Origin of the sequence: Streptomyces sp. NBC_00576, from assembly GCF_036345175.1 — a bacterium.
Taxonomy (GTDB): Bacteria; Actinomycetota; Actinomycetes; order Streptomycetales; family Streptomycetaceae; genus Streptomyces.
Genome location: NZ_CP107780.1, coordinates 9,483,624 through 9,539,837, shown reverse-complemented (window position 1 = coordinate 9,539,837; position 56,214 = coordinate 9,483,624). Strand labels below are relative to the sequence as shown.

The following is a 56,214-nucleotide window of genomic DNA, read 5'->3' as shown; positions in this document are numbered from 1 at the left end:
TGCACGCCGTCCGCGCTCTCGCAGCAACTCGCGAAGCTGTCGCGGGAAACGAGCGCCGCGCTGCTCGTACGGCATCACCGGGGCGCCCGGCTCACACCGGCGGGCGAGCTGTTGGTGGTGCGGGCCCGCCGGGTGCTGGGCGAGCTGGACCGGACCCGGCACGAACTGGCCCGGCTCACCGGTCTGTCGGGCGGCGCACTGTGTCTCGGCACGTTCCGGGCGGCCGGCGACCTCCGGCGGACGATCTCGGTCGTCCGCCGCACCGACGAGACCGCGCCCGTGGCCGACGCGTTCCGCGCCCTGCTGCGGGGCGCGTTCGGGCGTGCGCACAGCAGCGGCACCGGCAGCGGGACATGGCGCCGACCGTTACGGCTCCTGCTGGCCCGCCGCTGTCACCGGGGGCCTGCCCGGGGCCGCCGGGGCCGCCGGGGCCGTCCAGGGAAGTTCGATCGACACCGTCTTGCCACCCTCTCGGGTGGGCCGGACGCGCAGTTTGCCGCCCGACTCGGCGGTCAGCCAGCGGATGATGACCATCCCTCGGCCGTTGTCCTGCTGGACGGCGGCGGGCAGTCGCTTGGGGAAGCGCGGGTGACTGTCGGTCACTCCGATGCGCAGGTTCTCGTCACGGTCGAGGGCGATGTCCACCGTGAAGGTGGGCGACAACCCGAAGGTGTGCTGTACGGCGTTGGTGGCGAGTTCCGAGACGATCAGGCGGATGGTGTCGGCGGCTTCGGTGTCACCCGGCAGGCCCCATTCCGCCAGCACATCGGCCACATATGCGCGGGCGGCGGAGACCGAGGCGGGATCGCTCGGCAGAGTGACGGATGCTTCCAGGTGGTCTGCCATGGCGAGGTCGTCCCTTTCCCACGGAACCGGAGCCCGACACGGAGCGGCTGGTTCGAGTACGGTCCCGGACTGGTGCTTCGCGCCAGACTGCCATTCCCACGCCGGTCACGGGACGCGATCCACCAAGATATGCATATATCTGTCGCTCAAAGCGGTGAACTCTGCGACCCCAGAGCGTATTTGGGTGGCTCATTAGGAGTAAGGAGTGGCCCATGCAGTACGGTCCCGCGGTGCGCCGCCGAAAACTGGGTGGCGAACTGCGCGCGCTGCGCGCCAGGGCCGGCCTCACGAGCGGTGAGGCGGCCCGCCTGGTGGGCTGGCACCAGTCGAAGGTGAGCCGGATCGAGACCGGCGCGAGCGGGGTGAAACCGGCGGACGTACGGTTACTTCTGGACGCGTACCAGGTCCCGGACGGCGAGTCGCGCGAACTGCTGCTCGTACTGGCGGGCGGTGACGAAGGCGGCCGGCACCACTGGTGGCACGCCTACCGTGGCGTACTGCCGCCCACCTACCGGGACTTCATCAGCCTGGAGTCGCAGGCCAGCACGATGCGCACCCTGGAGACCTCGGTGGTCCCGGGGCTGTTGCAGACCCCGGAGTACGCCCGGGCGATGACCCGGGCCGCCGTGGACGGCCTGGAGGAAACCCGGCTCGACGCCCTGGTCGAGGTACGCCTGGCCAGGCAGGACGTGTTGCGTTCGGATCCGCCGCTGGCACTGAGCGCGGTCCTCGACGAGGCGGTGCTGCGCCGTGAAGTGGGCGGTCCCGAGGTGATGACGCGTCAGTTGGGGCGCCTGGTGGAAGCGGCCCGGCTGCCCCAAGTGCAACTCCAGATCCTGCCGTTCGCCGCAGGGGCATACATCGGCATCACAGGCCCTTTCGTTATCTTCTCCTTTCCGAGCACTTCTGACTTGGATGTGGTTGTTCTCGACCAGATGATGAGTAGCCTCTACCTCGAACGGAAAGAAGACCTCCAGGCCTACAGCGAGGCCTTCGACACCCTTCAGATCCACGCCCTTTCGCCCGAGGATTCGTTGGATTTCATCGCCGGTCTGAATCACGGCGTGTAAGGAGGCACCATGTCCGTACTGCCTCGGAACGTACCGTCCGTCGTCGAACCGCCCGGTGTGCAATGGCTGCGCAGCAGCTACAGCACCGGCGCGAACAACTGTGTGGAGACGGCCCGTCCGGACACCGGAGTCCGGGCCGGACTGCTCGCCGTACGCGACTCCAAGAACGCGGCGGGGCCCGCCCTGCTCTTCTCCCCCGAGAGCTGGGAGGGATTCCTCACCGCGTTCCGGTGATCGCCCTACGACGCACGGCCGCGGTCCGCCGACTCATGGTCGCGTGTCACTGATCAACCGCACCAAGGACTTACGGTCGGTTCTCGCCGATCACCTGTACCGCCCGTGCGATCTGTTCCTCGGCCAGGTCCGCGCGGGCGGTCAGCCGCAGCCGGGACACTCCGTCGGGCACGGACGGCGGGCGGAAGCAGCCCACGCCCACTCCTGCGGCCCGGCAGTCGGCCGCCCAGCGCACGGCCCCCTCCGGGGACGGCGCGCGCACGGAGACGACGGCCGCGTCCGGCCGTACCGCCGCCAGCCCCTCCGCGGTCAGCCGGGTGTGCAGCTCACGCGCCACCGCACGCGCCCGTGCGGCCCGTTCGGGCTCGCGGCGCAGCAGGGTGAGGGCCGCGAGGGCCGCGCCCGCCGCAGCGGGGGCGAGGCCGGTGTCGAAGATGAAGGTACGGGCCGCGTTGACGAGGTGCTCGATCACCCGAGCGGGTCCCAGCACGGCGCCCCCCTGGCTGCCGAGCGACTTGGACAGCGTGACCGTCACGACGACGTCCGGCGCGCCCGCCAGCCCGGCCGCGAACGCCGACCCTTGCCCGCCCTCGCCCAGAACCCCCAGCCCGTGCGCGTCGTCGACCACCATCCCCGCGCCGAACTCCCGGCAGGCGGCGGCGAGTTCGGTCAGCGGTGCCGCGTCCCCGTCGACCGAGAAGACGGTGTCGGACACGGCCACGGCGGGCCCGGTGTGCGTGCCGAGCGCCTTGCGGACGGCGTCCGGATCGACGTGCCCGACGACCTGGGTCGTGCCCCGGGCGAGGCGGCAGCCGTCGATCAGCGAGGCATGGTTGCCCGCGTCCGAGACGACGAGGGAGCCGTGCGGTGCGAGCGCGGTGACCGCGGCGAGGTTGGCCGCGTAGCCGGAGGAGAAGACGAGAGCCGCCTCGAACCCGCAGAAGTCGGCCAGTTCGCGTTCGAGTTCCGTGTGCAGTTCGGTGGTGCCGGTGACGAGCCGCGAGCCGGTGGCACCGCCACCCCAGCGCCGGGCGGCCCGGGCCGCGCCCTCGGTGACCTCGGGGTGTCGGGCCAGGCCCAGATAGTCGTTGCTGGCGAGGTCGAGGAGCGGGGAGTCGGCGGGGCGGGGGCGCAGGGTCCGTACGAGTCCGGCGCGACGGCGCGCTTCGGCCTGCTCGTCGATCCAGCCGAACGCCATGGTTCCTCCGGGGCAGCACGGGAACGCACTCCCGGAACAGATGCCCGGGCAGCGACACGTTTGTAGGCAGTGGACAGACCCTAGCGGGACCCCCCGCTACCCAGGATGTGGCAATACCCACACGTCGAAGCACCTCTCTTGTACGAACTCTCCTTTCCCTCGGCCCGTCGGATACGTCAGGATCGGCTTCCATGGACCTGCTGACGACGCTGGTGGACAAGGGACTGCGGCGCGAGTTGCCGACCCGTGAAGAGGCGCTGGCCGTGCTGGCCACCTCCGACGACGATCTCCTCGATGTGGTGGCCGCGGCCGGGAAGGTGCGCCGGCACTGGTTCGGCCGGCGGGTGAAGCTCAACTATCTGGTCAACCTGAAGTCGGGCCTGTGCCCAGAGGACTGCTCCTACTGCTCCCAGCGCCTGGGCTCCACCACCGGCATCCTGAAGTACACCTGGCTCAAGCCGGACGAGGCCTCGAAGGCCGCGGCGGCCGGGCTGGCCGGGGGTGCCAAGCGGGTCTGTCTGGTGGCGTCCGGGCGCGGTCCGACGGACCGGGACGTGGACCGGGTGGCCGGCACGATCAAGGCGATCAAGGACCAGAACGAGGGCGTCGAGGTGTGCGCCTGCCTGGGGCTGCTCTCCGACGGCCAGGCGGAGCGGCTGCGCGAGGCCGGGGCGGACGCCTACAACCACAACCTGAACACGTCCGAGGCCACCTACGGCGACATCACCACCACCCACACCTACGAGGACCGGGTGGACACCGTCCAGAAGGCGCACGCGGCCGGGCTGTCCGCCTGCTCGGGCCTGATCGCGGGCATGGGCGAGAGCGACGCGGACCTCGTCGACGTCGTCTTCTCCCTCCGCGACCTCGACCCGGACTCGGTTCCGGTCAACTTCCTGATCCCGGTCGAGGGCACCCCCCTGGCCAAGGAGTGGAACCTCACCCCGCAGCGCTGTCTGCGCATCCTGGCGATGGTCCGGTTCGTGTGCCCGGACGCGGAGGTGCGCATCGCGGGCGGCCGTGAGGTCCATCTGCGGACGATGCAGCCGCTCGCCCTGAACCTCGCCAACTCGATCTTCCTCGGCGACTACCTCACCACCGAGGGCCAGGCCGGCCAGGCCGACCTCGACATGATCGCCGACGCCGGATTCGAGATCGAGGGCACCGACCAGGTCACGCTGCCGGAACACCGGGCGTCCGGCGGCGGCTGCGGCACGCCTTCGGCAGGGGCCTGCGGCACGGAGGCGGGCGCCTGCGCTTCGGACGCGGCGACGCCGGAACCCCGTACGGATCTGGTGACCGTACGACGCCGAGGCGCCGGAACGGACCTCGCGCCCAATGCCTGACCTGCCCCTGTCGGACCTGCTCGACCTGGACCGGCGCCACGTCTGGCATCCGTACGGGCCCATGCCGGGCCGCGTCGAACCACTCGTCGTGGAGTCGGCGAGCGGGGTACGGCTGCGGCTCGCGGACGGGTCGGGCGAGTTGGTCGACGGGATGTCGTCCTGGTGGTCGGCGATCCACGGCTACAACCACCCGGTACTCAACGAGGCGGCGCGCGATCAGCTGTCGCGGATGAGCCACGTCATGTTCGGCGGGCTCACCCACGAGCCCGCCGTGCGGCTGGCGAAGCTCCTTGTCGACTTGTCGCCGGAGGGGCTCGAACACGTCTTCCTCGCCGACTCGGGGTCGGTTTCGGTCGAGGTCGCGGTCAAGATGTGTCTGCAGTACTGGCGTTCGGTGGGCAGACCGGCGAAGCAGCGCCTGCTGACCTGGCGTGGCGGCTACCACGGCGACACCTGGCAGCCGATGTCCGTGTGCGACCCCGAGGGCGGCATGCACGAGCTGTGGCAGGGCGTCCTGCCCCGCCAGGTGTTCGCGGACGCGCCGCCGACGGAGTACGAGGAGTCCTACGCCGACCAGCTGCGCTCGACGATCGAACGGCACGCCGACGAACTGGCCGCCGTGATCGTCGAACCGGTGGTGCAGGGCGCGGGCGGGATGCGGTTCCACTCCCCCGCCTATCTGCGGGTGCTGCGCGAGGCGTGCGACGCGTACGGCGTGCTGCTCGTGTTCGACGAGATCGCGACCGGGTTCGGGCGTACGGGCGCACTGTTCGCGGCGGAGCACGCGGCGGTGACGCCGGATGTGATGTGCGTGGGCAAGGCGCTGACCGGCGGTTATCTGACCATGGCGGCAACGCTGTGCACGGCACGGGTGGCCGACGGCATCTCGCGCGGCGAGGTCCCGGTGCTCGCCCACGGCCCGACCTTCATGGCCAACCCCCTGGCCGCGGCCGTGGCCTGTGCCTCGATCGGGCTGCTGCTCGACCAGGACTGGCAGGCGGAGGTCAAACGGATCGAGGCCGGCCTGCGGGACGGGCTCGCCGGGGCGGTGGGCCTCCCTGGTGTCCGGGACGTACGCGTGCTGGGCGCGATCGGGGTGGTCCAGCTCGACCACGAGGTGGACATGGCGGCGGCCACGGCGGCGGCCGTGCGCGAGGGCGTGTGGCTGCGGCCGTTCCGCGACCTCGTGTACACCATGCCGCCGTACGTCACCGGCGACGCGGACGTGGCCCGGATCGCGCGCGCGGTGTGCGCGGCGGCACAGGAGGGATGAACATGCCGATCCTGGTCATCACGGGGACGGGCACGGAGATCGGCAAGACGATGACAACGGCCGCCGTCGCCGCCACGGCCCTCGCCGCCGACCGCACGGTGGCCGTGCTCAAGCCCGCCCAGACGGGGGTACGTCCGCGCGAGCGCGGGGACGCCGACGAGGTCGCGCGACTCGCCGGCGATGTACGAACCCTCGAACTCGCCCGCTATCCGGACCCGCTGGCCCCCGCGACGGCCGCCCGACGAGCCTCGCTGCCACCGGTACGACCGGCCGAGGTGGCGGAGGCCGCCGCGAAACTGGCGGCCGAGTACGACGTGGTCCTGGTGGAGGGCGCGGGCGGACTCCTCGTACGGTTCGACGACGAGGGCGGCACCCTGGCGGACGCGGCCCAGCTGCTGGACGCGCCGGTCCTGGTCGTCGCGTCGGCGGGCCTGGGCACCCTGAACGCGACGGAACTGACGGCCCGTGAACTCTCGCGCAGAGACGTCCACTTGGCGGGAATCGTCATCGGCAGCTGGCCCGACTCGCCCGATCTGGCTGCCCGTTGCAACCTGGCTGACCTGCCGGTGGTCGCGGGGGCGCCTCTGCTCGGGGCGCTGCCTGCTGGAGTCGGGGCGCTCCCCCCGGCCAACTTCCGGACGATGGCCGCAAGTTGGCTTGCACCGACGCTGGGCGGAACATGGGACGCGTCTGAATTCCGGGCGCGAGAAGCGCCCCTCTAGGGGCGCGGGGCTGTATCGATCTGCGGCTCCGCCGCGGGGCGCGACAAGCCCCCACCGGCGGAAAGCCAACTCACAACCCCTCCTCCCCCAACAACCGCACCAGCTCAATCCGCGACCGAATCCCCAACCGCGAGAACACCCCCCGAAGATGGTGATCGATCGTCCGCGGACTCAACGCCAGCCGCACAGCGATCTCCCGATTGGTCGCACCGTCAGCGGCCATCCGCGCAACCATCAACTGCTGCGCCGTAAGACGCGCGGTGAGATCCACTGTCCCCAAACTGATAGTCACCGGCGCCCCCAGCGCCCGAAGCTCCGCACGAGCCTGCGTCGCACAGTGCGGCGCCCCGAACGTCTCGAACGCCTCCAGCGCACTGTGCAGCCGGTCCCGTGCCTCGGTGCGATGGCGCAGCCGACGCAACGCGCTGCCGAACAACAGCTCCGTACGGGCGCGTTCGAAGTCACGCGTGCCGTGAGCGTGCAGGTCGAGGGCCGTGCGGTAGTGATCGACCGCTTCGGCGCCGGGCGCCAGCAGGGCCCGGCAGCGGGCGCTGAGGGCCAGGTCGTCGGGGCTGCGGACAGCGGTGGCCCAGCGGTCGTAGTCGGCGTGGGCGGCCCGGGCGACGCGGGTGTCGCCGGTGCGGACGGCGGCCTCGACGTAGTGCGGGGTGGCCAAGTGCCGGATGGCCCGGTGACCGTGGCCGGGGCCGAACCCGGCGAGGGCGCGCAGCCGGGCGGCGGCGCTCTCGAAGCGGCCGGTGGAGAGGTCGAGGAAGGCGAGCGCCCACAGGGCGAGCGCGGCGGGCAGGCCCAGTCCGTGGGCGCGGGCGTGGGTACGGGCGGCCTCTGCGCGTTCCCGGCAGACCTCGCCGTCGCCGGTCACGGCCGCGAACATGGCGAGGGCAGCCTGCAGATGGCAGGCGCCGTTGTCCTGGCCGGTGGCGTACGCCTGCCAGAGGGCGTCGGCCGCGGCGGTCTCGGCGGCGCGTGGGCGTCCGGTCCAGAAGTCGGCGTAGGCCCGGAATTCCATGGCCTGCGGGACGGTCACCGATTCGCCCCGGGCGCGGGCGGAGGCGGCGGCCCGTACGGTGGCGCGTTCGGCGCCGGAGTGGTCGCCGAGGAGCAGCGCGGCGATGCCGGAGTGGATGAGCAGGGTGGGGTCGCCACCGGGACCGCAGCGCCCGGCAGCCGCCTTGAGGAGGTTGCGGGCATCCTCGTACCGGCCCTCGACGGCGGCGGCGAGTCCCGCGAGGGTGCCGGGCGGGATGATGCCGAGCCGTGCGGACACGGTGGCCGCCTCCCGGCAGCGGCGGAGGTCGCCGGTGTAGACGGCGGCCTCGGTGGCACGTGCCAACAGGTGCACGGCGACGTCCAGGGCCGGGTTCGGGACGCGGTACGACGACTGTGAGTCCGGGTGCGGGTAGCGGGACCCGTACGGGTACGGATACGGGTCGTCCGGCGGGCCGGAACCCGGCCCTTGATCCTCGGCGGAACGATTCAGCACGCTCCCCTCCCCCAGCGCGGCCCTCGCATGCCGGACCGCGGCCGTCAGCAGCCCGTCGAAGGCCTCGGTCGCGTTGCCCGACCGCAGGGCGAGCATGCCGCCCAGCGCGCCCTCGTCCGAGGACGCCACCAGTGCGCGGGCCCGGTCGCCGTCGCCGCGGTGCCAGGCGTCGGCGGCGGCGCGGGACAGCAGCCGGGACTGTTCTCGCGGGTCGGGCGATAGGGCGGCGGCGCGCTCGCCGAGGGCGCCGGCCAGGAGGTGGTCGCCCAGCTCACGCGCCTCGTGCGCGGCGGCGCCCAGCTCGGCGGCGAGCCGTGCGCTGGGACCGAGGGCACCGGCGCCCCGGTGCCAGGAGCGCCGGGGCGTCTCACCGTCGCCGTGCAGGACGCGCGCCAGCAGTCGGTGCACATCCCGCCGGTCCGCCGAGGTCCCGGACTCGTAGGCCGCGATGCGCGTCCACGCGTCACGGAAGACGACTCCGCTCGCTGTCGCGTTGGCGATCCCGGCCCCCTCGGCGGCTTCGAGGGCCCGGGTGTCGAGGTGGGCCGCGGCGACGGCGCGCAGGAAGGCGTGGGTCGCCACCGGGTACTGGTCGGCGGCGGCGAGGAGGAGCAGCAGCCGGGTGTCGTCGGGCAGGACGCGGATCTCCCGGCGATGCGCCCGCAGCAGTTCGGGGGCGAGCGCGGCGGGTTCCGTCGGGAGCGGGTCGAGGCCCGCCGCCTGCCGTTCGGTGAGGAGCGGTACGACTTCGGCGGCGGCGCGCGGATCGCCGTACGCGGCGCAGAGGACGCGCACGCGGACGCCTTCGGGAAGCGGGGGGCCGAGCTGCTGCCACGCGTCCGTGAGTTGCGGTGGCGAAATGCGCGGCTGAGGCGGGGGATTCACCGAGGTCACCACACCACTCACGTTACTGGCGAGTTACAAGGTGCGTAAAGACCGGCGATTTCACCGATGCGGCGCGCGTAGACCCGGCCTGACACTCCAGCCAACCCCACCCATATCAGGAGGCACCATGCAGCGCCGCATGCGACGCATCACAGCAGCCGTCTCGGCCGTCGTGTCCTCGATGCTCCTGTCCCTCTCGCTCTCCGCGACGCCCGCCCAGGCCGCGACCCACAATCCGGTCGTCTTCGTGCACGGCATCAGCAGTTCGTCGAGCAGCTGGAACGACTGGGTCGCCGACTTCAAGGCCGACGGCTACACGGCCTCCGAGCTGGACGCCTGGTCGTACTCCTGGTCCCAGTCGAACGTCACGACGGCCCAGCAACTGGCCACCGAGGTCAAGAGAGTCCTGGCCGCGACGGGCGCCTCGAAGGTCGACCTCGTCGTCCACTCGATGGGCGCGCTCAGTGCCCGCTACTACCTCAAGAACCTCGGCGGAACCGCGTACGTCGACGACTTCGTCTCCGCGGCCGGCGTCAACCACGGCACGACGGTGGCCTCGTGGTGTGCGTGGCTGTACACCTCGTGCTCCGAGATGTACACGGGAAGTTCGTTCCTCACCTCACTGAACTCGGGCGACGAGACCCCGGGCAGCGTGTCGTACGCCAGCTACTGGTCCAACTGCGACGACGCCCTCACCCCGGACACCACCGCGATCCTCAGCGGCGCCACGAACGTCGAGGTCGGCTGCATCTCGCACGACGAGATGAACAACGACTACGGCGTCTACCAGCAGGTCCGCAACTTCATCGCCTGATCCTGCCCGATCCGGCCCGAAACCGTCCGATCCGGCCGGTTCCGGTCGACAGCGGGGGTGCGCGGGTCCCGTAAGGGGGACAATCGCGGTAAGGCCAGTCCTCCCCGGGAGGTCCCCATGCCGCTACGGTCCACCGCAGGCTCCGGCAAGGTGCCGCGGGATCTCGTGCACCATCCGCTGTTCGCCCGTTACTACGCCCGGGTCAGCGTGTCCGCCGAGACCCGCATGGGCCTGGGCGCCCTGCGGGGCCGGCTGCTCGCCGGGCTCTCCGGGCGGGTGATCGAGATCGGCGCCGGCAACGGACTGAACTTCGCACACTATCCGGGCACCGTCTCGGAGGTCGTCGCGATCGAACCCGAGCGCCTGTTGCGGCAGTTGGCCGTGGAGGCGGCGATCCGTTCCGAAGTGCCCGTCCCCGTCGACGTAGCGCCGGGCGTGGCGGAGGCGCTGCCGGTGAAGAGCGAGGCTTTCGACGCGGTCGTGCTCTCGCTGGTGCTGTGCAGCGTCCGGGACCTCCCCCGCGCGCTCGGCGAGGTACGGCGGGTGCTGCGGCCCGGCGGAGAGGTGCGGTTCCTCGAACACGGCGTCGGCGGCGGGCCCGCGATGCGGTTCACTCAGCGCGCCCTCGACCGCACGGTGTGGCCCGCGCTCGCCGGCGGCTGTCATGTGGCCCGGGACCCGGTCGCCGCGCTGCGGGACGCCGGATTCGAACTCGGCCCTTACCGGCGGCTGTTGCTGCCCGAGAAGGGGCCGCGGCTGCCCGTGTCGTACTGCGTCATGGGCAGCGCGTGGCGTCCCCCGCAGCCGGGGACGCCAGGCAAGGGCTGACGCCTCATAGGCTCCACTGGCGGAGTTCGTGCGCGATGTCGTGCACCGAGGCGTTGCCGGTCTTCACCAGGCGGGCCAGGTCGCGCACCTGTTCGGGCGAAGTGACGACCTTGACCCCGCTGGCGATCAGGTAGGCGTAGGCGACCGCGGAGGCGAACAGCGCGTTGGAGCGCTCCAACGCCGGTACGTGCAGCAGGAGTTGGAGCAGGGCTGCGGCCCGGGCGTGCGGGTTGTCATAGACGGGGATGTCGAATATCTCGGCCTCGTGGCGGGCGACAGCGGCGACCAGGGCGCCCCAGTCGGAGACCTGGGGGTCTCCGGGCGTCTTCCGTTCGGCGATCATGAGGAGCCAGGCGAGGTCGATCCTGAGGTTGCCGAAGTTATCCAAGGGGTCGGTGACGACCTTCGCGCTTGCCTTCACGGTCCGTGCCGAACTCTTCGGCGAAAACGGACTCGTACTGCTTCATGAAGTCGGCAGCAGCCTCCACGAAGGTGTGGCCCGCCTCGCCGGTGTCGTGTTTGACCAGCTCTTCTATGTAGCGATTGACGCTCATTCCACGGGCAAGGGCCTTTTCGCGCGCCGCCTGGGCGGTGCCCTCGTCCACCCGGACGTTCAGCTGAGTCTTCGCCATACCTAGACGCTAGCGCGTATGTGCTAGCACCGGCAAGGGGGCCACCCAGGAGTGAAAAGGGATACCGGGTGTGTGCCTCGTCACACTACGCTCGGCCGGGACAAGGAACGAGGGACGTCGCTGCGACATCGGGACGGCCACGACCAGCAAGCCACCGAAGGAGGCAGCCTTGTCCACACCTGCTGCGGAGCACGCACCCGGGCACGCGGAGGCGGACGGGACCGCGGCCCGCGCCCGCGCGCTGACCAAGGCGTACGGCTCGGGCGAGACGACCGTGCTCGCCCTCGACTCGGTCGACGTGGACATCGCGCGCGGGCGCTTCACCGCGGTCATGGGGCCCTCCGGCTCGGGGAAGTCCACGTTGATGCACTGTCTGGCGGGGCTCGACACCGTGTCGGCGGGGCAGGTGTGGCTCGGCGACACGGAGATCACGGGGCTGAAGGAACGCGATCTGACCCGGCTGCGGCGGGACCGGATCGGGTTCATGTTCCAGTCGTTCAATCTGATCCCGACCCTGAACGCCGTCGAGAACATCACCCTGCCGATGGACATCGCGGGCCAGAAGCCCGACCAGAAGTGGCTGGACCAGGTCATCGACACACTGGGGCTGCGGGACCGGCTGAAGCACCGCCCGGCCCAGTTGTCCGGTGGCCAGCAGCAGCGCGTGGCCTGTGCCCGGGCGCTCGCCTCACGCCCCGAGCTGATCTTCGCGGACGAGCCGACCGGCAACCTCGACTCACGCGCCGGTCTTGAGGTCCTCGGCTTTCTGCGCGAGGCCGTCGACGACCTCGGCCAGACGGTCGTCATGGTGACCCACGACCCGAGCGCCGCCGCCCACTCCGACCTGGTGCTCTTCCTCGCCGACGGCCGGATCGTGGACGAGATGGCACAGCCCACGGCGGAGGCTGTCCTGGAACGCATGCGCCTCTTCTCCGGCGGACAGACCCAGACCCCCGCGCCCGACGCCCCAGGTAGCCCCGACGCCCCTTCCCTCACCAAGCCCACCGACGAGGACTGACACCCGTGCTGAAGGCAACGCTCAGGAGTTTCCTCGCGCACAAGGGCCGGCTGCTGCTCTCCGCGCTGGCCGTCGTTCTGTCCGTGGCGTTCGTCGCGGGCAGCCTGATCTTCTCCGACACGGTCACCCGCACCTTCGACCGGCTCTTCGCCTCCACGTCCGCCGACGTCACGGTGAGCCCGCGGGAGGACTTCACGTCGCAGGTGCCGTCCGGCGAGGCCCTGACCCTGCCCGCCTCCCTGGCCCAGCGAGTGGCCGGTGTCGAGGGCGTCGCGGACGCCCACGCGGACGCGTCCGTCGAGAACATCACCGTCGTCGACGACCGCAACAAGTCGGTGTCCCCGACCTCGGGCGCCCCCACCATCGCCACCGACTGGTACCTCACCGACCGCAGCCCCGTCGAACTCACCTCCGGCCACGTCCCTCAGGACGACGGCGAGGCACTGCTGGACGCGGACACCGCCGACAGCAAGGACGTGAGCATCGGCGACACGCTCACCGTCCACGCGCAGCCGGGGTCGTTCAATGTCAGGATCGTCGGTATCGCCACCTTCACCACCACCAACCCGGGCGCGGCGCTGCTGTTCCTGGACACGAAGACGGCGCAGACCCGACTGCTCGGTGCACCGAACCGGGCCACGAGCATCTCGGTGACCGCCGCGAGCGGGGTGAGCGACACCGAGCTGAAGAGCCGTATCGCGAAACAGATCGGCACCACCGACTACGAGTTGGAGACGGCCGCCGAGCAGGCGGAGTCGGCCGCGGACCAACTCGGCGGATTCCTCGACGTGATCAAGTACGTGATGCTGGGCTTCGCCGGGATCGCGGTGCTCGTCGGGGTCTTCCTGATCGTCAACACCTTCTCGATGCTGATCGCTCAACGCACCCGCGAACTGGGCCTGTTGAGGGCACTCGGCGCCGACCGACGACAGGTGCGCCGGTCCGTGCTGACGGAGGCGGTGCTGCTCGGCCTGGTCGGCTCGACGCTCGGCCTCGCCGCCGGTATCGGCCTCGCGGCCGGGCTGATCCAGCTGATGAGCGCGTTCGGCATGAACCTCAGGTCGGCCGACATGGTGGTGGGTTGGGCAACTCCCGTGTCGTCGTACGCAGTCGGGCTCGGGGTCACCTTCGTGGCTGCCTATCTGCCGGCCCGGCGGGCAGCGGTGGTCTCCCCCATGGCCGCGCTCTCGGACGCCGAAATCGCGGGCGTGGGGCGGCCGTTGCGGGTACGTGCAGTCGTCGGCGCGATCGTCGGGGCGCTCGGGGCCGCCGCGCTCGTGGGCTGCGCCACGGCCGACGAGACGTCGACCTCCGCGTCCCTGCTGGGCCTCGGTGTCGTCCTCACCCTCGTCGCCACGGTCATCGCGGGCCCGCTGCTGGTCCGGCCGGTCATCCGGGTCCTCGGCGGCGCGTTCCCGGCGATCTACGGCTCGGTCGGCCGGATGAGCCAGCGCAACGCCCTGCGCAATCCCCGCCGTACGGGGGCCACGGCCGCCGCGCTGATGGTGGGCCTCGCCCTGGTCGGCGGGATGTCCGTGGCCAGCGCCTCGATGACCAAGTCCTTCGACCAGCAGATCGACAAGACGCTCGGTGCCGACTTCGTCGTACAGCACGACAACTTCGTGCCGTTCCCGCAGGAGGTCACCGACAAGGTGCGGGCCACGGACGGTGTCGGTCTCGTCGTACGGCAGCGGTTCGTGCCGGTCGCGGTGCGGTTCCCGGACGGCAAGCGTCTCGAAACGACGGCCGCCGGGTACGACGCACGGCTCGACGACGTCGCCCATGTCGCCTACGCGCAGGGAGACACGGCCGCCGCGCTCGCGGACGGCCGGCTGGGGATGTCCGCCGACTACGCCAAGGACCATGACGTGCGCGTCGGCACTGTGCTGCCGGTGGAGTTCCCGGACGGCGGCCGGACTGAGCTGACGGTCGCCGCCCTCACCGACCAGGACAGCGCCGAGGGGTTCGGGACACAGGGCGGGATCTACTTCGGGATCGCGGTCGCCGAGAAGTACGTGCCCGGCGGCCAGGAGTCCGCGCTGTACGTCAACGCTGCGGACGGCACGAGCGTGGACCGGCTGCGTCCCGCTCTGGAACGGACCCTCGACCCGTATCCACAGGTCAAGGTGCGTGACCAGGCCGACTACAAGGAACTGATCCGCAACCAGATCGCGGTACTGCTCTACCTCGTGTACGCGCTGTTGGGGCTCGCGATCGTCATCGCGGTGCTCGGCGTGGTCAACACCCTCGCCCTGTCGGTCGTGGAGCGCACCCGCGAGATCGGGCTGCTGCGGGCCATCGGACTGTCCCGGCGGCAGCTGCGCCGGATGATCCGGCTGGAGTCGGTGGTGATCGCCGTGTTCGGTGCGGTGCTCGGGCTCGGGCTCGGGCTGGTGTGGGGCGTGTGCATCCAGCGGGTGCTGGCACTGCAGGGCATGGAGGCGCTGGCGATTCCCTGGGGCACGATCGTCCTGGTGGTGGTGGGCTCGGCGCTCGTCGGCATCGTCGCGGCGCTGCTGCCGGCGTTGCGCGCGTCCCGGATGAACGTGCTGGCGGCGATCGCGCACGAGTGAGGGGTGCGTGGGGGGCGCGGTGGCTGCGTACATCTCTCCCTTCCGTCCGAGCTGTCCATCAGCTGACTGAGGATCAGGCCCCGCTCCCAGCCGACTGAACGGGCCGGCGATGCGTGCAGCCGTGTCGCCGCCGATCGGGTTGTGCGTACGGCGGCGCGCGGGACGGGAAGTGACTGCAGGTCAGCCGGTCAAATGCCTGGTCAGGACTCTGCTGGTCGGTCCGGAGGATGGTCGGCCGTTGGGTCCGGTGCCGCCGTACGGGTCAGTGGGGTGGGCGGCTCGAGTGGTGCGCCCGGCCGGCCTGACTGACGGTGGATCACGTCGAGGTCGGGTCTCCTCAGCTGACATCGCGTCAGCGCCCCGGCCACGGCGGAAGGACTTCGACCATGCGCTCTGCCCGCCTGCTCCTCGCTACCGCGACGGCCACGGCCGCTCTCGCGATCGCCGCACCCGGCGCCCTCGCCGCCGACGGCGGCGACTGGGACAACGGTGACTCTTCCTACAGCAAGGAGCACGACAAGGACAGCAAGCACGACAAGCCGAACGGTGGAATGCACACGGGTGGCGGTGCGCTCACCGCGGTGAACGAGGGCGACTGGAGCAAGGACGACAGCACGGACGAGAGCGAGAAGGGCGACTGGGAGGCCGACAAGGAGGAAGGGAGCAAGGGCTCCTGGCACTCCAGCGACAAGGAGGAGAAGGAGGAGGGTGGCAAGGGCAACTGGGGCTCCAAGCACGAGAAGCCCAGCGGTGGCATGCACACCGGTGGCGGCGCGCTCGCGGCCCCGGGTGTCACGGCCGGCGGGCTGGCGGCCCTGGCGGTCGTCGGCGCGGGTGCGTTCGCGATGCGTCGCAGGAACGCGGCCGACGGAGTGTCCTGACCGATGCCTGTCATAGCAGCCGAGGCCGTCGCGTGTGCACATCCGCCTGTGCACACTGCGGCGGCCCGGCCGGTTCGGTCCCCCCTTCGTACCTACGTACTGTGCCCGTGTTCCAGTGAGGTGGTTCCCGATGGCAACCCGGTTGCCTTCCCCTGTTGAGTCCCCATCGGTGCCGCCCAGGCGGCGCTTTTTCGTACGTCTGATCGCGTGGTCCGTCGTTCTCCTGATCCCGGCGGTCATCTTCCTCTCCGGAAACGACGAGTCGTCGGACGACGCCCGCGCGCCACGAGCCGCCACCGCGCACGCCCCGTTCTCGTCGGCCGCGCCGCAGGCCGGAAAGCATCTGCCGCGGGCACGGCCGACGCGGCTGCGTATCCCGGCCATCGGCGTGGACGCCCCCTTCGTCGGCCTGGCCATCGGCGACTCGGGCCAGCTCGAACCCCCGCCCGCCGACGACGTGAACATGGTCGGCTGGCAGGCGAACGGCGTGTCCCCGGGAGAGGCGGGGACCGCGATCATCGCCGGGCACGTCGACACGGCGACCGCCCCCGCCGTCTTCGCGGGGCTCAGCGCACTGGAGAAGGGGAACCGCTTCTCCGTCAACCGGTCCGACGGACGGACAGCCGTCTTCGTGGTCGACAGCGTCGAGACGTTCGCGAAGGACGACTTCCCCGACCGGCGTGTCTACGCCGACACCCCGCAGGCCCAGGTCCGGCTGATCACCTGTGCCGGTGCCTACGACCACGCGGTGAAGGACTACACCGACAACCTGGTGGTCTTCGCCCACCTCGTCTGACCCGTCGGGATCCGCCGGGAGCCCACCTGGGTGATCAGCGGTGGCGAGCCGGAACACCCGCTCCTAGCTTCGGCATATGAACAGACGACAGATCACCCACCTCGTATGCACCGCCGCTGTCGTGGCCTCGGGACTCGGCGCCGCCGCCCCCACGGACCACCGCACGGCGCACCAGGTACTCCGAATCCACCGGGTCCAGCCCGGCGAATCGATCCAGCAGGCGGTGGACGCCGCACAGCCGGGGGACACCGTTGTCCTCTCCCCCGGCACCTACCGCGAGAGCGTCCGCATCACCGTGTCCGGCCTGACCCTGCGGGGCTCGGTGACCGGGACCTCCGTCATCGTCCCCGGCCCGGCCTCCGCCGACAACACCTGTGCCACAGCGGGCAACGGCATCTGTGTGAACGGCACCAAGAGCCTTCCCATCAAGCGCGTCACCCTGCGCTCGCTGACCATCCGGGGCTTCACCAAGAACGGCCTGTGGGCTTCGTGGACCGATCGGCTGAAGGTCCAGCAGGTGACCTCCGAGCAGAACGGACAGTGGGGCATCGCCCAGGAGAGGTCCGTGCGCGGCGTGTTCAGCCGCAACACCGCCGAGGCCAACGGTGACGCCGGGCTCTTCGTCGCCAACACCGTCGACCGGGAGGACGGGGCCCAGGACTCCGAGGGCGCCGAGATCAGTCACAACCGGCTGCTCGGCAACCGCATCGGCATCACGGTGCGGCGGCTGCGGAACCTGACCGTCGAACACAACGAGGCGACCGGGAACTGCGCCGGAGTGTTCGTCGTCGGCGACGAGGGCCAGCCGCGCGCCGGGGCGATGACCGTCCGCCGGAACCACATCCACGCCAACAACAAGCTGTGTCCGAAGACCCCCCGGCTGCCCTTCCTGCAGGGCTCGGGCATCGTCCTCACCGGCAGCGAGAAGACGCTGGTGACGAAGAACAGGGTCGTGGACAACGTGGGCGCCTCCCCGCTGTCGGGCGGCATCGTGCTGTTCAAGAGCTTCGTGGGTGCCCCCAACGAGAGCAACGAGATCCAAGACAACGTGGTACTGCGCAACAGCACTGCCGATCTCGCCAACCGGGACACCGGCACGAACAACACCTTCCGCAACAACACGTGCGGCGTCTCCGAACCCGCCGGAATGTGCTGACCGAACGACTCCTCCCCCCGCTCCCTCCCCCGCTTTCCCCGAACGGCACGACGACAGAGGCGAGGCAACACATGACGACCGTTGATCCGGCTCCGCCGGCTTCCCCCTCTCCCTCCGCTCCCCCCTCTCCCCCTGCTCCTCCAGCGCCCATGCGGCTGAGGGAACTCGTTTTCGGGGCGGCCTGCGCCGCCGCCGTACGCGCCGCCGCCCGCCTGGGCGTCGCGGATGCCCTGGACGACGCCCCCAAGAGCGTGGAGGACCTGGCGGCGGCGGTGAAGACCCAGCCCCACACCCTCAGGCGGCTGCTGCGCGCACTGACCTGCCAGGGCGTCTTCGCGGAGCGCCCCGACGGCACCTTCGTCCACACGGACATGTCCCGGCTGCTGCGCGAGGACGATCCACACAGCCTGCGGTACATCGCGCTGTGGTGCACCGAGCCGTGGACGTGGAACGTCTGGCCGCAGCTGGACGAGGCGGTGCGCTCCGGCCGGAACGTCTTCGAGGACATGTACGACAGGGAGTTCTTCGCGTATCTCAACGAAGAGGCTCCCGAGTCGGCGTACGTGTTCAACCGGGCCATGACGACGTCCAGCGAGCAGTCCGCGCGGGACGTCGCGAACCTGCTGGACCTGAGCGGGGTGTCCTCGGTCGCCGACATCGGCGGCGGCCAGGGGCAGGTCGTGGCCAGCCTGCTGGAGAAGCACCCCACGATGCACGGTACGCTGCTCGACCTGCCCGGGGTGGTGGAGAACGCCGATCCGCGACTGCGCGACGGCGGTTCACTGGCCGCGCGGGTGAGCATCGTGGCCGGGGACTGCCGGCAGGACATCCCCGTACAGGCGGATGTGTACATCATCAAGAACATCCTGGAGTGGGACGACGACAGCACCCGCAGGGCGCTGGCGAACGTCCGGAAGGCGGCGCGGCCCGGTGCTCGGGTCGTCGTGATCGAGAACCTCGTGGACGACACACCGTCGATGAAGTTCACGACCGCCATGGACCTGCTGCTGCTCCTCAATGTCGGCGGTGCGAAGCACACCCGGCAGAGCATGGTCGACCGGCTGACGGCCGCGGGCCTGGTCATCGGCGAGATCCGCCCGGTCAACGCGTATCTGCACGCCTTCGAGTGCACCGTCCCCAGCTGACCCCCGCCCCAGCCGAAACCCCGAGGCCGGTACCGCGAATGTCGCGGTACCGGCCTCGGGGTTCTTCTCCGTGGGCTGGTGCTCAGGAGCCGGCGTTCCGCTCCCACTGGTAGAAGCAGCGCGCCATGGCGTCCTTGGGGCTGCGCCAGGTCTGCGGGTCGTACGCGGAGACGTACGCCGACAGCTTGTCGCTGATGCCCCGGAACTCGGGGTGTCCGGCCACCTTCGCGATGGCGGGCGCCGGGTCCTGGTCGGCCTCGATGAAGTGCAGGTACACGTCGCCGTACTGGAAGAGGCTGCGGCGGGTGACACCGACCAGGTGCGGGAGTTCACCACTGTCGGAGGCGGCGAACAGGTCGGCGATCGCCGGTGCCGAGTCGGGTGCCATGCGGGCGACGATCAGGGCGTGGTGCATCGGGGTGTCCTTCCTGGGCCGGTGGCTCAGCGGGGCAGGGGCGCGTTCTGGCGGTCGCGGGCGACCTGCTCGATCCGGTCCCGGATGAGCGCCATCTGCGTACGGGAGTTGCGGTTGATGTTGTCCGTCATCCACTCGTCGTCGACCGGGGCGTCGGGCTTCATCGCGAAGTCCTGCGTCCAGCGCATCTGGGTACCGCCCGGCAGCTCCGTGTACTCCCACAGGATGTTCATGTGGGCGAAGGGGCCCGTCTCCACCCGGCGGGCCCGGACGGTCCGGTTGGCGCGGTCCACGGTCCGTTCCGAGACCCAGCTCCACACCTTGCCGTTGTCGTCCGGGTACATGGTCAGCCGGAAGGCCGTCGTGTCGCCCTCGCGGGAGAGCACTTCGAGGGAGGAGTACTCGGTGAAGAGCCGGGGCCAGTTCTCGATGTCGTTGGTGATGTCCCAGACGAGGTCGAGGGGGGCGTCGACGGTGATGCTGTTCTCGGTGTGTCCGGCCACTTCAGGCTCCAGCCTTGAGGGTGTTGTTGATGAGGTCGAGGAACTCCTGGGGCGTCCTGCAGCGCTCCGAGTCGGGGGGCAGCGAGCGGCCGTACTGGTTCTCCAGCTCGCCGACGATGCCGAGCAGGCCGAGCGAGTCGAGGCCGAGGGTCCCGAAGGGGGTGTCCGAGGCCCGCTCCAGTTCCCGGGGGTCGACGGTGACTCCGGCGCCCCTCTTCATGAGGGCGGCCAGTTCGTCGTAGGTCACTTGGGTGGTGAGCATGCGGGTGTCTCCTTCCCGCCCGGTGGTCATCGGGCGGAGTCGTCTCCGCGGCGCACTACCAGCGCCGCGTTGGAGCCCATCAGTCCCCGGCTGAGGACCAGGGCCGTGCGCGGCTCGGCGGGGCGAGCGCGGGACATCACCAGGTCGAGGTCGTGGCAGATGTCGAACACGTTGGGGGTGGGTGGGATCAGGCGGTGCTCCATGGCGAGCACCGCGGCGGCGATGTCCAGCACGGGCGCCCCGCAGTAGGCGCGCCCGATGCCGGTCTTGGGCGCCGTGACGGGGACCTTGGCGCCGTGTTCCCCGAGGGCGTCGGTGATGGCCAGCGCTTCCGCGCGGTCCGCCTCCGGCACTCCCAGGGCGTCCGCGAACACGACGTCGATCTCCTCCGGGGCGCATCCGGCCTCGTCGAGGGCGCCCCTGATCGCGTGGGCGAGCCCCTCACGGGACCGCTCCCAGCGGGAGGCGCCGGTGAAGGTGGCAGCGTGGCCGGCGAGGGTGGCCCGGACGGCCGCCCCCCGCTCACGGGCGCGGTTCTCGTCCTCGACGACGAGCATGGCGCCGCCCTCGGCGGGCACGAAACCGCAGGCTCCCGCAGTGAAGGGGCGGTAGGCGCGGGCCGGGTCCTCGACGGTGCTGAGTTCGGCGTATCCGAGCTGGCAGACCATCGAGTACGGGGCGAGGGGTGCCTCCGCGCCGCCGACGACGACCGCGCCGGTTCCGCGCCGGACCGCCCGGGCGGCGTGGGCGACGGCGTCCAGACCGCCGGCCTCGTCGCTGGCGACCACCCCGCACGGGCCCTTGAAGCCGCCGCGGATGGAGATCTGGCCGGTGCTGGCGGCGTAGAACCAGGCGATGGACTGGTACGGGCCGACGTACCGCGATCCCTGGCCCCACAGCTTCTGGAGCTCGCGCTGCCCGAACTCACCGCCGCCGGACCCGGCAGCGGTGACCACACCGATGTCGTACGGTTCGGCGGGCTCGCCCCGGGCGATTCCGGCGTCGTCGAGGGCGAGTGCGGCGGCGGCCATGGCGAAGTGGCTGAACCGGTCGGTCTGGACGAGGAAACGCTCCTCGATGAGGCCCGCGGCGTCGAAGCCCCGGACCTCGCCCGCGACGCGGAGCGGCAGGTGTCCGCAGCCCTCACGGGTGATCCCGTCCAGGACGACGAGGCCTTCGCCGACGGCCTTCCAGTAGGAGTCGGCCCGCAGGCCGTTGGGCGCGATCACACCGATCCCGGTGATGGCCGCGCGCGGTGTGCGCCCAGTGCGCTGTCTGGGCTGCGTTTGCCGAGTCTTCATCGGATCCTCCCTCCCGGCCCGGTCAGCAGTACGGCCGACTGGAAGCCGCCGAATCCGCTGCCGACGGAGAGCACGTTCCTGAGCTCCCGCTGGCGCGCGGTGCGCGGCACGTAGTCCAGGTCGCACTCGGGGTCGGGTGTCTCGTAGTTCGCCGTCGGCGGCACGACCTGGTGCTTCAGGGCCAGGACGCACGCGACGATCTCGATCGCGCCGATCGCGCCGAGCGAGTGCCCCACCATGGATTTGATGGAGCTCATGGGTGTGTCGTAGGCGTGGGGGCCCAGGGACCGCTTCACGGCGGCCGTCTCGTGCCGGTCGTTCTGTTTGGTGCCCGAGCCGTGCGCGTTGACGTAGTCGATCAGCGTGGGATCGAGGCGGGCCTGGTCGAGCGTGGAGTCGATCGCCCGGGCCATCTCCAGCCCCTCGCAGGTCAGACCGGTCATGTGGTAGGCGTTGCCGTAGGTGGCGTAGCCGCCGATCTCGCAGTAGATGTGTGCGCCGCGCGCCCGGGCGTGCTCGTACTCCTCCAAGACGAGCACCGCCGCGCCCTCGCCCATCACGAAGCCGTTGCGGCGGGCGTCGAAGGGCTTGGAGGCGTGTTCGGGGTCGTCGTTGTTGTCCGACGTCGCCTTGATGGCGTCGAAGCAGGCCATGGTGATCGGCGATATCGGCGAGTCCGCCGCCCCGGCGATGCAGATGTCGGCGCGGCCCTCCTCGATGGTGTGGAAGGCGTAGCCGACCGCGTCGATTCCGGAGGTGCAGCCGGTGGAGACGGTCTGCACCGGGCCCTGCGCGCCGAACTGCTCGGCGACGACCGAGGCGAGGGTGCTCGGCGAGAACGCCCGGTGAAGTTGCGGGTCGGCGCCGCGGTGGTCCACGTCCCACCGCTGCCCGCCCTCGCTGACCTTGACGTAGTCGTGTTCGAGGCGGGTGGTGCCGCCGACGGCGCTGCCCAGGGAGACCGCGACGCGCCAGGGGTCCTGTGTGCCGGTGTCGAGGCCGGAGTCGCCGACGGCTTCGGCGGCGGCGACCATGGCGAACTGGATGTAGCGGTCGGCGTATTGGCTCACGTCCGGGTCCAGGCCGTGCGCGAACGGGTCGAAGTCGCATTCGGCGGCGATGCGCGAACGCAGGCCCGCCGGATCGAACAGCGTGATGCCCCGGGTCGCGGTACGGCCGCCGGCGAGGAGGTCCCAGAACGCCGTGGCGCCGGTCCCGCCGGGAGCGACCACACCGATACCGGTGACAGCCACCCGCCGGGTCACCGTATGGCCTCGCTTCGCTCGGACGGCTGTCCGTGGTCCGGAGCGAGCCCGTCCGGCCCGCCGACGGCGAACTCCGTGCCGGGTACGGCGGTTTCGGTGACCTCCGTGTCGACGTGACCGAGGCTGGGGCGCGGGGCGAGCGGACCCAGGTGGAAGACCATGCGGGCTTCCACGTCACCGACGTTGCGGAAGCGGTGGCGTACGTCGATCGGGATCAGGAGCCCCTGGTCGGGCCTGAGGGCGTGCGTCTCGCCGTCCAGGTCCACTTCGAGGGCTCCGGCGACGACGTACACGAACTCCTCGGAGTACGGGTGGTAGTGCTCGCCGATGCGCTCGCCGGGCTGGACGATCGCCAGACCCATGAAGCCGCTGGTGGAACCCACCGTGGCGGGCGTGAGCATGGCCCGCAGATCGCCGCCGCGTCTGCGGTTGGGTTCTGTCTCGCTCAGATCCACGATGCATGGGTGCTGCTTGTTCATGGTTGACACCTCCGGGGGTGGCAGGGACGTCGTCCGGGCGGAGTGGGAGCGGCGCGGACAGCGCTGCGGCGGTCCGTCAGGAACGCGCCGAGCTGCGGTCGGTGACGGGCATCATGTCGGCGTGCGACAGGAGGCGGTTGATGTTGCGGTCCGCCTCCAGGGAGCCCTCGACACCGATCGCCGCGCCGTCGAGGAGACGCTCCAACTCCGCTGCTTTCCCAGGCCCCTTGAGACCGAGGGAGGACATCGGGTCGGTGTCGAGCTCGCCGGTGAGGTCGACGAGACGGACAACGATGTCATCGCGCTGGAAGACGGTGCTGCCGAACACCGGGCTGTGCGGGTCGTCCGCTGCGGCCTCGTCCTGGTGGGCGAGCAGCCGGGCCAGCTCCATCCCGCGGCCTTCCTTCGCCGGGTAGTACAGCGCGTGCCGCCGCAGTCCGGCGGGTGCCTTCTCGCCGGAGACCACGTGGTGGACGGCCGGGAGCGCGGCCCGGGTGAAGAAGACCCGTGCCGAGTCGGGGTCGCTGAGGTCCCGGTCCTGTTCCAGGTACGGGTTGATGGCCTCCTCGACCGCCCGCACCTCGGGCTGGCGGGCGACGTGGCGCAGTGCCGCGAGGAGGTCGCCCTCGACCTCCACGGCCCGTACGACCCTGTTGCCGTGCATGAAGAGAGAGGTGCGGCGCAGCCGGGTGGTGTCGTCGACCTGGGCCTCGGGTGAGGTGTAGCCGGCCAGGATCTCGGCGACCTTCGACTCGGAGCCCGGCCTGACGGTGAAGGTGAGGGCGTGGCGTGCGACACCGTCGCCCACGCGGGCCGCCACCTGCATGCCCGCTGCCGCCGACTCGGGGGTGAGCGGCGCGTTGGGGGTCGTCTCCCGGAGGATGCTGTAGCGCATCGACCGGGTGTCCCGGACGCAGGAGTGCATCGGCCGGACGGTCTCGACGTGCTCCTCGCTGTTCACCCAGGCGAGGAAGGGCGGAGCGCTCTCCCACTCGCTGGTGATGAGCCACTGCGAGGGGTTCTCGATCGACTGGCAGAGCTGGTCACTGAGGTGACCGGGGACGGATGCGACCTGGTTGCGCATGTGTTCGTACGCGTCCAGGAACTGCTGCTGGGCTCCTTCGTACAGGTCGAGCAGCAGGATCACCCGCAGCCTGGAACCGTCGAACGCCGACTGCGATATGCGTCCCGAGATGGTCATCCGGCGCACCTCTCCTCTTCGTCGTTGAAGTCCTTCGTCATGGAAGTCCTTCGTTGTGGAGGTCCTTCGTTGTGTAACAGGGAACGACTGCCGGGTCCGAAAGACCGGGGCCGCCATGAGCCGATCGTTGACGCGAGTCGCGATGTGCGCGACTCCCACGGGGTCGGGCGGGTGAACCGTGCGCCATCTGGGTGCCTCCGGCGGGCGAAACGGTCCCCGGGCACGCAGTGTGCAGGTGCGTCCCATCCCTGACCGCGTCCCGGCAGACACCGGCAGAACCTGGAGGCATTCGATGAACCGCGCTGAAGAGGCCGACGGCGAAGTCGGTCACCACACGCCCGTCCTGATCGTCGGCGGCTCCCTGGTGGGCCTGTCCACCTCCCTGTTCCTCGGTCGCCTGGGGGTGCCGCACACCCTCGTGGAGCGCCACTCAGGTACCTCGATCCATCCACGCGGGCGCGGGAACAACGTGCGCACCATGGAGTTGTTCCGGGTGGCCGGAGTGGAGCGGCGCATCGAGGAGGCGGCGTCGGTCCTGGCGGACAACCACGGCATCCTGCAGACGCCGAGCCTGGTGGGTGACGTGGGCGAGTGGCTGTTCAAGGAGATCGACCCCGGCGGCGGGCTCGCCCGGTTCAGCCCCAGCGGCTGGTGCCTGTGCAGCCAGAACGATCTGGAACCGGTCCTGCTGGAGAGCGCGCGGGCGCTGGGCGGGGATCTGCGGTTCTCGACCGAGCTGATGTCGTTCGAGCAGGTCCCCGAGGGGGTGACCGCGCAGGTCAAGAGCCGGGACACGGGCGAGCACACCACCATCCGGGCGGACTACCTCGTCGCGGCCGACGGCCCGCGAAGCCCCGTCCGCGAGCAGCTCGGCATCGGGCAGAACGGCCCCGGCGACCTGTTCCACAACGTCAGCATCACCTTCACCTCCCACGGCCTGGCGGACGTGGTCGGCGACCGGCGCTTCATCGTCTGCTACCTGACCAGCCCGGACGCCGACGGGGCTCTGCTGCCGGTGGACAACCGGGAGCACTGGGTGTTCCACGCGCCCTGGCACCCCGAACACGGCGAGACGCTGGAGGAGTTCACCGACGAGCGGTGCCGGGAACACATCCGGCGGGCGATCGGCGTACCGGACCTGGATGTGGAGATCACCGGCAGGGCCCCTTGGCACGCCGCCGAGAGGGTCGCCGAACGGTACGCGGACCGCCGGGTGTTCCTCGCCGGCGACTCGGCCCACGAGATGTCCCCCACCGGGGCGTTCGGCTCCAACACCGGTATCCAGGACGCCCACAACCTCGCCTGGAAGCTGGCCGCGGTGGTGGGCGGCTGGGCGGGTCCCGGGCTGCTGGCGTCGTACGACTTGGAGCGCCGGCCGGTCGCCGAGGCGACGAGCGCCCGGGCCTCCGCGCGGTCGGTCGAGCACAGCCACCCGGGGTACACGCCCGCTCCCGGGGCCGGCGGCCCCGGCGGCAGGAAGGGCGGAATCCTCAACGTGGCCCTCGGCTACCGCTATCCGCGGGGCGCGGTCCTGGGCGCTGATCCGGCGGTGCCGGTCGTGCCCGAGGGCGTGCGGCTGACGGGTGAGCCCGGGAGCCGGGCTCCGCACCTGTGGCTGAACCGCGCCGGTACCCGGATCTCCACTCTCGACCTGTACGAGACCTCGCTGGTGCTCCTCAGCTCGGCGGGCGCCGCCGGCGGCTGGCACGACGCGGCGACGGACGTCGCGCGAGAGCTGTCGGTGCCGCTCGCCTCGTACCGGATCGGCAGCGGGCCGGACGTCGAACTGTCGTCCGCGAGCGAGGTGGAGTGGGCGCAGGCCCACGGCGTCACCACGGACGGCGCGGTGCTGGTCCGCCCCGACGGGTTCGTCGCCTGGCGCTCCGAAGGGCCGTCGGCGGATCCGGGGGCGGTGTTGCGGGAGGCCCTTACGGCGCTGCTGGACCGGGGCTGACCACTCGGTGGACGTCCACGCACGGAAGCTTCACGCCCGTGCACGGAAACGAGTTCGCCAGAGCGCCTGCCGCTCTGCTCGGCTCGTCCCATGAGTGATCTGCACATCCGCCCTGCCACCCACGCGGACATCAACACCGTGCTGCGGTTCTGGCGCGAGGCCGCCGAGGGAACCAGCATCGGCGACGACCGCGACGGCGTGGCCCGACTTGTCGACCGGGACCCCGAAGCCCTGCTTCTCGCAGAGCGCGACGGGGTCCTCGCGGGCACGGTGACAGCCGGTTTCGACGCCGCCGGCGTCATCCCCCGCGGCCTTCTCTCCAGTGCAGGGGCAGCGCCGAACTCCCCACGCCGGCCGACCGACACCTCGAGCCCTGCCGATACTTCAGTGCGGGCCTCTGCGCCGCCGCGGAGTAGCGCTCCGACCACCGTCCGGTGGCTCGGCGGATCGCGGCAACCGCCGGGCTGCGACCGACATCCTGTTGACAGGACCGATCAGCCCGTAACCTCGCGACCTCGGGTAAAACGCCAACAGCCCATGCTGACCGGCGCGTTGGAGGTAGCTTCGTCGGCATGAGCAATGACATCCGCATAGACCGTGCCCCGTCCTCCGGGGGCGGCATTCAGATCACGGTCAGCCTTTCCCCCACGGTTTTGGCGAAGCTCCAAAAGGACGGCTCCTGGACGGAGTCCATCAGCGAAGGCCAGGTCACCGGCGACGGACCGGCCATCACCCAGATCGAGTTCAAAGTGCCGTAGGTCCCGCAGCATGCGACTGCCCTGCATGCTCGCCAACGCCGGGCGCGGCAGGGAAGCTGTGCTGGTGGCTGATGTCTGTGTGGTCGCGGCAGCCTCGGTGAGCTGCGCTTGAAGCCCGCGAACGAGCCGAAGGATTCGGCGATGGCGTCCGCGAGCTCGCCGACGCCATCCTGGTCGAGGGGCTAGGCGTCGTCGCCGGTCGGCGACGCCCACGCCGGACAAGGCCCCTGTCCGGCAGGAGTCCGACAGGAGGGTGGAAGCCGAACTCGGCAAGTCTTCGGGAGTCAGGTCCGTTGGGCTCAGCCGACGAGGCGGGGGCTGCCGACCGGGGTGGGAGCCACACCGAGGTGTTCGAGCAGTAGCCCTTCCCGGGTGGACCACGGGCAGATCTCGACGCTTTTGGCCCCGCAGGTTTCCATGAGGGCCTGCGCGATCAAGGCTCCCGCCAGGGACTGTTCGGCGCGGTGGCGGGAGATGCCCGGCAGCTTGGCACGGTGGGACGGTGTCGCGTCGGCCAGCAGGGAGACCGCCGTGTGCACTTGGGACAGCGTCAGCCGCCGCTTCGTGCGCGGCGTCCTGCTCTGGGCGGCGGCGAGCCGGGCGAGCTGTTCGAAGGTCTTGGAGCTGGCCAGCACCCGCCCTCCCAGCTCGGCCTGCGGCAGGCCGGGGACGGCTTCCAGGGACCGGCGGAGGTGCTGCAGGATCTCTGCGAGGCAACGTCGGGACGGCACTGTGCCGCCGGGAAGCAAGTCGCGGGTGATCCTGCGGGCGCCCAGCGGCAGCGAGTGCACGACGCGAGGTTGCTCTCCGGTGCCGGAGGCGATCTCCACGGTGCCGCCGCCGATGTCAAGGACCAGCAACTGCCCGGCCATCGGACCTGCCCACTGGCGGGCGGCCACGTAGGCCAGCCGCGCCTCCTCCTCGCCCGTCAGCATGCGCAGCCGGGTGCCGGTAGTGCGTGCCACCCGCGCGATGATCTCGTCACGGTTGGGCGCGTCCCGGATGACGGAGGTCGCGAACGCGAACACTTCCGGTCCACGCGGACGCGAGTCGGCGGCAACGGCCTCGGCCACTGCCCGCTCGACACTCTTCATACCGACCTTGTCCAGCCGCCCCTTGCGGTCGAGGGTCTCGTGCAGTCTCAGCCGAACCTTGCGGGAGAACACCGGCTCCAGCACCGTACCCGGACGCCGCCGCACCACCGTCAGCAAAGCACTGTGACACCCGACATCGAGCACACCAGCCTGACGCATCCCATCGCCTCCCCCTGCTCCCCGCGCTCGACCCAACCGGCGCCTTCTCCCGTCCGTCCTCCGACACCCCTCGACGACAGCACGCCGAGGATTCCGGGCCAGCACGTAAGCATATCGTCACCGTCCGCGCACCCTCCGCCGCCCGGACCATCGCCGCTCGCTCAGGCGGTCTCGCCGGCCGGGAGACCTGCATCGGGCCATGACTGTCCGCCGGAACAGCTCACCCTCCTCTCCGTTCCCCGGCAGCGACAACCCGTTCGCCAGACAGGCAAGCCCACTGCTTGACTCACCCCATGAGCGATCTCCACATCCGTTGCGCCACCCTCTCGGACATCGATGCCGTACTGCGGTTCTGGCGCGACGCCGCAGAAGGAACGAGCATCAGCGACGACCACGACGGAGTGTCCCGACTCATCGCACGAGATCCCGAAGCCCTGCTTCTCGCAACGCGCGACGATCTGCTCGTCGGAACCGTCATAGCGGGCTTCGACGGATGGCGATGCTCCGCCTACCGACTGGCCGTACGCCCCGACCACCGCCGACAAGGCATCGCCACCGCCCTGTTGCAAGCCGCCGAACAGCGCTTCGCCGCACTCGGCGGACGACGCGTCGACGCCATGGTCCTCGAAGCCAACGAACAGGCCCACCGCACGTGGGCCGCGGCCGGATACCATCGCGAGGACCACTGGCGACGCTGGGTCAAGCCCCTCACCGACTGAGCCACTTTGCGCATCCTTTACCATTGGTGGACCAGTTACTTCTCCGAGGAAAGGTGTGAGCGTCCGTCCATGGGCGAGCCTCCCAGTAGCAACAGCAGTACTCGACGTCGAGCGATCCCGCCGGCCCTGCCCGATCCTGGGACGGAGGTGAACCGATGACCGAAGTGCTTCTCCTCCTGGTGGCTGTCCTGCTCTCCCTGGCCTGTGGCGCGTTCGTCGCGGCGGAGTTCTCCCTGACCACGGTCGAGCGCAGCGCGTTGGAACGCGCGGTGGAGCGCGGCGAGCGGGGTGCCGCCGGCGCCCTGAAGGCCGTACGGAACCTCACCTTCCAGCTCTCCGGCGCGCAGCTCGGCATCACGGTCACCAATCTGGTGGTCGGCATGCTCTCCGAGCCGTCGATCGCCGCGCTGATCGCGGGCCCGCTCGAGTCGCTCGGCGTCTCGGCCTCGGCGTCCTCCTCCCTGGCCCTGGTGATCGGTACGGCACTGTCGACCGTCTTCCTGATGGTTGTCGGCGAGCTCGTGCCCAAGAACTGGGCGATCTCCTCACCGCTGGCCGTAGCCAAGCGGGTGGCGACGCCGCAACGCTGGTTCAGCGCCGCGTTCCGGCCGTTCATCACACACCTCAACAACACGGCGAACCGTTTGGTGCGCCTCTTCGGCATCGAGCCCGCCGAGGAGTTGGCCTCCGCCCGCGGACCGCAGGAACTCGCGGCGCTGGCCAGGCACTCCGCCAAGGCGGGCGCCCTGGAGCCCGACACCGCGGAACTGTTCGTACGAACCCTGAACCTCGCCGACCTCACCGCGGAGAACGTGATGACACCGCGCGTCCAGGTCATCGCTCTCGACGCCCAGGCGACCTGCGAGGACGTGGCGAACGCGACGCGGGCGACCGGGCTGTCCCGGTTCCCCGTCTACCGCGGCAACCTCGACTCGGTCGTCGGCGTCGCCCACATCAAGGACTGCCTCGCGGTGCCCGCGGAACGTCGCCCTCTGGTACGCGTCTCCGAACTGATGCGCGAACCACTGCTCGTCCCCGAGTCACTGACCGTCGACCGGCTCCTCGACCGGCTCTCCGGCAAGCGCACGATGGCCGTCGTCATCGACGAGTACGGCGGTACGGCGGGCGTGGCCACGCTGGAGGACATCGTCGAGGAGGTCGTCGGCGAGGTACGGGACGAGCACGACCCGCACGAGACGTCCGACCTCGCCTCTGCTGGCGTCGACGACGAGGGCCGCGCCCTCTACTCCGCGGACGGCGCCGCCCGCACCGACCAGCTCGCCCGCCTCGGTCTCCGGCTGCCCGAGGGGCCGTACGAGACGCTCGCCGGCCTGGTCGCGACCGAGCTGGGCCGTATTCCGCAGGCCGGTGACACCGTCGAGGTCGCCGACTGGCGTCTGGACGTGGTGGACGCCTCGGGCCGCAGGGCCGCACGCGTCCTGCTGCACGCGCCGCACGCGAGCGCGGCGACCGATGAACCAGACGCAGGCAAGGCTGACAAGGCTCGTAAGGAAGGGGAGGCGAAGTGACCACCGTCCAGCTGCTGATCGGTCTGGCGACACTGATCGTCAACGCCTTCTTCGTGGGCGCCGAGTTCGCGCTGATCTCCGTACGCCGCAGCCAGATCGAGCAGTACGTCGAGGAAGGCGCCGACGGGGACCGTGCGGACGGCGACCGGCGGGCGAAGAGCGTGCTGTGGGGCCTGGAGCACGTGTCCGCGCTGATGGCCGCGGCCCAGCTGGGCATCACGCTGTGCACGCTGATCCTCGGTGTGGTCGCGGAACCGGCGATCGCGCATCTGCTGGAGCCGGTGTTCCACGCGGTGGGCGTTTCCGAGGGCGCGGGCCACGCGGTGTCCTTCGTGATCGCCCTCGCCCTGGCGACCTATCTCCACATGCTGCTCGGCGAGATGGTGCCGAAGAACATCGCGCTCGCCGAGCCGGTGCGCAGCGCGCTGCTGCTCGGGCCGCCCCTGGTGGCCCTGGCGCGGGCGCTGAAGCCCGTGATCTTCACGATCAACGCTTTCGCGAACACGCTCCTGAAGCTGCTGCGGGTCGAGGTCAAGGACGAGGTCACGGCGACCTTCTCGGACGCCGAACTGGCCCGTCTGGTCCGGGACTCCGGCGAGGCGGGACTCATCGACGACCGCGCGCGGGAACGCCTTCACGACGCCCTGGAACTGGGTCGGCGGCCGGTGCGTGACGTCGTGCTCCCGCTGGAAGGCGTCGTCTACGCGCGCGTGGGCGTCACCCCGGAGGAGCTGGAGCAGCTGTCGGCCGAGTCGGGCTTCTCGCGCTTCCCCGTGGTGGACGAGGAACGCCGGATCGCCGGCTATCTGCACGTCAAGGACGCGCTGGACGCGGCGCCCCGGGACCTCGCCTTCCAGGTCCGCGACATGCGGCCCATCGCGAGCGTACGGGCGGACACGCCCCTGGACGACGTCCTCACGGCGATGCGGCGCAGCCGTACTCACCTGGCGGCGGTGCAGGGCGAGGACGGGCTGCTCGCCGGCCTGGTGACGATGGAGGACGTACTGCGCGAGCTTTTCGGACAGCCGGTGTAAAGGCCGTGGACCGCTTTCCGGAGGTCGACCGACCGCTGGGTATGTGAACGGGCTATCATCTCTGTCGCCATGCAAACGAATGCCTCATACACCAGCCTTGTCGCGGTCGGCGACTCCTTCACCGAGGGCATGTCGGACCGGCTGCCGGACGGTACGTACCGCGGCTGGGCCGACCTCCTCGCAGCCCGGATGGCCGCCCGCACGCCCGGATTCCGGTACGCGAACCTCGCCGTGCGCGGGAAGCTGATCCGGCAGATCGTCGACGAGCAGGTGCCCGTCGCGGTGGCCATGGAGCCCGACGTGATCACGCTGGTGGGCGGGCTGAACGACACGCTCCGCCCCAAATGCGACATGGGGCGGGTGCGCGGGCTCCTGGAGGAGGCCGTGGAGCAGCTGGCGCCCGCGTGCAAGCAGCTGGTGCTGATGCGCAGCCCCGGCCGGCAGGGCCCGGTCCTGGCTCGCTTCCGGCCGCGTATGGAGGAACTGTTCACCTGCGTCGACGACCTCGCGTCCCGGCACGGCGCGCTCGTGGTCGACCTCTACGGCGCTCCCTCCCTCGGCGACCCCCGCCTGTGGGACGTCGACCGGCTGCACCTGACGGGCGAGGGCCACCGGAGGGTCGCCGAGGCGGTCTGGCAGACCCTCGGATACGAGGCCGAGGACCCGGAGTGGCGTACGCCGGTGCCGGCCACGGCCCCGCCCGGCTGGGGCGCGCGCCGGGTCGCGGACGCCCGCTTCGCCCGGCAGTACCTGCTGCCGTGGATAGGCCGCCGCCTGACGGGGCGGTCCTCCGGGGACGGCCGGACAGGCGCCCAGTTCAGCGCTGAGCTGGGCAAAGCCTTCTGGGTCACCCCTGTGGACCACACAAACCCCGGCCCTGTGACGGACTGGCGACAGGTGGGGCCCTGACCCGGAGCCTCGCCCGGCTGCCATGCGTCGCGCTCGGAGTCGCTCTGCGAAGAAGGCATGGACGCCGGCCTACGACGCGGGAGGCACCGAGTGGCCGGGCGCCTGGGTCGCGGAGATCACCGACATGCCCGACCTCTCCTCCTGGCCCAAGGGCATGCGGCTGATCGTCAGAAAGGAACGGCCGCGCCCCAGCGCACAGTTGCGCTTCACCGATCTCGACGGACTGCGGCTGTCCTGCTTCGCGACCAACACCGAAGGCGGCCAGCTCGCTCCCCTGGAACTGCGTCACCGCAGACGGGCCCGTTGCGAGGACCGGATCCGAGGCGCCCGCGACACCGGACTGCGCACCCTGCCCCTGCACGACACCGCCCAGAACCGGATCTGGCTGGAGATCGTCTCCCTCGCACTCGGCCTCCTCGCCTGGATGCCGATGCTCGCGCTGACCGCCAAGGCCCGTTGCTGGGAACCCAAAAGCTCCGCCTGCGGCTGTTCTCCGCCGCCGCGCAGTTGGTGAACACCGGCCGCCGCTACTGGCTCCGCTTCACTGCCCGATGGCCCTGGACCGACGTCATCACCCACGCCATCGACCAGCTCCACATCCTCCCGAACCCCCGGTTGACCAGCTACCTCGACCGTCCCGACAACCGGCACCATCACACCGGCGATGTGGAACCCGGCGCCCACCAGACGCGACAGCCTGGCGCTCCGCGTGCAGCGGCACAGAAAATGCCGCACCCCACAGACGCAGCGTGCCCGTCAGTAGACCAACGAGGACTCATGAACGATCGCGGCTAATACGCCGAAGTCAGTAGTCATGGCCCGGGACTCGGTACCAGGCGCAGGCCATACCACCGAGCCTGTACGGACGCCTCACAGAGGCTGCAGTACCGGGAAGAACGCAGTGCGGTCACGGGAGCTGGTGACGGCGGTGCGGAGGACACGTCGGCGAGGAACGCGGGCATGGCGGCAACCGGGAGTCAGGCCTTGATTGAACCGATTCACCAGCCAGCATCCTGACCGAATTGGGTGGAAAATTCAGACAGTACAGGTAGTTGACGGTCATGAGAGGAAGCCTTAGGGTCCGGATCTATGCAACTTGAAAGCATTCAACCGGTCGAGGCGAGTAGGCCACGGCCAGCGGGATCGAGCCGTTCTGACGCTCCGTCAGACCGCAAACGCTTTCGTATCACCGCCGCTCAGCGGTCTGACGTGTCCGGCTGCCTCGGCAACCTGGACTAGCCCGCACGAAGCCCTGCGTCTCGCTTGTCAGAGGCCAGTGCCACCTAGGGTCCAGAGAGCACATCAATCGCCCTTCTGCCTCTCTGTGAGTCGAGCTAGGGAGAGCCGAAGCATCGACTCTGTACCGGCATCGAAAGATCTCAACGCCCCGATATTCTCAGCTCTTGAGGAATCGTCCCTCAATCCAAACCCGTCCAGGTGTCACGCCTAGGACGTCTCATTCCTGATGCCCGCAGCCGCCAGGAGTGCCGAGGAGACTGCTCGTACAGCACCACTTCCCCGACCCGAGGAAAGAGTAGTGTTTTGAACAATTTTATGACACGCCGTACAGTATCGGCGCTGGCCGTCATTATCCCGCTCACGCTTCTCACCGCCGCGTGCGGTAGTGAGAATAAAGATCCCGAGAGCGCTGTGCCGACAAACCCCACTACCGCAAAGAGAGGTTATCCCCTGGATCCCATAAAGAAGGGGATGACTATCGCCTTCGTCCCGAAGCAGTTGGGAGGGAATCTCTATTTTTCGGCTGCGAGCCAAGGTGGTAGGGAAGTCGTCGAGAAGCTCGGCTCGACATTCAAAGAGGTTGGCACTCCTGACAGTACCGACACAGCGGGGCAGGTGAAGTACATCAACCAACTCACCGACGAGGGAGTTGATGCCATCGTCGTCTCGGCGCAGGACCCCGACGCTCTTTGCGGCGCGCTCAAGCACGCGATGGACAAGGGCATCCGGGTGGTCACGTATGACGCCGACACGCGCCCCGAGTGTCGTAACGCCTTCGTCTCGCCTGCTGACCCGGACAAGTTGACCTTTCCGCTGGTCCAGTCGCTGGCGGAGCAGATCGACTATAAGGGAGAAATAGCGATTCTCAGCGCTTCCAAGAGTGCGACGAACCAGAACAACTGGATCAAGTACATGAAGGAAGACCTCGACACCGACTCACGCTACACAGACATCAAACTGGTCACCGTCGCCTACGGCGACGATAATACAGATAAGTCCTATCGGCTCACCGGGAGTCTCCTCAAAACGTACCCGAACCTCAAGGCGATCATCGCTCCGACCTCTGTCGGCATCAACGCTGCCGCTCAGTACCTGTCACAATCACCCTTCAAGGGCAAGGTCAAGCTGACGGGCCTGGGAACGCCCAATGGCATGAGGGAGTATGTCAAGGACGGTACGGTCGAGAGTTTTCGACTCTGGGATCCCACCGAACTCGGGAAACTCGCAGCGTGGACTGCGGAGTCCCTTGCCTCGGGACAGATCACAGGACGAGAGGGGCAAGGCCTCAGCACCATGGACGGACATTTCTACGCGCTCGGAATCAATGGCGTTATCAACCTGGGCGATTCGACCGCCTTCACCATCAAAAACATCGACAAATACAATTTCTAACACGGTCATTCGCCGGGACGACTGCTGTTTCTCCTGGTCAGTGAGCTTCTTCAGCGTTGCCGCTCCGTAGTGAGGACGGCTACGGCAATTGGAGTAATCGTCAAGACCTGTGGATCGGTTGATCTCAGTTTTGTTGTGGTGGGCTGATCGCGACGAGTTCGACCTCGAATCCGTCGTCGTTCTCCAGATAGGCGGCATAGTGCTGGGCACCGCCGGCGTGCGGGTGCCGGTCTGGAAACATCAGATGCCAGCCATGCCGAGCCACGTCGGCGGCCAGCTGGTCGACCGAGGTTTCGTCTTCGACGTGGAAGGCCAGGTGGTTCAGCCCTGGCCGGCAGCGGTCGTGCCGGTCGGCGGTGAGGGCCGGGGACTGCTCAAGGACCAGGTAGGTCGGCCCGAGCCGCCAGCCGCGTCCGTTGTTCCAGCTCTGGAAGAGGGTGTGGCCCAGCGTCTCCAGCAGCCAGCCGAGAAAGGCGACCGCGCGGTCGAGGTCCGGCACCCACAGCTCGACGTGGTGCAACATGCCGCTGGTGGGCCGGTTCACGCCGCCACCGCCTCGGGGCGTTCGACGAGGTGGCCGCGTTCGACGGAGCGGAGCAGTCCCACCAGAAATCCCAGGGACGAGCCCCGGTGATCTGCTCAGACGACGCGGCCAGCGTGTACGGCCTGCTGCCCGGCACATTGGCGGGAACCTGGAGCAAGTTCCCACCGAGGACTCCGGGAGAACCGATCGCGGCGCCGTCAGCATTGGCATCGGGGTGCGATCGGGTACTCGTGACGAAGGAGGGCAAGTCCTCGGCCACACCGGGCTGGTCAACGGTCTCCAGGTCACCGGTGGCCGTGTCGTGGACCGCGGCAGGGCGGGGCGTGTCGTTGACGACGGATCGGGATCGGGACACCGCGTTCCACCTGCAGTTCGGCCCATGTCGTCTGAGGCCCGTTCATGCATGATGACGGGATGAACCATGGCGACCAGCGCTTCCACGTCATCGTGCTGTCGAACTTCGCGAAGGGCTTCGACAAGTACGCGAACGCTTACGGTAAAGCGGGGATTCCGGAGAGTACCTATCCCGACCGGTTCCACCTGCTGACCCGTGCGGAGTTGGGAATCGGCATCGGCAAGGCGCGACGCCTGCTGGACCGTCTGGCCATTCCGGGTGACCGGCTGCTGGTGCTGGAAACCACGGTGGACCCCGACAAGCTGGTGCCCAACGTGTCGACCGGCCTCGGCATGGAACTGCACGAGGCTCGCATCCGGTTGTCAGCAGTCCACGAACTCGACCGAGCCGGCGACGAGTTCACTCTGCGCCCGACAACCGTCGAGGACGCGATGGCGTCCTCCCTGCACCTGCACGGTTCGGCACTGCGTCGCTACGCCGACACGCGACCGCGCTCGGTGTCGCTTCTGCCGGTCGCCTCCGCCTGCCAGGCCCGGTGTTCGTTCTGCTTCTCCTCGGCTTCGATCTCCAGCGACCAGGCCCCGGCACGGGTCCCGTGGGACGCGGTCGCCCACTGGCTGGAGCGCGCCCGTGCGGCAGGTGCCGAGCGTGCAGTGATCACCGGCGGCGGGGAGCCCACGCTCATACCGTTCGAACAGCAGCTGCGACTGGTGTCCGCCTGCTCGGCGGCCTTCCCCAAGGTCGTCCTGATCACCAACGCGCACACCCTGGCGAAAGGCCGGCACGCTGATCGGGCCGACCGCCTCGCAGCCCTGAGCGCCGCGGGCCTGAGCGTGCTGGCGGTCTCCCGGCACCATCAGGACGACGCCGTCAACGAGCGGCTGATGATGCTGCGCACGCCGGTGAGCTCTGTCATCGACACCTGGCGCGTGGAACGTGACCGCTGGCCGGGACTGCGGATGAGGTTGATCTGTGTACTCCAGCACGGCGGCGTCGCCGACGCGGCCGAGGTCGCCGACTACCTTTCGTGGGCCGCGGCTCTCGGTGTCGAGGAAGTCTGCTTCAAAGAGCTCTACGTATCCACCAGCACCGAGTCGCTCTACTTCGACCGCGCCGCCAACGTCTGGAGCCGAGAGCACCAGGTCTCACTGTCCATCGTCACCGGGTTCGCCGAGCAGCACGGTTTCGAACTGGCGAGCCGCCTGCCCTGGGGCGCGCCGGTCTACCACGGCAGCTGGGACGGACAGCCGATGCGGATCGCCGCTTACACCGAGCCCAGCCTGCTCTGGGAACGCACCAGCGGGATCGCACGCAGCTGGAACGTCATGGCTGACGGACGCTGCTACGCCTCCCTGGAAGACCGGGCCAGCGAGATCGTGCCGGAAGGCGCAGCGGCATGAGGTTCGAGGAGTTCCAGGAATTCCGGCAGCGGCAACTCGGTGCTTCCTCGTCGCTTCTGGACGCCGCCGAGACCAACGTGTACCGGGCGCTTGCTCCGGTGCGGCCGGAACCGCCGACCGACATGAGTACGGTGCACCGGTGCGATCTCGCCCGAGCCTGGCTGCAGCGCTTGGAGCTGCCGGAAGAGTGGTCCGGCCACGCCATGGTCTGTCGAGGGGTCCGGCACGGGCTCGGTGTGGTGTTCCACCGGCTGCGCGCCGTGCACGCGCGGTTGTGGCTGCCCAGCGACGTGTACCCGGTCTACTTCGAGCTGGCCCGCGCTGCGGGCCTCGAGCCCATGTCCTACCCGACGCTACCGGCGCCGGCCCTGCCGAGGTCGCCGGGGGATCAACGGCCCGAATATCTGCTGCTCGCCAACCCCAGCAAGCCGCTCGGCCGTTACCTGTCCGATGCCGAGTGCGCCGCGGTGATTTCGTGGTTGCGGGAATCACCACGCCGCCGCCTGCTGATCGACAGCGTCTACGACCTGGGAGCCCCGTTCGCTGCCGGCACACGGCGATTGCTGGACACCGGTTGCGCGGTCCTGCTGCATTCGGTCACCAAGGGATGGCTGTGGCCACGCACGTTCGGCGTGGTCCTGCTGGGCCCGGCGCACGCCGAATGGGCCGAAGCGTTCCGGGCGGATCCGCCGACGCCAGCACAGCTGAGGCTCGCCGACCGTCTGCTGACCGAGCACAGCGACGTGCCCCGGCGGGTCGTCGACGAACTGGCCGCACGGGCTGAGCGGTTGTTCGAACGGTTGCCGGACGAGGTGCTCGGGGCGATTCCCACGGCGAGCCGGACGTGTCCCGGCAACTATTTCTTCCCGGTTGAAATCCCGGCGGAGACGCTCCAGCGTGAGTGCGGCGTGCTCGCCATGCCGGTCAGCGTGTTCGGGGAGAGCAGTTGGTCCGGCTCCATCCTGACCAGCCTTGCTGACGCTTTCGGCCCGACGCCGACGGTGGCGCGATGAAGCCACTGGAGGACCTGGCCGTGTACGACGATGCGGACTTCTACGATCAGGAGTTCACCGCCCGCACCCACGACATCCCGTTCTTCCTCGGCCAAGCGGTCCGGGCGGACGGTCCGGTCCTGGAGGTGGCCTGCGGAACCGGGCGCATCACCCTGCCGATCGCGCGGGCGGGTGTCGAGGTCACAGGGCTTGACATCATGCCCTCGATGCTTGCGCGTGCCCGTCAGCGGGCCGAGGACGAGCGACTGCCGGTCGAGTGGCTGGAACAGGACTGCCGAGACATCCGCTCCGACAGGCGCTTTTCCCTGGTGTTCTCGGCAACCAACGCGATGCAGCACCTGCACGACGTGGATTCCGTGGTCGCGTTCCTCGCCTCGGCGCGAAACGTGCTGCGACCAGGCGGAACCCTGATCCTGGACGTGTTCAACCCCGACATGGCCAAGCTGTGCCGGCTCCCCGAGTCGCCCTACCACCACAAGTCGGTCGCGGACCGGGACGGGGCGAGGCTCGACGTGCGAGCGACGACCAACTACGACGCCGCCGCCCAAGTGCTGCGCTTCACGCTGGACTACCTACGCGACAGCGTGTGCGTACGCACCAAGAAAGTCAGCATGCGCTGCTTCTTTCCCGAGGAACTCCTGGCGCTCTGCCGGCTGGCCGGTCTCCACGTCGTGCAGCGCTACGGGGACTACGATCAATCCCCGTTCACGAGCACCTCGCCGAAGCAGCTCCTGTTCTGCCGCTCCCGAACCGCCAACGGCCAGATCGGCGACCCGCCGTCGGTACCGGTCAAGCATCCGAGCTGAGCCGGCACCGCATTCCGGGCAACATGACCCCATAGGCACGCCGTCCGGGGACGGGATGCCGGCGAAACGGCCGGACCTGTCGCCGTACGAGGACTGACCGCGGAACTTTCCTCGCCCCGCGACAAACTGTCCCGGTCGACCCACCGGCGTGACGCAGATCTCGTAGGTTCCACCGAACGCATCCCTGGCGCTGGCCTGCACGAACCGCCAGTAGAATCCGTGCACGTGACCGCCGCACCCGCAAAGCCCCGCATCCCGAACGTCCTCGCCGGACGCTACGCCTCCACCGAGCTCGCCACGCTCTGGTCTCCCGAGCAGAAGGTGAGGCTGGAACGGCAGCTCTGGCTCGCCGTGCTGCGGGCCCAGAAGGACCTCGGCATCGAGGTGCCCGACGCCGCCCTCGCCGACTACGAGCGGGTCCTCGACACCGTCGACCTGGCCTCCATCGCCGAGCGCGAGAAGGTCACCCGGCACGATGTGAAGGCGCGGATCGAGGAGTTCAACGACCTCGCCGGGCACGAGCAGGTCCACAAGGGCATGACCTCGCGCGACCTCACCGAGAACGTGGAGCAGTTGCAGATCCGGCTCTCGCTTGAGCTGGTGCGCGACCGTACGGTGGCCGTGCTGGCGCGGCTCGGGAAGCTTGCCGGTGAGTACGGCGAGCTGGTCATGGCCGGCCGCTCGCACAACGTGGCCGCGCAGGCCACCACCCTCGGCAAGCGGTTCGCGACCGCCGCCGACGAGCTGCTGGTCGCGTACGCCCGGGTCGAGGAGCTGCTCGGGCGGTATCCGCTGCGCGGTATCAAGGGTCCCGTGGGCACCGCCCAGGACATGCTGGACCTGCTCGGCGGGGACGCGGCCAAGCTCGCGGAGCTGGAGCAGCGGATCGCCGGGCACCTGGGCTTCTCCACCGCCTTCACCTCCGTCGGTCAGGTGTACCCGCGCTCGCTCGACTACGAGGTCGTCACCGCGCTGGTGCAGGTGGCCGCCGCGCCCTCCTCGATCGCCAAGACGATCCGGCTGATGGCCGGGCACGAGCTGGTGACCGAGGGCTTCAAGCCCGGCCAGGTCGGCTCGTCCGCGATGCCGCACAAGATGAACACGCGTTCCTGCGAGCGCGTCAACGGGCTCATGGTGATCCTGCGCGGCTACGCCTCGATGACGGGCGAGCTGGCGGGCGACCAGTGGAACGAGGGCGACGTGTCGTGCTCGGTGGTGCGCCGGGTGGCCCTCCCCGACGCGTTCTTCGCCCTTGACGGGCTGCTGGAGACCTTCCTGACGGTCCTCGACGAGTTCGGCGCCTTCCCGGCCGTCGTCGCGCGCGAGCTGGACCGCTACCTCCCCTTCCTCGCCACCACCAAGGTGCTGATGGGCGCGGTGCGCGCGGGTGTCGGGCGTGAGGTGGCGCACGAGGCCATCAAGGAGAACGCCGTCGCCTCCGCGCTCGCCATGCGTGAGCAGGGCGCCGAGCGCAACGAACTCCTCGACAAACTCGCCGCCGACGAGCGCATCCCCCTGGACCGCGCGCAGCTCGACGCCCTGATGGCCGACAAGCTGTCGTTCACGGGCGCCGCCGCCGACCAGGTCGCCGTCGTCGTCGGCCGGATCGAGGAGATCGCCAAGCAGCACCCGGCTGCCGCGGCCTACACGCCCGGAGCGATCCTCTGACCCGCTTCACCCAGGCCGAGCTGGAGGCCGCCCGCGACCGTCTCGTACCGGACGTCACCGCGGACGGCCTCCATGTTCTGTTCTGCGGCATCAACCCGGGCCTGATGACGGCGGCGACGGGTCACCACTTCGCCCGCCCCGGCAACCGCTTCTGGCCGGTCCTCCACCTCTCCGGGTTCACGCCGAGGCTGCTGAAGCCTGCCGAACAGGGCGAGTTGCTCGCGCACGGGCTCGGCATCACGAACGTCGTCGCGCGGGCGACCGCACGGGCCGACGAGCTGTCCGCGGAGGAGTACCGCGAGGGCGGGCGGCTACTGGCCGCGAAGGTGACGCGGCTGCGGCCACGCTGGCTGGCCGTCGTGGGCGTGACGGCGTACCGTGCCGCCTTCGACGACCGCAGGGCCCAGGTGGGCCCTCAGGAGCGGCAGTTCGGCGACACGCGCGTGTGGGTGCTGCCCAACCCGAGCGGTCTCAACGCGCACTGGACGGCGGCGACCATGTCCGAGGAGTTCGGACGACTGCGGGACGCGGCTTCCTAGGGTGTGTACGGGTGCGCGTACGTCCGTCACGCGTCCCGGCGCCGCACGCTCCACGCCCCCGCGAGCAGTGCGGCCGCCGTCCAGAGCGCGGTCACCGCGAGACCGGTCCAGGGGCCGAGCAAGCTGTCGGACGTCTCGTGCAGGACCACCTGGCCCGCCCGGTCGGGCATGAAGTCGGTCAGCCCACCTGCCACGTCCCCGACCACGAACGAGATGATGAGGACGAACGGGATCAGGATGCTGAGCGTGGCCACGCCGCTGCGCAACAGGGCGGTGAGTCCGGCCGCGAGCAGTGCCATCAGCGTGAGGTAGATGCCGCAGCCGACGACGCCACGCGCCTGTTCGCCCAACGTGAGTCCGCTCGCCTCGTCGCCCAGTCCCGCCCTGGCGGCGGCGAGCGAAGCGGCGGCGGTGACCAGTCCCACCACCAGGACCGGTACGCCGATAGCCGCGATCTTGGCCGCGAACCACCGTCCACGCTGTGGCACCGCCGCCAGGGAGAGCCGCAGTCCGCCGCCGTGGAACTCGGAGGAGACTGCCGTCGCGCCGAAGGCGATGGCGGCGATCTGGCCGGGCCCGACTCCGGAGAGCGCCATGAACAGCGGGTCGAACTCCGGGTCGGACGTACTGGAGACGCCGGCGAGCGCGGAGAAGGCCGTGGAGACGGCGAATACCGCCAACAGTGCGCCGCAGAGGGAGCGGAGCGTACGGATCTTCAGCCACTCGGAGCGCAGAACGGGTGCGAACGGCATGGTCAGGCCTCCTGGGGCTGCGTCGGGGACTGCTGGGCGGCGAACTCGGTTTCGGACATCGTCAGATCGAGGTAGGCCTGCTCCAACGTGCCTTCCTCCGTGGCCAGTTCGAGTACCGGCACGTCGGCGTCCGACGCGAGTCGCCCGATGTCGTCCACGCGTGCGTGGTGCACGGTCAAGTGCCCGTCCTCGTGCTCGACGGCCTCGTATCCGTGGCTCGCGAGGGCGTCCTTGAATGCGGCGTCCTTCGTCGTGCGCACCCGCACACGCGGCTGCACGCGCGCGTGGATGAACTCCCGCATCGGGGTGTCGGCGAGGAGGTGGCCGCGGCCGAGGACCACGAGGTGGTCGGCGAAGGACGCGGTCTCGTTCATGAGGTGGCTGGACACCAGGACCGTCCGGCCCTCGCCGGCCAGGCGGCGCAGCAACTCCCGGATCCAGATGATGCCTTCGGGGTCGAGTCCGTTGGAGGGCTCGTCGAGCAGCAGCACGGGCGGATCGCCGAGGAGGGCGGCCGCGATGCCCAGGCGTTGGCGCATGCCCAGGGAGTACGTCTTCACGCGGCGTCTCGCGGCGGACGCGAGCCCCGTCTCCTCCAGGACCTCGTCCACCCGGCGCTCCGGGATGCGGTTGCTCACCGCCAGCACCCGCAGATGGTCGCGTGCGGTGCGTGAGCCGTGCGCGGCCTGCGCGTCGAGGAGGGCGCCCACCTGGCGCAGCGGTTCGTCGAGCGTGGCGTAGGCGCGCCCGCCGACCGTGGCGGTGCCGGACGTCGGCCGGTCCAGGCCGAGCACCAGCCGCATGGTGGTGGACTTTCCGGCGCCGTTGGGGCCGAGGAAGCCGGTGACGCGGCCGGGCAGGACGCGGAAGGTGAGGTGGTCGACGGCTCGCGTCGTGCCGTACTCCTTGGTGAGGTTCTGGACGTCGATGCTGGTCATGGCAGCAGCCTGGCCGCCGGCCCGGCACGGGCGCCTCCCCCGCCGGAGGGTTCCGTCTCCCCCGCCCGGGGGAGGTCTGATGTCAGTGCCGCCTGTCACGATGTCGGGATGATCCGCATCCTGCGCCCGTTCAGCCGGGCGGTCACGTACACACGATGGCTGCATCTGTTCATGGCCGTCGTGTGGCCGGCCATGTGGCTGTTCGTCTGGGACGGGTGGTGGATCTGGTTCGCGTCGGCCGGGCTGCTCGGACTCGCCGGGCTGGTGCCCGCGATGCGGACCGTGGAGGGACTGCAGGCCAGACTGCTGCTGATCGACCACCGCCATGGCAGCAACGGGGACAGCGACGGAGGCAGTTCGGGGATTGTCGCCGTCTCGTCCGTCACCTGGGGAGACCGGGGCCGTACGGTGCTCTGGCTGGAGGCCCGGCTGCTGCTCGGGGGTCTGGTCTCGATGCTGACCGTCCAACTGCCCATCACCACCCAGAATCTGGTGATGACCGCGCTGGGCGACACACCGGGGGACGACGGTGCCCTGCTGCGCGTCGAGAGCCACCACTGGTGGCACGCGCTGTTCGCGCCGCTGCCGCTGATCCTGCTGGCCGCGGTGGTGGTCGGCTCGGGCGAGCTGATCACCCGGCTGGCCGGGCGCCTGCTCGGCCCCTCCCCCACGGAGCGTCTCGCCGCCCTGGAGGAGCGCACCGAGCAGCTCCTGGAGCGCAACCGCATCGCCCGTGAGCTGCACGACTCCATCGGGCACGCGCTCACCGTGGCGGTGGTGCAGGCGGGCGCGGCCCGTGCGGCGGGCGATCCCGCGTTCACCGACCGGGCGCTGGACGCCATCGAGGAGACCGGCCGGGCCGCATTGGAGGACCTGGAGCGCGTCCTCGGCGTACTGCGGGAGTCGGGCAGGCCCGTGAGCAGCCGCCCGGCCCTCACCGAGGCCGACCGCCTCCTGGAGTCCGCGCGCTTCTCCGGGGCGAAGGTCGACATGGAGGTGACCGGTTCTCTCGACGGTGTGCCGGGTCCGGTGTCCCGCGAGGGCTATCGCATCCTCCAGGAGTCGCTCACCAATGTGCTGCGGCACGCGGGGGCCGTTCCCGTCCGGGTGCGTATCGGGGTGGCGGACGACACCCTCGCCCTGGAGGTCCGCAACCCGCTCACCGCCGCGATACCCGGCCCCGGCCGGGGCAGCGGTCTGCGCGGCATACGGGAGCGTGCGGCGCTGCTGGGCGGCCGTGCGCGGACGGGGCCCGACGAGGGCGACTGGCAGGTGCACGTCGAGCTGCCGCTGCGCTGATCTACGCTGACCGGATGCCCGTAACCGTGCTCCTGGTCGATGACGAGCCCCTCGTACGTGCCGGTCTGCGGGCCGTGTTGGAGGCTCAGCCCGATATCGAGGTCGTCGGGGAGGCGGCGGACGGGGCCGCCGTCATTCCGCTGGTCAGGCAGTTGCGGCCGGATGTCGTCGCCATGGATGTGCGGATGCCGCTGATGGACGGGATCGAGGCCACGCGCGCGGTGCTGCGGACCGTGCCGGAGCCGCCGAAGATCCTGGTGGTGACGACGTTCGAGAACGACGAGTACGTGTACGAGGCGCTGCGGGCCGGTGCCGACGGCTTTCTGCTCAAGCGGGCCCGGCCGGCCGAGATCGTGCACGCGGTCCGGCTGGTCGCCGAGGGCGAGTCGCTGCTGTTCCCGGCCTCGGTACGGCGGTTGGCGGCCGAGTACGGCGACGGCGACAACGGCGGCAATCGGGCCGCACGGGCGGTTCTGGAGCGGGCGCGGCTGACCGAGCGCGAGGCGGAGGTGCTGCGGCTGATGGCCCGGGGGCTGTCCAACGCGGAGATCGCCGCTCGGCTGGTCGTCGGGACCGAGACAGTGAAGTCGCACGTCAGCGCGGTGCTGGCGAAACTGCAGGCCCGGGATCGTACGCAGGCGGTCATCGTGGCGTACGAATCCGGGTTCGTGGCGCCCGGATGATCCCGGCTCGTCGGACAGGTCGGGGACGTCCGGCTCTCGCCCGGGTGCTCCGCGCCGAGTACGATCCGGCCCACACGCGCACCAAGCGCTCCGCTGGGAGCGCGGTGATGTATCTGCGGGCCGGTGGGGGGCTGGTCGCGCCCCGTGGCGGAGCCGCAGATCGATGTCGCCCCGCGCCCCTTTCCGGGCGCGGTAGCGCAGCCGACTTCACCAGGGCCGCTTAACTGGGAGGACGTACGTTGGGGCAGCTGACCGGTGGGGATCCCTCGCTGCTGCGGAGGATCAATTCCGCGGTGGTGCTGCACGCGCTGCGTGCCACGGACTGCGCGACGCTGACCGAGATCACCCGGGTGACCGGGCTGTCGCGGCCGACTGTCGAGGGCGTCGTCGAGGGGCTCATCGAGGGCGGGCTCGTCGTCGAGAAGGCCGCCGACGAGAGCGTCGCCCGGCGGCAGGGGCGGCCTGCGCGGCGGTTCCGGTTCCGGGCCGAGGCCGGGCATCTGCTGGGCCTTGAGATCGGGTCCCATCGTGTTGCCGCGCTGCTGTCCGACCTCGACGGGCGGCTTCTGGGGTCGATCTCGAAGGACGTCGACGAGGCGGCGCCCGCGGACGAGCGGCTGGAGCGGCTGCGGTCGGCGGTCGCCGAGCTGCTGCGCCGGGCCGGGGTGGCCCGCGACTCGCTGCGGGCCGTGGGCGTGGCCACCCCGGGGATCGTGGAGGCCGACGGGGTCGTACGGCTGTGCACGGCGCTGCCGGAGTGGACCGGGCTGCGGCTCGGTGAGCGGCTCAGCCGGTCCTTCAAGTGTCCTGTGCTGGTGGAGAACGACGCCAACGCGGCTGCCGTCGCCGAGCACTGGAAGGGCGCGGCGATCGACTCCGACGACGTGGTGTTCGTGCTGGCCGGGCTGAGTCCGGGCGCCGGTTCGCTGATCGGCGGACGGCTGCACCGGGGGTACGGCGGGGCAGCCGGGGAGATCGGCGCGCTGCATCTGCTGGGCCGGGGGGCGACCCCGGAGGTGCTGCTGTCGACCACGGGCGAGCCGCTGCACCCGCTCGACGAGGTGGCGGTCGCCGAGGTGTTCCGCCACGCGCGCGAGGGCGACGAGGGGGCCCGCGCGGCCGTCGACCGCTTCATCCAGCGGCTGGTCCACGACGTGGCCGCGCTCGTCCTGGCCCTCGACCCCGAGCTGGTCGTCGTGGGCGGCTGGGCGGCGGGGCTGGACGGCGTGCTGGAGCCGTTGCGCGACGAGCTGGCGCGTTACTGTCTGCGCCCGCCCGGCGTGGCCCTGTCGCTCCTCGGCGAGGCGGCCGTGGCGACGGGCGCGCTGCGGCTTGCTCTCGACCATGTCGAGGAGCAGCTGTTCGCGGTGGAGGGGACCGTGACGGCCCGTCGCTGAGCCGCCCGAAAACGCCGGATGCCCAGGAAGCTGAAGCTCTTCCGGGGCATCGGGATCGTACGGCTCAGCAGTTCTGCGGCGTTACGGCGGTCAGGACGCGCGGCGTTCCGGGCCGTGGTGGATCTCCACTCCCCCGGTGTCGCCGAACGTCAACCGGCACGTGTCAGCGCGGTACGTGGCGACGGAGAGCGCGGCTGTGCGGCCCTGGGCGAAGAAGCGGGTCGTGACGACGAGGACGGGGGCCCCGGGGAGGCGGTCCAGTTCCTTGGCGTCGTCCGCGCGGGCCGAGCCGAGCTCCACGGCGCGGTCCTGGCCCTCCAGCTCCAGGCGCTGCAGTTCACGCAGCACCGCACGCGCGCGTGCCGCGCCGGACGGGGCGTCTATCCCCGTCAGGTCGGGCACCGAGGCGGCCGGGACGTAGAGCAGCTCGGCGGCGACCGGCTGGCCGTGCGAGACACGGGAGCGGCGCACAGCGTGGACGGGCTCGTCCGGACCCGTCTCCAGGGCGGCGGCCACCCCCACGGCCGGTACGGTCAGCCCGCTGTCCACGGGCTGCCAGGCGTCGTCCGCCACGCCCGGCCACGCGTGCTGGGCCGTGCCGACGGCGACGCCCATACGCGGCGGGGCGACGGTCGTACCGACACCGCGGCGGCGCTGGAGCCGGCCTTCGAGTTCGAGCTGTTCCAGTGCCTGGCGGAGCGTGGCCCGGGCGACGCCGAAGCGGGCCGCGAGGTCGCGTTCGTTCGGCAGGATCTCGCCCACCGTGAACTCGGAGTCCAGTGCCTCACTGAGCACGGTCTTCAGATGCCAGTACTTCGGCTCCGGCACCGTTTCCAACTGCGTGGTCCCCACCCTGTCCTCCGCAATCGCCGTGGTCCGGCGGCGTTTTGGCGCCCTTGTTTATTAAAGGTTGTTGCACTTTCCTGCGACCATAGGGCGACCCTGAGGCTTGGTCAAGACCAATCAGCCTTCCTGGGGAGTGGCCAGGGAACGCACCTTGTCGGGGTTGCGGATGATGTACACGCACTGGATGCGGCCGTCCGCCACATCCATCTGGAACACCGCGTCGGGCTTGCCGCCGGCCAGGACCAGCACGGCGAAGCCGCCGTTGACCTCCAGGAAGCGGAACGAGGCGTCCACGAGACCCTTGGCGGCGGTGCCGACGACGAAGCGGCCCACGTGGTCGGCCGACTCCAGGATCCGGCGCGGCGCCCGTGCCAGACCGCCGCTGTCGGCGACGAGGCAGACGTCCGGGGCGAGCAGTTCCATGAGGCTCGCGAGGTCGCCCTGTTCCGCGGCGACGAGGAACCGTTCGGTCAGGTCACGGCGCTGGGCCGGGTCGACCTCGTAGCGCGGGCGCCGTTCGTCGACGTGCCGGCGGGCGCGTCCGGCGAGCTGGCGCACCGCCGGTTCGGAGCGGTCGAGCATGGCGGCGATCTCCGCGAACGGGAACGCGAAGGCCTCCCTGAGGACGAACACCGCACGTTCCAGCGGCGAGAGGGACTCCATGACGACCATGACCGCGAGGGACACGGTGTCGGCGAGCACGGCCCGTTCGGCCGCGTCCGGAACGGTGCCTGTGCCGCCGGCGAGTTCGGTGACGTACGGCTCGGGCAGCCACGGGCCGACGTACGTCTCGCCGCGTGCCTTCACCTGGCGAAGCCGGTCGATGGCGAGCCGGGTCGTGACGCGCACGAGATAGCCGCGTGGTTCGCGTACGTCGGTCCGGTCGGCGCCGGACCAGCGCAGCCACGCGTCCTGGACAACGTCCTCGGCGTCGGCCACCCGGCCGAGCATGCGGTAGGCGACGCCCATGAGGACGGGCCGGTGCTCTTCGAAGACGTCGGTCACGGTGTCGGCGGTCATTGCTCCATCCCAACCCGGCACCGAGGGCCGTGTCCAGCGAGTTGACGGCCGGTACCCGCCAGGGGCTACCCGTCGGTAGTAATTGCTGACAAGCTGTCTACGCAGTGCCCTGGACAGCCACGCAGATACGCAGACGTGTGTGTACACGTGTACGACGAGGAGCAGCCCCATGTCCGCCACCGTCGCCTTCGAGGTCCCCTCTCCGTACGGCCCAGGGGCCGAGACCAGGACCGTGACCCTGTCGTACGCGCGCGTGGGCGCCGGCGAACCACTTCTGCTGCTGCACGGCATCGGGCACCACCGGCAGGCCTGGGACCCGGTGATCGACATCCTGGCCACCGAGCGCGATGTGATCGCCGTCGATCTTCCCGGGTTCGGCGCGTCCCCCGCGCTGGCGGACAGTTTCGCGCACGACCTTGCGACGATGACCGCCGTCTTCGGCGGCCTGTGCGACGCGCTGAAACTGGACCGGCCGCATGTGGCGGGCAACTCGCTGGGCGGTCTGCTGGCCCTGGAACTCGGACGCGAGAAGCGCGTGCGGTCCGTGACCGCGCTCTCCCCGGCGGGGTTCTGGTCGCAGGCGGAACGGCGGTACGCGTTCGGTGTGCTGCTCGCGATGCGACGGGCCGCGCGGAGCATGCCGCTGCCACTGGTCGAGCGGCTGTCCCGCTCGGCGGCGGGGCGCGCCGTCCTGACGAGCACCATCTACGCCCGTCCCGGCCGCCGTTCACCCGAGGCCGTCGTCGCCGAGACGCTCGCCCTGGCGAACGCCCAGCGGTTCACGGACACCCTCAGGACCGGCCGCGACCTCCGGTTCACCGACGACGTCCCGGGCATCCCCGTCACCGTGGCGTGGGGCACTCGGGATGTGCTGCTGGTGCGCCGGCAGGGCATCCGCGCCAAGCGGATCATCCCCAAGGCGCGCCTGATCCGGCTCCCCGGCTGCGGCCACGTCCCGATGAACGACGACCCGGCGCTGGTCGCCCGGGTGATCCTCGACGGCAGCCGCTGACCGTACGAGGGCCGACGCGCCCGATCCCAGGGCGACTCCGGCACCGACGAGGGCGCTTCCGGCAGCTTGTGCGGCGCCGTAGGAGCCTGTGCCGACGAGCGGGGCGGTGCAGGCCGCGGCGACCGGGATGAGACCGGAGAAGAGTGTGGCGCGCTCCGCGCCGATCCGCTGCATGCCGATGTACCAGCACACGAAGCCGACGACGGTGACGACCGCCGCCTGCCACAGCAGCGCGGCGGTCTCGGTGGCGTCGGGCAGACGCAGCCAGCCGGTGCCGTCGAGAAGCACCCCGGCGAGCGCGGACTCGGCGGCGGCGAACCCGCACACGGTCGCGGACAGCAGCCGGGGTCCCAGGGGCCGCACCAACGGCACGGCGAGCACCGCGAACCCGACCTCGCCGACCAGCGCACACCCGGAGAAGGCGATGCCCACGCCGTCCGTACGGCCCCACCCCTGAACCGCGAACGCGCCCACTGCGACGGTCAACGCCCCGTACAGCACTGCCCGTTGGGGCCGCCGCCCGTCCAGAAGCGGCACCAGGACCGCCACGACCACGGGCGCGCAGCCCACGAACACCCCGGGCACCGCCGGTTCCGCGCTGCGTTCGGCGGCGATGACGGCCAGGTTGAAGCCGACCATGCCGACGGCGGCGAGCAGCGCGAGGCGAATCCACTGGCGGGCGGTGAGTGCCCGCAGCGGAGCTGCGCCGCCCCGGCCGACCAGGGGCAGGAGCAGCAGACAGGCCAAGCCGTAGCGCAGGAACTGCCCGCCCGCGTACGGGTAGTCGCCGAGGACGCTGTTGGCGGTGAAGGAGCAGCCGACGAGGACGGCGGCGAGGGCGGTGAGAAGGGCCCCGCGCGCGGGGGTGACGTCGGCCGGGTCTGCAGTGGCGTTCATGGAGGTGACGCTAGGGAGCGCGGCGGACCGGATTAAGGTCCACTTCCATGACGTCATCGGGGACCAGTCCGAGCGGCCTGCCGGGCTCCGCCGCCTGGGAGTTGCTGCTCCCGGCCGCTGCCGCACCGCCACGCGCGCGTGGGCGTTCGCTTCAGGAGGCACTCCGGGAAGCGGTCCGCTCGGGGCGGCTCGCCTCCGGGACGCGGCTGCCGTCGAGCCGGGATCTCGCGGCCGACCTCGGAGTGTCTCGTGGGCTGGTCACGGAGGCGTACGAGCAGTTGACCGCGGAGGGCTATCTGCGCAGCGGGCGCGGGGCCGGGACCTGGGTGGGAGGTGCCGCCCGGGCCGCTCACCCGCGCGCGCGGGACCTCGCTCCGCGCTCCCCCGGCGCCCGGGCCGACTTCCTGCCGGGCACCCCCGACCTGTCGCTGTTCCCGCGTGCCGCGTGGGCCGCCGCCCAGCGCTCGGTGCTCGCCGAGCTCCCCCATCACGCCCTCGGCTACCCCGATCCGCGCGGGCTGCCCCGGCTGCGGACGGCGCTGGCGGAGCTGCTCACGCGACGCCGGGGCGTGGTCGCGGACCCGGAACGGCTGGTGGTCGTCTCCGGGGTGGCGCAGGCGACGACGCTGCTCGGACATGTGCTCCACGCGCGCGGGATGCGCGACATCGGCGTCGAGGACCCGGGGAGCCCGGAACACGGCTCCCTGTACGCCTCGGCCGGCCTGGCCGCCGTACCGCTGCCCCTGGACGACGAGGGCCTCGGCCTCGACGGGCTGCGGGCCTCCGGGGTACGGGCGGTGGTGACCACGCCCGCCCACCAGTTCCCGTCCGGGATCGCCTACTCCGCGGGGCGCCGCACCGAACTCCTCGACTGGGCGCGGGCGGTCGACGGGCTGGTGATCGAGGACGACTACGACGGGGAGTTCCGCTACGACCGCGCTCCCGTGGGCGCGCTGCAGGGGCTCGACCCCGAGCGCGTCGCCTACACGGGTTCCGTCAGCAAGTCGCTCGCGCCCGGGCTGCGGCTGGGCTGGCTCCTCGTACCGGAGTCGCTCGCCGAGGAGGTCGTCGAACGGAAGCGGACGATGGACCTGGGCCATCCCGCCCTCGACCAGGAGCTGTTCGCGCGGTTCGTGGAACGCGGCGACTACGACCGGCATCTGCGCCGGTGCCAGCGCGCGTACCGGGAACGGCGCGATGCCCTCGTAGCGGCGCTGGAGGAGCACTTTCCCGGGGCCGAGGTGTCGGGGATCGCGGCCGGTCTGCATGTGATCGCCGCGCTGCCGGAGCGGTACGGGCCGCAGGACCGGTTCCTGGAGCGGATGGCGGCGGCCGGGGTGGCGGTACGGCCGCTGGCGGACTTCGCGCACGCGCCCGTGCGGGGCGGGGGCGTACGGCTGGTGGTGGGGTACGCGCAGTTGTCGCCCGCGCGGATCGGGGCGGGGGTGCGGCTGATGGCGGAGGCTCTCGCTTCCTGACGTCGGCTCGCACACCGGTTCCCGTGTCTTTCCCGTGTCCCCGCTGGCAGTTGTTCACTTGGGGTTTGTGTGGGCGCTGCGGTGCCCCAGTAGTTGTGGCTGTGCACACTCGCCGGATCCTGTCCCCGGAGGCACTGCCCCATGTCACCTTCTTCCCTGCCCGGTCGTCGCAGCGTGCTGCGCGGTTCGCTCGCCGCGTCGGCGGCCCTGACCCTGCCCGCCGCCGTCGGGGCGGCGGCGCCCGCGTTCGCCCTGTCCGGGCGGCCGAAGGCCGGTTGGGGCGTCCAGACCGGCGATGTGACCGCCGACTCGGGGCTGGTGTGGGTGCGGTCCGACCGGCCGGCCCGGATGGTCGTCGAGACGTCCGCCACCGAGTCGTTCCGCAACCCCCGCCGCTGGCACGGTCCGCTGCTCGGCACGGACACCGACTTCACCGGTACGACGCGGCTGCGCGGGCTGCCGCCGGGCGAACAGATCCACTACCGCGTGCTGCTCGCCGACCCGGACGACCCGCGCCGCACCGGCGAGCCGGTGACCGGCACCTTCCGTACGGCGTCGGTGCGGCGGCGCGACGGGGTGCGGTTCCTGTGGTCGGGGGACCTGGCGGGGCAGGGCTGGGGCATCAACCCGGACCTCGGCGGCTACCGGATCTACGACGCGATGGGCAAGCTGGACCCCGACTTCTTCCTGTGCAGCGGCGACAACATCTACGCCGACGGTCCGATAGCCGCGACCGCGGCGCTGCCCGACGGCAGCACCTGGCGGAACATCACGACCGAGGAGAAGTCGAAGGTCGCCGAGACGCTCGGCGAGTTCCGCGGCAACTTCCGCTACAACCTGCTCGACGAGAACCTTCGTCGGTTCAACGCCCAGGTCCCGTCGGTCATCCAGTGGGACGACCACGAGGTGCGCAACAACTGGTACCCGGGGCAGAGGATCCTCGACTCGGACACCCGTTACACGGAGAAGAGCGTCGACGTCCTCGCGGGCCGGGCCCGGCGGGCCTTCAGCGAGTACTTCCCGATCTCCACGCTCCGGCCTGGTGCCCGGGAGGGCCGCGTCAACCGGGTGCTGCACCAGGGGCCGCTGCTCGACGTGTTCGTCCTCGACATGCGGACGTACCGCAACGCCAACTCGCCTGACGGCCAGACCGTCGACCCGCAGGGCATTCTCGGCGCCGAGCAGTTGGAGTGGCTCAAGCGGGAGCTGTCGTGCTCGCGTGCCGTGTGGAAGGTGATCGCCGCCGACATGCCGCTGGGCCTCGTCGTACCCGACGCCACCGAGGGCAAGGCGAACATCGAGGCCGTCGCGCAGGGCGACCCGGGTGCGCCGCTCGGACGTGAGCTGCAGATCGCCGAACTGCTGCGGCACATCAAGCACCGGCGGATCACCGGCACGGTCTGGCTGACCGCCGACGTGCACCACACCTCGGCGCAGCACTATCAGCCCTCGCGGGCCGCCTTCACCGACTTCGCACCGTTCTGGGAGTTCGTGTCGGGCCCGCTCAACGCCGGGGCCTTCCCCGCCAGCGCGCTCGACGGCACGTTCGGTCCTGAGCGGGTCTTCGTGAAGGCGCCGACCGCGGCGAACGTCTCGCCCGTCGGCGGCTACCAGTTCTTCGGCGAGGTCGACATCGACGGCGGCAGCGGGGAGCTGACGGTACGGCTGCGCGAGCAGGACGGGACCGTGCTGTTCACGAAGGTGCTGCAGCCGGGGCGAGTGGGGCAGTAAAGACGCACACGACAGTAGCCGTAGAAAAGTAAACAAAAGGGGCGGAATGCGACTTAACCCTTCGGTCACAGTCCGTTCGTGATCACGCAACACCGTTGGCGCATGGTGACTGCATGACTCGAAAGATATCTGAGGAAACCCCCGTGACGGACGAGCGCCCGGTACGCCAGTGGCGGCGGGACGTCGCCGAACTCGCCGCGCTGCTGCGCACATGGTGGGCAAGCCGCCACGGTCACGCACCGCCGGGCGCCACCGCCACCGACGCCGATACCGATACCGGCATGGACACCGGTGCGAGTGTGCTGTGGCGGATGCGGACGACGGTGAAGGACCAGCCGGGATCGCTCGCCTCGCTGTGCATCGTCCTCGCCGAGCGGCGTATCGACATTCTCAGCCTCCAGACGCATCCGCTGGCCCGGGGGACGGTCGACGAGTTCCTGCTGCGCGCCCCCGGTGAGCTCACCGCCACCGAGATCTCGGAGGCGGTGTCCCGGGCGGGCGGCGCCGGGACGTGGATCGAGCGGGCCGACGCCCACGATCTCGTCGACGCGCCGACCCGGGTCCTGGGCCTGGCCACCCGTACGGCCCTGGACGCGGCTGAACTGCCTCTCGCACTGCGTCAGTTGCTCGGCCGGTGCACCATCCGGTCGCTGCCCGGCGGTGACTCGGCGGCGCGGGAGGGCGTACCCGTCGGGGGCGCCCTCGAAGAGACGGACACGGTGATGCGGCTGCGCGCGCCGGAAGGCGGAGTGATCACTGTGGAGCGGCCGTATCTGCCGTTCACCCCTACCGAGTTCGCCCGCGCGCGGGCGCTGGTGGAGCTGGACGCGCGGCTCGGCCCCCGCGTACCGCACGGCCAGGACGTACTGACGCTGCCGCGTGGCAACGACATCACGGTGCGGCGCGCCGACGCCAGGGACCTGGACGCGGCGAAGGCGATGCACGAGCGCTGCTCACCACGTACCCTCTCGCTGCGCTACCACGGCCCGATGGGCGACGCCGACCGCTACCTGGGCCACCTGCTCAGCCCGCGCTACGGCCGCACGCTCGCCGTACAGACGGCGTCGGGACGGGTGGTCGGCCTCGGTCACCTCCTCTGGGACGGCGACGAGACCGAGATCGCGCTGCTCGTCGAGGACGAGTGGCAGCGGCGCGGCATCGGCGGGGAACTCCTGCGCCGTCTGGTGTCGATGGCGCGCGAGGCGAACTGCGAGCACGTGTACGCCGTCACGCAGTCCTCCAACACCGGCATGGTCGCCGCGATGCGCGGCCTCGGCCTGCCCCTCGACTACCAGATCGAGGAAGGCACCCTCGTCATCACGGCCCGCCTGGACGCAACCCCGGTCGCCTCCCCGAGGTCGTACGACCACAGCGCCCGGGACTGACCTCCGTACGTACTGGTCGCGTCACGACCGGCCCGGCGATTTTCCGCCGGGCCGGTCGCGCATGCCGATGCGAATCGACGTGACGTCAGCCACGGTCGCGTACGAGGATGGGCCCATGTCAGATACCAAGATCCCGCTGCCCCGTGAGGTCGCCGACACCTATGTCGACGAGCTCATCGCCCTCGACCCGGTCACCGGTACGTACCTCGGCGTGAAGGAGAGTTCGAGCAGGCTTCCGGACACCTCGCCCGCCGGCCAGGAGGCCCTCGCGGAGCTGGCGCGGACGACGCTGGCCCGGCTGGACGAGGCCGAGCGGCGGCCCGGCGCGGACAGTGACATCGAGCGGCGCTGTGGGCGGCTGCTGCGCGAGCGGCTCACCGCCGAACTCGCCGTGCACGAGGCCGGCGAGGGCCTCCGTGCCGTCGGCAACATGCACACGGCCGCGCACTCGGTGCGCGAGGTGTTCACCGTGACGCCGACGGAGACGGACGAGGACTGGACGGCGGTCGCGGAACGGCTGCGCGCGGTTCCGGCCGCGTTGCGGGGTTACCGGGAGAGCCTGGCCCTGGGCCTGGAACGCGAGCTGTACGCGGGTCCTCGTCCCACCGCCACGTTCATCGAGCAGCTCGGCGAGTGGACCGACCTGGACGGCAAGGGCCTCGGCTGGTTCGAGGACTTCGTGACGGCCGGCCCCGACGCACTGCGCGCCGAGCTCGACGAGGCGGCGCGGGTGGCGACCGCGGCCCTCGTCGAACTGCGGGACTGGATGCGGGACGTGTACGCACCGGCCGTCGAGGGCGCGCCGAACACGGTGGGGCGTGAGCGGTACGCACGCTGGTCGCGCTACTGGAACGGCACGGATCTGGACCTCGACGAGGCGTACGCGTACGGCTGGGCCGAGTACCACCGGCTCCTCGGCGAGATGAAGCAGGAGGCCGAGAACGTCCTGCCCGGCGCCGCGACGCCGTGGGTGGCGCTGGCGCATCTCGACGAGCACGGCAAGCACATCGAGGGCGTCGACGAGGTCCGCGAGTGGCTCCAGGGCCTGATGGACCAGGCGATCGAGGCGCTGGACGGTACGCACTTCGAACTCGCCGAGCGGGTCAAGAAGGTCGAGTCCCGTATCGCGCCCCCCGGCAGCGCGGCGGCGCCGTACTACATGGCCCCGTCGGAGGACTTCTCCCGCCCCGGCACCACCTGGCTGCCGACGATGGGCCAGACCCGCTTCCCCGTGTACGACCTGGTCTCGACCTGGTACCACGAGGGCGTCCCCGGCCACCATCTCCAGCTCGCGCAGTGGGCGCACGTCGCCGAGAA

Annotated in this window: 51 protein-coding genes and 6 pseudogenes (2 of these 57 running past the window's edge); 36 read left to right on the top strand and 21 right to left on the bottom strand. The window is 70.5% G+C overall.

What is annotated here, in order from left to right; all coding sequences use genetic code 11:
• Positions 1-228, top strand: a pseudogene (locus OG734_RS41725) (LysR family transcriptional regulator); its annotated part reaches 36 nt to the left of the window's first position; the annotation flags it as partial.
• Positions 229-366: 138 nt separating this feature from the next.
• Here OG734_RS41725 and OG734_RS41720 read toward each other — a convergent pair.
• Positions 367-846, bottom strand: a complete 480-nt coding sequence (locus OG734_RS41720) for an ATP-binding protein (RefSeq protein WP_330292574.1) — start codon at positions 844-846, stop codon at positions 367-369.
• 212 nt (positions 847-1,058) lie between these two features.
• Between OG734_RS41720 and OG734_RS41715 the strand changes: the two genes are divergently transcribed.
• On the top strand, positions 1,059-1,916 hold the full coding sequence (locus tag OG734_RS41715) for a helix-turn-helix domain-containing protein (protein ID WP_330292573.1): 858 nt from the start codon (positions 1,059-1,061) through the stop codon (positions 1,914-1,916).
• Between the two features lie 9 nt (positions 1,917-1,925).
• A complete protein-coding gene (locus OG734_RS41710) occupies positions 1,926-2,150 on the top strand; it encodes a DUF397 domain-containing protein (protein ID WP_330292572.1) in 225 nt (74 codons plus the stop codon).
• Between the two features lie 70 nt (positions 2,151-2,220).
• Here OG734_RS41710 and OG734_RS41705 read toward each other — a convergent pair whose 3' ends face one another.
• Positions 2,221-3,348, bottom strand: coding sequence for an 8-amino-7-oxononanoate synthase (locus tag OG734_RS41705; RefSeq protein ID WP_330292571.1), 1,128 nt, complete (start codon positions 3,346-3,348; stop codon positions 2,221-2,223).
• Between the two features lie 191 nt (positions 3,349-3,539).
• On the opposite strand from OG734_RS41705, the gene bioB reads away from it, so the two are divergent.
• From bioB to bioD, 3 genes are read left to right on the top strand one after another with little or no spacing between them, the layout of a single operon-like run.
• Positions 3,540-4,694 (top strand): biotin synthase BioB, encoded by a 1,155-nt coding sequence (bioB, locus tag OG734_RS41700; RefSeq protein ID WP_330292570.1) that lies wholly within the window; start codon positions 3,540-3,542, stop codon positions 4,692-4,694.
• Positions 4,687-5,967 (top strand): adenosylmethionine--8-amino-7-oxononanoate transaminase, encoded by a 1,281-nt coding sequence (locus OG734_RS41695; protein WP_330292569.1) that lies wholly within the window; start codon positions 4,687-4,689, stop codon positions 5,965-5,967. Before bioB ends, OG734_RS41695 begins: the two co-directional genes overlap by 8 nt.
• 2 nt (positions 5,968-5,969) lie before the next feature.
• Positions 5,970-6,689: a dethiobiotin synthase gene (gene bioD, locus OG734_RS41690; protein WP_330292568.1), complete on the top strand. Its 720-nt coding sequence runs from the start codon at positions 5,970-5,972 to the stop codon at positions 6,687-6,689.
• 70 nt (positions 6,690-6,759) lie between these two features.
• Here the strand turns inward: bioD and OG734_RS41685 are convergent, their stop codons facing one another.
• Positions 6,760-9,090 (bottom strand): helix-turn-helix transcriptional regulator, encoded by a 2,331-nt coding sequence (locus tag OG734_RS41685; RefSeq protein WP_330292567.1) that lies wholly within the window; start codon positions 9,088-9,090, stop codon positions 6,760-6,762.
• Positions 9,091-9,205: 115 nt separating this feature from the next.
• On the opposite strand from OG734_RS41685, the gene OG734_RS41680 reads away from it, so the two are divergent.
• Both OG734_RS41680 and OG734_RS41675 read left to right on the top strand, forming a co-directional pair.
• Positions 9,206-9,892, top strand: a complete 687-nt coding sequence (locus tag OG734_RS41680; protein ID WP_330292566.1) for an esterase/lipase family protein — start codon at positions 9,206-9,208, stop codon at positions 9,890-9,892.
• A gap of 117 nt (positions 9,893-10,009) precedes the next feature.
• A complete protein-coding gene (locus OG734_RS41675; RefSeq protein WP_330292565.1) occupies positions 10,010-10,720 on the top strand; it encodes a class I SAM-dependent methyltransferase in 711 nt (236 codons plus the stop codon).
• Between the two features lie 4 nt (positions 10,721-10,724).
• Here OG734_RS41675 and OG734_RS41670 read toward each other — a convergent pair whose 3' ends face one another.
• Together OG734_RS41670 and OG734_RS41665 are read right to left on the bottom strand one after the other, a co-directional pair.
• Positions 10,725-11,063 carry a fic family toxin-antitoxin system, toxin component gene (locus OG734_RS41670; protein ID WP_329283504.1) on the bottom strand — a complete coding sequence of 113 codons (339 nt, stop codon included), beginning with the start codon at positions 11,061-11,063 and terminating at the stop codon, positions 10,725-10,727.
• Positions 11,064-11,100: 37 nt separating this feature from the next.
• Positions 11,101-11,352, bottom strand: coding sequence for a toxin-antitoxin system HicB family antitoxin (locus OG734_RS41665; protein ID WP_330292564.1), 252 nt, complete (start codon positions 11,350-11,352; stop codon positions 11,101-11,103).
• A 169-nt stretch (positions 11,353-11,521) separates the two neighbouring features.
• Between OG734_RS41665 and OG734_RS41660 the strand changes: the two genes are divergently transcribed.
• From OG734_RS41660 to OG734_RS41635, 6 genes are all read left to right on the top strand, one after another.
• On the top strand, positions 11,522-12,370 hold the full coding sequence (locus tag OG734_RS41660; protein WP_330292563.1) for an ABC transporter ATP-binding protein: 849 nt from the start codon (positions 11,522-11,524) through the stop codon (positions 12,368-12,370).
• A gap of 5 nt (positions 12,371-12,375) precedes the next feature.
• Positions 12,376-14,943, top strand: coding sequence for an ABC transporter permease (locus tag OG734_RS41655; RefSeq protein WP_330292562.1), 2,568 nt, complete (start codon positions 12,376-12,378; stop codon positions 14,941-14,943).
• 386 nt (positions 14,944-15,329) lie between these two features.
• Positions 15,330-15,824 carry a hypothetical protein gene (locus OG734_RS41650; protein ID WP_330292561.1) on the top strand — a complete coding sequence of 165 codons (495 nt, stop codon included), beginning with the start codon at positions 15,330-15,332 and terminating at the stop codon, positions 15,822-15,824.
• 130 nt (positions 15,825-15,954) lie between these two features.
• Entirely contained in the window at positions 15,955-16,620 is a 666-nt protein-coding gene (locus OG734_RS41645; RefSeq protein ID WP_443065013.1) for a class F sortase, read from the top strand.
• A gap of 76 nt (positions 16,621-16,696) precedes the next feature.
• The gene (locus OG734_RS41640) at positions 16,697-17,776 is read left to right on the top strand and encodes a right-handed parallel beta-helix repeat-containing protein (protein WP_330292559.1); all 1,080 of its coding nucleotides are present in this window, start codon (positions 16,697-16,699) and stop codon (positions 17,774-17,776) included.
• A gap of 71 nt (positions 17,777-17,847) precedes the next feature.
• Positions 17,848-18,921, top strand: a complete 1,074-nt coding sequence (locus OG734_RS41635; RefSeq protein WP_443065012.1) for a methyltransferase — start codon at positions 17,848-17,850, stop codon at positions 18,919-18,921.
• Positions 18,922-19,003: 82 nt separating this feature from the next.
• On the opposite strand, the gene OG734_RS41630 is transcribed toward OG734_RS41635, so the two are convergent.
• The 7 genes from OG734_RS41630 to OG734_RS41600 all read right to left on the bottom strand — a co-directional run bounded on the left by OG734_RS41630 (position 19,004) and on the right by OG734_RS41600 (position 24,347).
• Complete coding sequence (locus tag OG734_RS41630; protein WP_330292557.1) at positions 19,004-19,336, bottom strand: TcmI family type II polyketide cyclase; 333 nt, start codon at positions 19,334-19,336, stop codon at positions 19,004-19,006.
• A 26-nt stretch (positions 19,337-19,362) separates the two neighbouring features.
• Positions 19,363-19,839, bottom strand: a complete 477-nt coding sequence (locus OG734_RS41625) for an SRPBCC family protein (protein WP_330292556.1) — start codon at positions 19,837-19,839, stop codon at positions 19,363-19,365.
• Between the two features lies 1 nt (position 19,840).
• Complete coding sequence (locus OG734_RS41620) at positions 19,841-20,101, bottom strand: phosphopantetheine-binding protein (protein WP_330292555.1); 261 nt, start codon at positions 20,099-20,101, stop codon at positions 19,841-19,843.
• Positions 20,102-20,127: 26 nt separating this feature from the next.
• On the bottom strand, positions 20,128-21,402 hold the full coding sequence (locus OG734_RS41615; RefSeq protein WP_330292554.1) for a ketosynthase chain-length factor: 1,275 nt from the start codon (positions 21,400-21,402) through the stop codon (positions 20,128-20,130).
• Positions 21,399-22,667: a beta-ketoacyl-[acyl-carrier-protein] synthase family protein gene (locus tag OG734_RS41610; protein ID WP_330292553.1), complete on the bottom strand. Its 1,269-nt coding sequence runs from the start codon at positions 22,665-22,667 to the stop codon at positions 21,399-21,401. The genes OG734_RS41615 and OG734_RS41610 overlap by 4 nt, the downstream gene beginning before the upstream one ends.
• Positions 22,664-23,146, bottom strand: a complete 483-nt coding sequence (locus OG734_RS41605; RefSeq protein WP_330292552.1) for a cupin domain-containing protein — start codon at positions 23,144-23,146, stop codon at positions 22,664-22,666. The genes OG734_RS41610 and OG734_RS41605 overlap by 4 nt, the downstream gene beginning before the upstream one ends.
• A gap of 76 nt (positions 23,147-23,222) precedes the next feature.
• Entirely contained in the window at positions 23,223-24,347 is a 1,125-nt protein-coding gene (locus OG734_RS41600) for a SchA/CurD-like domain-containing protein (protein ID WP_330292551.1), read from the bottom strand.
• 292 nt (positions 24,348-24,639) lie between these two features.
• On the opposite strand from OG734_RS41600, the gene OG734_RS41595 reads away from it, so the two are divergent.
• From OG734_RS41595 to OG734_RS41585, 3 genes and pseudogenes are all read left to right on the top strand, one after another.
• Positions 24,640-26,301, top strand: coding sequence for an FAD-dependent oxidoreductase (locus OG734_RS41595; protein ID WP_330292550.1), 1,662 nt, complete (start codon positions 24,640-24,642; stop codon positions 26,299-26,301).
• 90 nt (positions 26,302-26,391) lie between these two features.
• A pseudogene (locus OG734_RS41590) lies at positions 26,392-26,589 on the top strand (GNAT family N-acetyltransferase); the annotation flags it as partial.
• 284 nt (positions 26,590-26,873) lie between these two features.
• Positions 26,874-27,059, top strand: coding sequence for a hypothetical protein (locus tag OG734_RS41585; RefSeq protein WP_046707792.1), 186 nt, complete (start codon positions 26,874-26,876; stop codon positions 27,057-27,059).
• Between the two features lie 69 nt (positions 27,060-27,128).
• Here OG734_RS41585 and OG734_RS41580 read toward each other — a convergent pair.
• Positions 27,129-27,241 (bottom strand): annotated as a pseudogene (locus tag OG734_RS41580) (Fe-Mn family superoxide dismutase); the annotation flags it as partial.
• Between the two features lie 117 nt (positions 27,242-27,358).
• On the bottom strand, positions 27,359-28,312 hold the full coding sequence (locus OG734_RS41575) for a Ppx/GppA phosphatase family protein (RefSeq protein ID WP_330292549.1): 954 nt from the start codon (positions 28,310-28,312) through the stop codon (positions 27,359-27,361).
• Positions 28,313-28,605: 293 nt separating this feature from the next.
• On the opposite strand from OG734_RS41575, the gene OG734_RS41570 reads away from it, so the two are divergent.
• The 6 genes and pseudogenes from OG734_RS41570 to rhaS all read left to right on the top strand — a co-directional run bounded on the left by OG734_RS41570 (position 28,606) and on the right by rhaS (position 35,134).
• On the top strand, positions 28,606-29,031 hold the full coding sequence (locus OG734_RS41570) for a GNAT family N-acetyltransferase (protein WP_330292548.1): 426 nt from the start codon (positions 28,606-28,608) through the stop codon (positions 29,029-29,031).
• Positions 29,032-29,186: 155 nt separating this feature from the next.
• Complete coding sequence (locus OG734_RS41565; protein WP_330292547.1) at positions 29,187-30,560, top strand: hemolysin family protein; 1,374 nt, start codon at positions 29,187-29,189, stop codon at positions 30,558-30,560.
• Positions 30,557-31,594, top strand: coding sequence for a hemolysin family protein (locus OG734_RS41560; RefSeq protein WP_330292546.1), 1,038 nt, complete (start codon positions 30,557-30,559; stop codon positions 31,592-31,594). Before OG734_RS41565 ends, OG734_RS41560 begins: the two co-directional genes overlap by 4 nt.
• Positions 31,595-31,663: 69 nt before the next feature.
• Complete coding sequence (locus OG734_RS41555; RefSeq protein WP_330292545.1) at positions 31,664-32,503, top strand: SGNH/GDSL hydrolase family protein; 840 nt, start codon at positions 31,664-31,666, stop codon at positions 32,501-32,503.
• Between the two features lie 52 nt (positions 32,504-32,555).
• Positions 32,556-33,115 (top strand): annotated as a pseudogene (locus OG734_RS41550) (transposase); the annotation flags it as partial.
• A gap of 930 nt (positions 33,116-34,045) precedes the next feature.
• Positions 34,046-35,134: a rhamnose ABC transporter substrate-binding protein gene (gene rhaS / locus OG734_RS41545; protein ID WP_443065011.1), complete on the top strand. Its 1,089-nt coding sequence runs from the start codon at positions 34,046-34,048 to the stop codon at positions 35,132-35,134.
• 124 nt (positions 35,135-35,258) lie between these two features.
• On the opposite strand, the gene OG734_RS41540 is transcribed toward rhaS, so the two are convergent.
• Together OG734_RS41540 and OG734_RS41535 are read right to left on the bottom strand one after the other, a co-directional pair.
• Positions 35,259-35,657 carry a VOC family protein gene (locus tag OG734_RS41540; protein ID WP_330292543.1) on the bottom strand — a complete coding sequence of 133 codons (399 nt, stop codon included), beginning with the start codon at positions 35,655-35,657 and terminating at the stop codon, positions 35,259-35,261.
• 163 nt (positions 35,658-35,820) lie between these two features.
• Positions 35,821-35,937, bottom strand: a pseudogene (locus OG734_RS41535) (chaplin family protein); the annotation flags it as partial.
• 155 nt (positions 35,938-36,092) lie between these two features.
• Here OG734_RS41535 and OG734_RS41530 point away from each other — a divergent pair.
• From OG734_RS41530 to mug, 5 genes are all read left to right on the top strand, one after another.
• Positions 36,093-37,433, top strand: coding sequence for a radical SAM protein (locus tag OG734_RS41530; protein WP_330292542.1), 1,341 nt, complete (start codon positions 36,093-36,095; stop codon positions 37,431-37,433).
• A complete protein-coding gene (locus tag OG734_RS41525) occupies positions 37,430-38,446 on the top strand; it encodes an aminotransferase class I/II-fold pyridoxal phosphate-dependent enzyme (protein ID WP_330292541.1) in 1,017 nt (338 codons plus the stop codon). The genes OG734_RS41530 and OG734_RS41525 overlap by 4 nt, the downstream gene beginning before the upstream one ends.
• The gene (locus OG734_RS41520) at positions 38,443-39,252 is read left to right on the top strand and encodes a class I SAM-dependent methyltransferase (RefSeq protein WP_330292540.1); all 810 of its coding nucleotides are present in this window, start codon (positions 38,443-38,445) and stop codon (positions 39,250-39,252) included. The genes OG734_RS41525 and OG734_RS41520 overlap by 4 nt, the downstream gene beginning before the upstream one ends.
• A gap of 225 nt (positions 39,253-39,477) precedes the next feature.
• Entirely contained in the window at positions 39,478-40,920 is a 1,443-nt protein-coding gene (gene purB / locus OG734_RS41515; RefSeq protein ID WP_330292539.1) for an adenylosuccinate lyase, read from the top strand.
• Complete coding sequence (mug, locus tag OG734_RS41510) at positions 40,917-41,459, top strand: G/U mismatch-specific DNA glycosylase (RefSeq protein WP_330293980.1); 543 nt, start codon at positions 40,917-40,919, stop codon at positions 41,457-41,459. Before purB ends, mug begins: the two co-directional genes overlap by 4 nt.
• Before the next feature lie 26 nt (positions 41,460-41,485).
• Here the strand turns inward: mug and OG734_RS41505 are convergent, their stop codons facing one another.
• Complete coding sequence (locus OG734_RS41505) at positions 41,486-42,211, bottom strand: ABC transporter permease (RefSeq protein WP_330292538.1); 726 nt, start codon at positions 42,209-42,211, stop codon at positions 41,486-41,488.
• 2 nt (positions 42,212-42,213) lie between these two features.
• Positions 42,214-43,149 (bottom strand): ABC transporter ATP-binding protein, encoded by a 936-nt coding sequence (locus OG734_RS41500; RefSeq protein WP_330292537.1) that lies wholly within the window; start codon positions 43,147-43,149, stop codon positions 42,214-42,216.
• Positions 43,150-43,257: 108 nt separating this feature from the next.
• Here OG734_RS41500 and OG734_RS41495 point away from each other — a divergent pair, with 108 nt between their 5' ends.
• The 3 genes from OG734_RS41495 to OG734_RS41485 all read left to right on the top strand — a co-directional run bounded on the left by OG734_RS41495 (position 43,258) and on the right by OG734_RS41485 (position 46,528).
• A complete protein-coding gene (locus OG734_RS41495) occupies positions 43,258-44,448 on the top strand; it encodes a sensor histidine kinase (RefSeq protein WP_330292536.1) in 1,191 nt (396 codons plus the stop codon).
• A gap of 14 nt (positions 44,449-44,462) precedes the next feature.
• Positions 44,463-45,131, top strand: coding sequence for a response regulator transcription factor (locus OG734_RS41490; RefSeq protein WP_330292535.1), 669 nt, complete (start codon positions 44,463-44,465; stop codon positions 45,129-45,131).
• A 239-nt stretch (positions 45,132-45,370) separates the two neighbouring features.
• Positions 45,371-46,528, top strand: a complete 1,158-nt coding sequence (locus OG734_RS41485) for an ROK family transcriptional regulator (protein ID WP_330292534.1) — start codon at positions 45,371-45,373, stop codon at positions 46,526-46,528.
• A 90-nt stretch (positions 46,529-46,618) separates the two neighbouring features.
• Here OG734_RS41485 and OG734_RS41480 read toward each other — a convergent pair whose 3' ends face one another.
• Positions 46,619-47,380, bottom strand: coding sequence for a GntR family transcriptional regulator (locus OG734_RS41480; RefSeq protein ID WP_330292533.1), 762 nt, complete (start codon positions 47,378-47,380; stop codon positions 46,619-46,621).
• Positions 47,381-47,491: 111 nt separating this feature from the next.
• Positions 47,492-48,394 (bottom strand): RNA polymerase sigma-70 factor, encoded by a 903-nt coding sequence (locus tag OG734_RS41475; RefSeq protein WP_330292532.1) that lies wholly within the window; start codon positions 48,392-48,394, stop codon positions 47,492-47,494.
• A 169-nt stretch (positions 48,395-48,563) separates the two neighbouring features.
• Here OG734_RS41475 and OG734_RS41470 point away from each other — a divergent pair, with 169 nt between their 5' ends.
• Positions 48,564-49,406 (top strand): alpha/beta fold hydrolase, encoded by an 843-nt coding sequence (locus OG734_RS41470; RefSeq protein ID WP_330292531.1) that lies wholly within the window; start codon positions 48,564-48,566, stop codon positions 49,404-49,406.
• Between the two features lie 519 nt (positions 49,407-49,925).
• Here OG734_RS41470 and OG734_RS48170 read toward each other — a convergent pair.
• Positions 49,926-50,303: pseudogene (locus tag OG734_RS48170) on the bottom strand (EamA family transporter); the annotation flags it as partial.
• 47 nt (positions 50,304-50,350) lie between these two features.
• On the opposite strand from OG734_RS48170, the gene pdxR reads away from it, so the two are divergent.
• The 4 genes from pdxR to OG734_RS41445 all read left to right on the top strand — a co-directional run.
• The gene (pdxR, locus tag OG734_RS41460) at positions 50,351-51,781 is read left to right on the top strand and encodes a MocR-like pyridoxine biosynthesis transcription factor PdxR (RefSeq protein WP_330292530.1); all 1,431 of its coding nucleotides are present in this window, start codon (positions 50,351-50,353) and stop codon (positions 51,779-51,781) included.
• Between the two features lie 141 nt (positions 51,782-51,922).
• Complete coding sequence (locus OG734_RS41455; protein WP_330292529.1) at positions 51,923-53,512, top strand: alkaline phosphatase D family protein; 1,590 nt, start codon at positions 51,923-51,925, stop codon at positions 53,510-53,512.
• Between the two features lie 113 nt (positions 53,513-53,625).
• Positions 53,626-54,897 carry a GNAT family N-acetyltransferase gene (locus tag OG734_RS41450; protein WP_330292528.1) on the top strand — a complete coding sequence of 424 codons (1,272 nt, stop codon included), beginning with the start codon at positions 53,626-53,628 and terminating at the stop codon, positions 54,895-54,897.
• 115 nt (positions 54,898-55,012) lie between these two features.
• Positions 55,013-56,214: the 5' portion of a DUF885 domain-containing protein gene (locus tag OG734_RS41445; RefSeq protein ID WP_330292527.1), read on the top strand. It continues 490 nt past the right edge of the window; the window shows 1,202 of its 1,692 coding nt (coding positions 1-1,202); the start codon lies at positions 55,013-55,015; its stop codon lies beyond the right edge, outside the window.

Bases quoted from the DNA above. Each gene is read 5' to 3' on its own strand.
- OG734_RS41720 (WP_330292574.1), bottom strand. From the start codon at position 846: ATGGCAGACCACCTGGAAGCATCCGTCACTCTGCCGAGCGATCCCGCC.
- OG734_RS41715 (WP_330292573.1), top strand. From the start codon at position 1,059: ATGCAGTACGGTCCCGCGGTGCGCCGCCGAAAACTGGGTGGCGAACTG.
- OG734_RS41710 (WP_330292572.1), top strand. From the start codon at position 1,926: ATGTCCGTACTGCCTCGGAACGTACCGTCCGTCGTCGAACCGCCCGGT.
- OG734_RS41705 (WP_330292571.1), bottom strand. From the start codon at position 3,348: ATGGCGTTCGGCTGGATCGACGAGCAGGCCGAAGCGCGCCGTCGCGCC.
- bioB (WP_330292570.1), top strand. From the start codon at position 3,540: ATGGACCTGCTGACGACGCTGGTGGACAAGGGACTGCGGCGCGAGTTG.
- OG734_RS41695 (WP_330292569.1), top strand. From the start codon at position 4,687: ATGCCTGACCTGCCCCTGTCGGACCTGCTCGACCTGGACCGGCGCCAC.
- bioD (WP_330292568.1), top strand. From the start codon at position 5,970: ATGCCGATCCTGGTCATCACGGGGACGGGCACGGAGATCGGCAAGACG.
- OG734_RS41680 (WP_330292566.1), top strand. From the start codon at position 9,206: ATGCAGCGCCGCATGCGACGCATCACAGCAGCCGTCTCGGCCGTCGTG.
- OG734_RS41675 (WP_330292565.1), top strand. From the start codon at position 10,010: ATGCCGCTACGGTCCACCGCAGGCTCCGGCAAGGTGCCGCGGGATCTC.
- OG734_RS41670 (WP_329283504.1), bottom strand. From the start codon at position 11,063: ATGATCGCCGAACGGAAGACGCCCGGAGACCCCCAGGTCTCCGACTGG.
- OG734_RS41665 (WP_330292564.1), bottom strand. From the start codon at position 11,352: ATGGCGAAGACTCAGCTGAACGTCCGGGTGGACGAGGGCACCGCCCAG.
- OG734_RS41650 (WP_330292561.1), top strand. From the start codon at position 15,330: ATGCGCTCTGCCCGCCTGCTCCTCGCTACCGCGACGGCCACGGCCGCT.
- OG734_RS41645 (WP_443065013.1), top strand. From the start codon at position 15,955: ATGGCAACCCGGTTGCCTTCCCCTGTTGAGTCCCCATCGGTGCCGCCC.
- OG734_RS41640 (WP_330292559.1), top strand. From the start codon at position 16,697: ATGAACAGACGACAGATCACCCACCTCGTATGCACCGCCGCTGTCGTG.
- OG734_RS41635 (WP_443065012.1), top strand. From the start codon at position 17,848: ATGACGACCGTTGATCCGGCTCCGCCGGCTTCCCCCTCTCCCTCCGCT.
- OG734_RS41630 (WP_330292557.1), bottom strand. From the start codon at position 19,336: ATGCACCACGCCCTGATCGTCGCCCGCATGGCACCCGACTCGGCACCG.
- OG734_RS41620 (WP_330292555.1), bottom strand. From the start codon at position 20,101: ATGCTCACCACCCAAGTGACCTACGACGAACTGGCCGCCCTCATGAAG.
- OG734_RS41615 (WP_330292554.1), bottom strand. From the start codon at position 21,402: ATGAAGACTCGGCAAACGCAGCCCAGACAGCGCACTGGGCGCACACCG.
- OG734_RS41605 (WP_330292552.1), bottom strand. From the start codon at position 23,146: ATGAACAAGCAGCACCCATGCATCGTGGATCTGAGCGAGACAGAACCC.
- OG734_RS41600 (WP_330292551.1), bottom strand. From the start codon at position 24,347: ATGACCATCTCGGGACGCATATCGCAGTCGGCGTTCGACGGTTCCAGG.
- OG734_RS41595 (WP_330292550.1), top strand. From the start codon at position 24,640: ATGAACCGCGCTGAAGAGGCCGACGGCGAAGTCGGTCACCACACGCCC.
- OG734_RS41585 (WP_046707792.1), top strand. From the start codon at position 26,874: ATGAGCAATGACATCCGCATAGACCGTGCCCCGTCCTCCGGGGGCGGC.
- OG734_RS41575 (WP_330292549.1), bottom strand. From the start codon at position 28,312: ATGCGTCAGGCTGGTGTGCTCGATGTCGGGTGTCACAGTGCTTTGCTG.
- OG734_RS41570 (WP_330292548.1), top strand. From the start codon at position 28,606: ATGAGCGATCTCCACATCCGTTGCGCCACCCTCTCGGACATCGATGCC.
- OG734_RS41565 (WP_330292547.1), top strand. From the start codon at position 29,187: ATGACCGAAGTGCTTCTCCTCCTGGTGGCTGTCCTGCTCTCCCTGGCC.
- OG734_RS41555 (WP_330292545.1), top strand. From the start codon at position 31,664: ATGCAAACGAATGCCTCATACACCAGCCTTGTCGCGGTCGGCGACTCC.
- OG734_RS41540 (WP_330292543.1), bottom strand. From the start codon at position 35,657: ATGTTGCACCACGTCGAGCTGTGGGTGCCGGACCTCGACCGCGCGGTC.
- OG734_RS41530 (WP_330292542.1), top strand. From the start codon at position 36,093: ATGAACCATGGCGACCAGCGCTTCCACGTCATCGTGCTGTCGAACTTC.
- OG734_RS41525 (WP_330292541.1), top strand. From the start codon at position 37,430: ATGAGGTTCGAGGAGTTCCAGGAATTCCGGCAGCGGCAACTCGGTGCT.
- OG734_RS41520 (WP_330292540.1), top strand. From the start codon at position 38,443: ATGAAGCCACTGGAGGACCTGGCCGTGTACGACGATGCGGACTTCTAC.
- OG734_RS41505 (WP_330292538.1), bottom strand. From the start codon at position 42,211: ATGCCGTTCGCACCCGTTCTGCGCTCCGAGTGGCTGAAGATCCGTACG.
- OG734_RS41500 (WP_330292537.1), bottom strand. From the start codon at position 43,149: ATGACCAGCATCGACGTCCAGAACCTCACCAAGGAGTACGGCACGACG.
- OG734_RS41495 (WP_330292536.1), top strand. From the start codon at position 43,258: ATGATCCGCATCCTGCGCCCGTTCAGCCGGGCGGTCACGTACACACGA.
- OG734_RS41490 (WP_330292535.1), top strand. From the start codon at position 44,463: ATGCCCGTAACCGTGCTCCTGGTCGATGACGAGCCCCTCGTACGTGCC.
- OG734_RS41475 (WP_330292532.1), bottom strand. From the start codon at position 48,394: ATGACCGCCGACACCGTGACCGACGTCTTCGAAGAGCACCGGCCCGTC.
- OG734_RS41470 (WP_330292531.1), top strand. From the start codon at position 48,564: ATGTCCGCCACCGTCGCCTTCGAGGTCCCCTCTCCGTACGGCCCAGGG.
- pdxR (WP_330292530.1), top strand. From the start codon at position 50,351: ATGACGTCATCGGGGACCAGTCCGAGCGGCCTGCCGGGCTCCGCCGCC.
- OG734_RS41455 (WP_330292529.1), top strand. From the start codon at position 51,923: ATGTCACCTTCTTCCCTGCCCGGTCGTCGCAGCGTGCTGCGCGGTTCG.
- OG734_RS41450 (WP_330292528.1), top strand. From the start codon at position 53,626: ATGACTCGAAAGATATCTGAGGAAACCCCCGTGACGGACGAGCGCCCG.